The sequence below is a fragment of the Bradyrhizobium sp. UBA2491 genome (assembly GCF_002341725.1).
Classification (GTDB): Bacteria; Pseudomonadota; Alphaproteobacteria; order Rhizobiales; family Xanthobacteraceae; genus Bradyrhizobium.
Genome location: NZ_DDOP01000058.1, coordinates 1 through 47,274 on the forward strand (window position 1 = coordinate 1; position 47,274 = coordinate 47,274).

Genomic DNA, 47,274 nt, shown 5'->3' on the forward strand with positions numbered 1-47,274 from the left:
CCCCCTTGCGGGGGAGGGCTGGGGAGAGGGGTAGCCCCGGGCGCGATCGTTGATGTTGAAGCTGCTCTCGCAATCTCGGCCACTGATCGCAAAGCGACCAATGGACAGGGCCCGTCGTGTGGCACCCCTCTCCCTGACCCCCCGCAAGGGGGGAGGGGACGGAGAGACCTGAGCGCCGCGACGAGAGATGGAACGGCTTGCTCATGCCGCGCCTCCCATCCGCAAATCGCGCGCGGCGATGCCGAGCGGCAGATGGGTCGCCGCGACGATCAGGCCGCCGCTCGCGAGATGCTCGCGCATCAGTCCGACGAACAGCGCCTGGCCGGCGGCATCGAGCGCCGAGGTCGGCTCGTCCAGGAGCCAGACCGGCCGCCGCACCGAGAGCAGGCGTGCGATGGACAAGCGGCGACGCTGGCCGGCCGACAAGTACGCTGCCGGCAGGTGGGCGGCGTGGTCGAGCGCCACCGCGGCCAGGCAGCGGCTGGCGTCCTCGGTCTTGCCGCCGAGGAATTCCCGCCAGAAGGAAAGATTTTCCGCGACGCTCAGCGCCGGCTTCAGGGCATCGCGATGCCCGAGATAATGCGCCTGCTCGGACAGGCTGAGCTCGGCGTCGCCGCCTTCGAGCGAGATCGATCCCTCGGCCGGAACCAAGAGTCCGGCGAGCACGCGCAGCAGCGAGGTCTTGCCGGCGCCGTTGGGGCCGGTGATCGCCACCGCCTCGCCTTCTGCTGCGGAAACGTCGAGGTTGGAGAACACCTCGCGTCCGCCGCGCACGCATTTCAGATTTTGTCCGGAGAGCCGCATGGTTCGTTGTGTCACAGCCCTCTGAAATCTTTCGCTACCGCGTGAGAATTTTTGGGTCGCGTGATGCCGCCGCATGCTTGTCGGTGTGGCGGTGCTTCTAGAAAGGTTCTATAAGCCCGGAACTTGATGCACCACACACAACCGGCGGCCGCAAGCCACCCCCGGGCCATCCCTCGGCCAGTGTCGTTCGCCGGTGTTTAGTTACCCTTGCCGGGTATAACTGAGAATTGGGATTCCTCGCATGACCTCACTCGACAGCTTCAAATGCCGCAAGACCTTGAAGGTCGGCGCCAAGTCCTACGTCTATTACAGCCTGCCCCTGGCAGAGAAGAACGGACTGAAGGGTATTTCGAAGCTGCCATACTCGATGAAGGTTCTGCTCGAGAACCTGCTGCGCAACGAGGACGGCCGCACGGTCAAGAAGGAAGACATCGTCGCGGTGTCGAAGTGGCTGAAGAAGCGCCAGCTCGAGCATGAAATCGCGTTCCGCCCGGCGCGCGTCCTGATGCAGGATTTCACTGGCGTTCCGGCGGTGGTCGATCTCGCCGCGATGCGCAACGCGATGCAGAACCTCGGCGGCGATGCCGAGAAGATCAACCCGCTGGTGCCGGTCGATCTCGTGATCGACCACTCGGTGATCGTCAACTTCTTCGGTGACAACAAGGCGTTCGCGAAGAACGTCACCGAGGAGTACAAGCAGAACCAGGAGCGCTACGAGTTCCTGAAGTGGGGCCAGAAGGCGTTCTCGAACTTCTCGGTGGTGCCGCCCGGCACCGGCATCTGCCACCAGGTCAATCTGGAATATCTCGCGCAGACGGTGTGGACCAAGAAGGAGAAGATGACGGTCGGCCGCAAGACCGGCACCTTCGAGGTCGCCTATCCGGACTCGCTGGTCGGCACCGACTCGCACACCACGATGGTCAACGGCCTTGCGGTGCTCGGCTGGGGCGTCGGCGGCATCGAGGCGGAAGCCTGCATGCTCGGCCAGCCGCTGTCGATGCTGCTGCCTGAGGTCGTGGGCTTCAAGCTCAAGGGCCAGCTCAAGGAAGGCGTCACCGCGACCGACCTCGTGCTCACCGTCACCCAGATGCTGCGCAAGCTCGGCGTGGTCGGCAAGTTCGTCGAGTTCTTCGGCCCCGGCCTCGATTTCCTGTCGGTCGCGGACAAGGCGACGATCGGTAACATGGCGCCCGAATACGGCGCGACCTGCGGCTTCTTCCCGGTCGATGCGGCGACCATCGACTACCTCAAGACCTCGGGCCGCAAGGCCGACCGGGTCAAGCTGGTGCAGGCCTATGCCAAGGCGCAGGGCCTGTTCCGCACCGCAAAGTCGGCCGATCCGGTGTTCACCACCACGCTGACGCTCGACCTCGGCGACGTCGTGCCGTCGATGGCCGGCCCGAAGCGCCCCGAAGGCCGCATCGCGCTGCCCGCGGTGTCGACCGGTTTCGCCACCGCGCTGGTCGGCGAATACAAGAAGCCCGAGGGTGAGCAGAAGCGCTACGCGGTCGAGGGCCGCGACTTCGATCTCGGCCATGGCGACGTCGTGATCGCCGCGATCACCTCTTGCACCAACACCTCGAATCCGAGCGTGCTGATCGGCGCCGGTCTCCTCGCGCGCAAGGCGGCCGCCAAGGGCCTGAAGGCCAAGCCGTGGGTGAAGACCTCGCTCGCGCCGGGCAGTCAGGTGGTGGCGGAGTATCTCGCCAATTCCGGTTTGCAGGCCGATCTCGACAAGGTCGGCTTCAACCTGGTCGGCTTCGGCTGCACCACCTGCATCGGCAATTCCGGCCCGCTGCCGGAAGACATCTCGAAGTCGATCAACGAGAACGGCATCGTCGCCGCCGCCGTGCTGTCGGGCAACCGCAACTTCGAAGGCCGCGTCTCGCCGGACGTGCAGGCTAACTACCTCGCCTCGCCGCCGCTGGTGGTCGCGCATGCGCTCGCCGGCACCGTGACCAAGGATCTCGCAGTCGAGCCGCTCGGCATCGGCAAGGACGGCAAGCCGGTGTTCCTCAAGGACATCTGGCCGACCACCAAGGAGATCAACGCCTTCGTGAAGAAGTTCGTCACCGCGACGATCTTCAAGAAGAAGTACGCCGACGTGTTCAAGGGCGACACCAACTGGCGCAAGATCAAGACCACGGAAAGCGAGACCTATCGCTGGAACATGGGCTCGACCTATGTGCAGAACCCGCCCTATTTCGAGGGCATGAAGAAGCAGCCCGATCCGGTCACCGACGTGGTCGACGCACGGATCCTCGCGATGTTCGGCGACAAGATCACCACCGACCACATCTCGCCGGCCGGTTCGATCAAGCTGACCTCGCCCGCCGGCAAGTTCCTCAGCGAGCACCAGGTGCGTCCCGCCGACTTCAACCAGTACGGCACGCGCCGCGGCAACCATGAAGTGATGATGCGCGGCACCTTCGCCAACATCCGCATCAAGAACTTCATGCTGAAGGGTGCCGACGGCAACATTCCGGAAGGCGGTCTCACCAAGCACTGGCCCGACGGCGAGCAGATGTCGATCTACGATGCCGCGATGAAGTATCAGGCGGAAGGCGTGCCGCTGGTGGTGTTCGCCGGCGCCGAATACGGCAACGGCTCGTCGCGCGACTGGGCCGCGAAGGGCACCCGTCTGCTCGGCGTGCGCGCGGTGATCTGCCAGAGCTTCGAGCGCATCCATCGCTCCAACCTGGTCGGCATGGGTGTGCTTCCGCTCACCTTCCAGGACGGCACCTCGTGGTCCTCGCTCGGCCTGAAGGGCGACGAGAAGGTCACGATCCGCGGGTTGCAGGGCGATCTGAAGCCGCGTCAGACGCTGACCGCCGAGATCGTCTCCGGCGACGGCGCGAAGAAGGATGTCCCGCTGCTCTGCCGCATCGATACGCTGGACGAGCTCGACTACTATCGCAACGGCGGCATCCTGCATTACGTGCTGCGCAAACTCGCGGCCTAACGCGGATTTGTGATCGGTGCCTCACTGCTTAGTGAGTAGCGGCTAAAAAGAAGGCGGCCTATGAAAAGGCCGCTTTCTCGCGTTTTGGGGCACGCAAGTTCAGGGACAACTTCATGCTCCGTACAAATACGGATGGAAATCATCACGACTGGTTCGCAGTATGACAGCGATGATGGCCTATAACTCGTTCTCGCGGTGGTCCAGCGCTCTCGGTATCTGCGCGATCGTTGCAGTCATTCGCCCAGCTCACGCCGATCCGCGTGCCGTCGTCGAACTCTTCACATCGCAGGGATGCTCGTCCTGTCCGCCGGCGGACAAGATCATCGGTGATCTCGCGAAGGACCCCAACGTCATCGCGCTGAGCATGCCGATCGACTATTGGGACTATCTCGGCTGGAAGGACACGCTGGCCGACTCCCGTTTCAGCGCGCGCCAGAAGGCCTATTCGCACATGCGCGGCGATCGCGACGTCTACACGCCGCAGGCCGTGATCAACGGTTCGGCGCATGTGATCGGCAGCGACCGCGCCAGCATCGAGAGCGCGATCAGGGATACCGAGAAGGGCGGCAGCGTGATGTCGGTGCCGGTGACGATGACGTTGAGCGGCAAGCAGATCAACGTGTCGGTGGCGGCGTCGAAGTCACCCGCAGCATCGCGCGGCGAGGTCTGGATCTGCTCGATCTCGAAGTCGGTACCGATCTCGATCGCGCGCGGCGAGAACCGCGGCCGCGAAGTCATCTACCACAATGTGGTGCGCAACCTGCTGAAGGTCGGTGACTGGAACGGCTCGTCGGGGAGCTGGACCGTGCCGCTGGAGAACATCACGCGCGATGGCGTCGACGCCGCGGCGGTCTACGTCCAGGACGGCAATCGCGACCGGCCGGGCCCGATGCTCGGCGCCGCCTTTACCTCGCTTCGCTAGAGCCTGTTTCCGATTGAAGCGTCGTTGGGCCGCGGGCGAACTGCCGCACGGCCGAGGCCGCGGACCTGATTCAGAAACTTGCTGAAACCAATTTGCGTGTCGCTTCGGCACGCGCCGCGATCGTGCGCGGCAGGAGCGAGCCCAAAAACAAAAAGGACCAACTTTCGTTGGCCCAGTGTTTGGGATTTGACTCCCTCTGCGAACAGACCCGATCCCGACGGCCCCGGGGGGCTGGGGGCTGAGGAATCCGGAACCGAAAGGACCGGGTCAACGCAGGATTATCTTTTCGCAGGGCAGCGGGGCGGGCGATGGGCAGAAGTGGGGCAGCAATATGATTCTGCTAACGTTCCCGTGACTCTGCGATTTTCCGGACAATCCGTCGCGCCGAGCGTGGTTAAGGCCCGGTTGCATCGCGAATGGCCCCTTGCAGGGTCCCTCGCTTAGCGCAATCATGTCACTCTCGTGACGATCCCGAACAGGGGACACCGGTTATCGGGACATGATCGTTACCGAGATGAGCAGGAGGCGATCGATGAGTTTGATCTCGGAGGACACTGATCCGAGCGGGAATCGCGCCGCGGCGCGACCCGCCGCTGCCGTCCCCCAGCCCAACCGCGTGACATTCAATCGGCTCGAACTCAACCGCATCCTCAATCTCTATGGCCGCATGGTCGCCGATGGCGAATGGCGCGACTATGCGATCGACTTCCTGAAGGACCGTGCCGTGTTCTCGGTGTTCCGGCGGGCCTCCGAAATGCCGATCTACCGGATCGAGAAGGATCCCCGTCTGGCGCGCAAGCAGGGCATGTACAGCGTGATTTCGGCGACCGGCCTGATCCTGCGCCGCGGCCACGAACTCGAACGTGTGCTGCTCGTGATCGACCGCAAGCTGTCGCTGGTGTAAGCGCGGTCGGTCGACCCCCGTAGCCGCACTCTGCCTCATGCAAAAGAAAAAGCCCCGGCCGCTAGGCCGGGGCTCGGATCGATCGGTTCGCTCGCGGCGCTTAGTCGCGCTGGCCGAGCAGCTGTAGTAGCAGCGTGAACAGGTTGATGAAGTTCAGGTAGAGCGACAGCGCACCCGTGATTGCCGCACGCTCTGCCATCACGCCGCCCTGCGAGGCGTAACCGTAGATGTAGTCGTTCTTCAGCCGCTGGGTGTCCCAGGCGGTGAGGCCCGCGAACACCAGCACGCCGACCACCGAGACGATGAACTGCAACGCCGAGCTCGCCAGGAACAGGTTGACTAGGCTCGCGATGATGATGCCGATCAGGCCCATGAACAGGAAGGAGCCCATGCCGCTCATGTCACGCTTGGTGGTGTAGCCGTAGAGGCTCAACGCACCGAACGTCGCCGCGGTGATGAAGAACACGCGCACGATCGAGGTGTGCGTGTACACCAGGAAGATCGACGACAGCGACAGGCCCATCAGCGCCGAGAACACCCAGAACAAGAGCTGGGCGGTCGCGGGCTGCAGGCGGTTGATGCCGGCCGAGATGACGAACACCATCGCCAGCGGGGCGAGGATGAACAGCCACTTCAGCGGGCTCACGAACATCGTGTAGCCGAACTGCGTCAGATAGGCGTTGCCGAACTTGGCGACGGCGGCCGACTGGTCGGTCGTCACCGCGCCCATGTAGACACCGAGCGCGGCAAGGCCGGTGATGGCCAGGCCGATGCTCATGTAGTTGTAGATGCGCAGCATGTAGGCGCGCAGACCGGCGTCGACGGCCGCAGCGTCAATGCGCCCGGCGGCCCGGCCGAAAGGAGAAGCGTAGTTGCGGTCTAGGTCCGACATGGTCGAATTCCCGTGGTTGGTCCCGGTGGAGCGCAAGGGATTTGCGGCGCCGGTGGTAAATCTAACTCAGATGGTCCGGTTTGCGGAGCATTAATTCCGTGTCATTCAAACCGACTATCTGACCTGACTGGTATGTGGGAAATTAACACATCGCACGCAACCTTCCACGCGCGGCTGAATGTCGCTCTGGCCTAGCATTATTAGGCAAAACGGCGCTTTCGCCGCTACAAATTGTCACAAATTCCGCAACACCGAGGCCGGCTTCTGGTTCAGCGCGAGCAGCGTGCCGGCGAGCCCCAATCCGACCGTGACGATCAGCGCGGCGACCACGACCAGGGTGGCGCTGCCGGCTTGCCAGATGAAACTCAACGTCATCAGCCGCGTCACGATCAGCCAGGCCGCGATCGAGCCGGCGATCACCCCGAACAGCGCGGTTGCAAAACCGATCATCAGATACTCCAGCGCGTAGGCGCCGAGCAGCCGCACCCGGGTGGCGCCGAGCGTCTTGAGGATCACGGCGTCATAGACGCGGTGGCGGTGGCCGGCGGCGAGCGCGCCGCCCAGCACCAGGATCGCCGAGATCAGGGTCACGGCGCTGGCGCCGCGGATCGCCAGCACCAGGTTGCTGACGACGCTGCCGACGGTCTCCAGCGCCTCGCGGACCCGGACGCTGGTCACCATCGGGAACGCGTCGGCGACCTGCTTGATGATGCGGGCGTCGTCATTGGAGCCCGCTTGGGTCGAGCTCGCGTGCGGTTCGGTCAGGGTGGCGACGTGGCTGTGCGGGGCGCCCTTGAAGGCGTTCGGCGAGAACACCAGCACGAAATTGATGCCGAGGCCCTGCCAGTCGATGGTGCGCAGATTGGCGATCTTCGCCGGCACGTCGCGGCCGAGCACGTTGACCACGATCTCGTCGCCGATCTTCAAGGACAGGCCGTCGGCGATCTTCTTCTCCATCGAGACCAGCGGAGGTCCGCTGTAATCCGGTCCCCACCATTCGCCCTCGACGATCTTCGACCCCTTGGGGATCTCGCCGGTGTAGGTCAGGCCGCGGTCGCTTTGCAGCACCCATTCGGAATCGACCGACGGCTTGAGCTGGTCGGCCTTGACGCCGCGCGCGGCGACGATGCGCCCGCGCAGCATCGCTACGTCCTCGACGGTCGAGTCCGGTGAGATCTGCTTGAGGAAGCTGCCGAAGCGGTCGGCCTCGGTGGAGGGGATGTCGATGAAGAAGAACGACGGTGCCCGTTCGGGCAGCGCGGCGAGAAATTGCCGGCGCAGATTGCCGTCGATCTGGGTGATGGTGACGAGCACCGCGAGCCCGAGCCCGAGCGACAGCACGACCGATGGCGTCAGCGCGCCCGGCCGGTGGATGTTGGCGATGGCAAGCCGCAGCATGGTGATGCGACTGCGCGGCAGCCGGCGCGCCACCGCCATCAGGATTTCGGCGATCCCGCGCAGCAGCAGGAACACCGCGATCGAGGCGGCGACGAAGACGCTGGCGACCCGCTTGTCATAGGCGAGCCCGATCGCGACGCCGATCAAGAGCGCGACCACCACGGCCATCAGCGCCAGATAGCTCCAGCGCGGGCGATGCCATTCGCTGGCGACGGTCTCGCGGAACAGCGCCGCCACCGGCACGTCATGGACCCGGCCGAGCGGCCACAGCCCGAACGCCAGCGCGGTGAGCTGGCCGTAGAGGAAGGAGAGCGCCAGCTCGTCGGGATGCAGCGCAGGCACCACCGGCAGCGGCAGCAGCTTGCCGAACAGGCCGACGATGACGAAGGGCAGCGCGGCGCCGAGCACGAGGCCGATGATCGAGCCGATCCCGGCCAGCACCACCACCTGCGTACAGTAGATCGTGAACACGTCGCGGCCGGTGGCTCCGAGCGCCTTGAACGAGGCGATGACGTCGCGGCGGCGGTCGATATGGCTCTTCACCGCATTGGCGACACCGACGCCGCCGACCAGCAGCGCGGCAAGACCAACCAGGGTCAGGAATTGGGTGAAGCGGTTGATGGTGCGCTCGAGCTGCGGCGAGGCATTGTTGCGGCTGCGCACCTCCCAGCCGGCTTCCGGTGCCGCGGCGCGCGCACCGTCGATCAGCGCGGTGGTGGCGCGATCGTCGTTGGCGCCGTCGGGCAATTTCACCCGGTAGATCCAGCGTACCAGGCTGCCCGGCTGCAACAGGTCGGTGGCGCGCAGGCTGGCTTCGCTGATCAGGAAGCGCGGCCCGAGGCCGACACCGCCGGCGAGCTTGTCGGGCTCTGCCGCCACCACGCTGCGGATCTGGTAGGTCGCGCTGCCGACGGTGACGCGGTCGCCGAGCTTCAGGTCGAGCCGCGCCAGCAAGGTCGAGTCGGCCGCCGCGCCAAAAACGCCGTCGCGTTCAGCGAGCAGCTCGGCGACCGGCATGTTGGGCTCGAGCGTCAATTCGCCGAGCATCGGATATTTGCCGTCGACCGCCTTGAGCTCGACCAGCGCCAGCTTGCCGTCTGCGCTGCGTGCCATCGCGCGCAGCGTGGCCGCGACCGACACCTCGCCGCGGGTGCGCAGATACGCGACCTCGTCGGGCTTGGCCTCGCGCGAGATCAGCGAGAACGCGACGTCGCCGCCGAGCAGCGTGCGGCCCTCGCGCGACAGGCCGTCGCCGAGGCTCGCGGCGACCGAGCCGACGCCGGCGATCGCCATCACGCCGAGCGCGATGCAGGCGATGAAGACGTAGAAGCCGCGCAGGCCGCCGCGCAACTCGCGCAACGCATAACGGAAGGCGAGCGACGACGCGCGGCTCTGCACCGCGACTTCGGACGCAATGCTCATGTGGCGGCAATACTCATGTGGCGGATTGTCCGTCGATGCGGCCGGAGCGCAGCCGCACCACGCGATCGCAGCGTTGCGCGAGCGCCAGATCGTGCGTCACCAGGACCAAAGTCATGCCGCGCTCGGCGTGCTTGGTGAACAGCAGATCGACGATCTGCTTGCCGGTCGACTCGTCGAGATTGCCGGTCGGCTCGTCGGCGACCAGGATCGCGGGATCGGGCGCCAGCGCGCGTGCGATCGCGACGCGCTGCTGCTCGCCGCCGGACAGTTGCGTCGGATAATGATGCAGGCGTTCGCCGAGACCGACCGATCGCAGCTCCTGCGCGGCGCGCGCAGCGGCATCGGGATTGCCGGCGAGCTCGAGCGGCACGGCGACATTCTCCAGCGCCGTCATGGTCGGGATCAGATGGAACGATTGGAAGACGATGCCGACCTGGCGGCCACGGAAGCGCGCCAGTGCATCTTCATCGAGGGCATTGAACGAGGTGCCGTCGACGACCACTTCTCCGCTGTCAGGACGTTCAAGGCCCGCCATCACCATCAGCAAGGTCGACTTGCCCGAGCCCGACGGGCCGATCAGGCCGATGGCCTCGCCCGCTGCCACACGAAGGCTGATATCTTTGAGGATATGAACCCGTGCCGCGCCGGTGCCGAGGGAGAGATTGACGTTCCTGACGGCAATGGTGTCCGGCTCGACGTCGGTCAGTGAAGAGGATTCGATGAGACTGTCCATGGTTCGGTCATATGGCACTTCCGCTGGCGCGGTCGAGGCCCGGTTGCGAATCTTCGTGCACATACTCGTGTTGCTTATGGGCTTGATGACGGCCGCAAGCGCGCAGACCCCAAGCCAGGGGAAAGCTCCGGCGAAGCCGATCAAGATGGTGGTGCTGGGCGATTCCCTGAGCGCCGGGTACGGTCTTCCGGGCCCGGCGGCATTCCCGGTCCGGCTGCAAAAAGCCTTGGAAGCCAAGGGGATAAAGGTCGAGATGAGCAATGCCGGGGTGTCCGGCGATACCGCCTCGGGTGGGCGCGAGCGGCTCGACTGGTCGGTGCCCGACGGAACCGATGCTGTCATCGTCGAGCTCGGCGCCAATGATGCGCTGCGCGGCATCGATCCCGCGGTGACGCGCGCCGCGCTGTCCGACATCATCACAAAGTTGCAGGCGCGCAAGATCGCCGTGCTCTTGTGCGGCATGCTCGCGCCGCCGAATTATGGCAGTGACTATGCAGCGAAGTTCAACGCGATCTATCCGGATTTATCGAAATCGCTCGGCGTGCCGCTCTATCCATTCTTCCTCGATGGCGTCGCTGCCAATGCCAAGCTCAACCAGGCCGACGGCATGCATCCGACGGCGGAAGGTGTGGACATCGTCGTGACGAACATCCTGCCCACGGTGGAGGCATTTCTCGGCGCATTATCAGGGCAACGCAGTTGAAACGCAGGCAGCGAGCCGTGTCATGTCCGTAGGTTTACGAGCTGTTAACGCCTCGTGCTTCGCAGAGTCACATAACTCGGGTACAAATAGTCATCGGTGATTCGTCGCCGGGCTTGTTACAGGGTGCGGGCTCCCAAAACCCGCGCCAAGCATCGAGGATTATAGCGATGCCGCGTCTGTTCACTGGTCTGGAAATTCCGGCCGATATCGGCCAATCCCTCTCCAATTTGCGTGGTGGCCTTCCTGGCGCACGCTGGATCGATCCCGAAAATTATCACGTCACTCTGCGCTTCATCGGCGACATCGATGGCCTCTGGGCCAACGAGATCGCGACGATGTTGTTTCGGGTGAACCGCAAACCGTTCGAGGTCAAGTTGCAGGGCCTGTCGAGCTTCGGCGGACGCAAGCCGCGCGCGGTGGTTGCCGCCGTCGAGCCGAGCCGGCCGCTGATCGAACTGCAAGCGGAGCTCGAGCGGATGATGCAGCGGATGGGGCTCGATCCCGAGGGCAGGAAATTCACGCCCCATGTCACGCTCGCGCGTTTGCATGACGCGTCGAGCCAGGACGTCGCGGATTATCTGTCCGTGCGCGGCTACTTCCCGAGCCGCACGTTCCTGGCGGACCGCTTCGTGCTGTTCTCGTCGCGCGCGTCGACCGGTGGCGGCCCCTACGTGGTCGAGGATGCTTACGAGTTCTGCGCGTAAGCTGTCCCGGGATCGCGTTTCCTGACGCTTGGTGAGGCCCGTGCCGCCGGCCGGGTATGCAAGGGCTTTTGGTTGCATACCCCATTCGCTTGCATACCCATTGGCACAATTCACGGCTTGCAATTTGCCGCGCACTAGGGCCGTAAGGTGGGCTCATGCTGTCCACCTCACCCAATTCGTTCCTCGAACACTATAAGGCCCTGGTCGCCTCCGGCGCGATCGAGGCCGATCCCGCGCAGGCCGTCGCCGCCGATGCGTTCGGCGCGCTGGACGAGCGGCTCGCGAGCTACAAGCCGCAGCGCAAGCAGAGCCTGCTCGGGCGGCTGTTCGGCGGCGACAAGGACGACAAGCCGCCGCGCGGGCTCTATGTCCATGGCGAGGTCGGTCGCGGCAAGACCATGCTGATGGACCTGTTCTTCCAGCAGAGCCCGGTCGAGCACAAGCGCCGCGCGCATTTCCATGAATTCATGGCCGAGGCGCATGAGCGCATCTATGGCTACCGCCAGCAGATCGCGCGTGGCGAGATCGCCGACGGCGACGTGATCGCGCTCACCGCGCAGGCGATCTTCGACGAAGCGTGGCTGCTCTGTTTCGACGAATTCCACGTCACCGACATCGCGGATGCGATGATCCTCGGGCGGCTGTTCGCAAAACTGTTCGATCTCGGCACCGTCGTGGTCGCGACCTCCAACGTCGCGCCAGAGGATCTCTACAAGGGAGGCCTCAATCGCGCGCTGTTCCTGCCGTTCATCGCGCAGATCTCCGACCATATGGATGTGTTGCGGCTCGATGCGCGCACCGATTTCCGGCTGGAGAAGTTGTTCGGCGTCAAGATGTGGCTGGTGCCGGCGGATGCAGCCGCCGATGCCGAGCTCGATGCGGCCTGGCGCAAGATGACCGGCAACGCGCTCTGTAAATCGCGCGACATCGCGATCAAGGGGCGCGTGCTGCACGTGCCGTGCTGCTCGCACGGCGTCGCGCGCTTCAGCTTTGCCGAGCTCTGCGAGAAGCCGCTTGCCGCGTCGGATTACCTGAGGCTCGCGCACGACTATCACACGATCCTGGTCGACCACATTCCGGTGATGGACTACGCCGAGCGCAACGCTGCCAAGCGTTTCATCTCGCTGATCGACACGCTCTATGACAACGCCGTGAAGCTGATGGCCTCGGCCGCGGCCGATCCGGTGTCGCTGTACCTTGCGGAGGACGGCATCGAGGCGATGGAGTTCAAGCGCACGTCCTCGCGCCTGATCGAAATGAGCTCGGAATCCTATCTGGCGCTGCCGCACGGCCGCAAGGATTCCTCCGCAAGCGGCGCGACGACCGGCCTGGTCGAGACCTGAGCGCGGATTGACGTCAGCCTTGGATTCAGCCTCGAATTCAGTCTTGCGCGCGGCCCGGTTCGGAGCAATTTTTCGTGTCCCGACGGCGGACGCTGCTGGCATGCCTGATCGAATTCAAGGCAGGCCCGGCAATCCGCCGGGGCGGCGACTTGAATGGATCATTCGAAAGGGATAACCACCCTTGCAACCGACTTCCCTCCCTCCTGCACCAAGTTCAAAGGACTGATTTCCCATGGCACGCGACAAGATTGCACTGATTGGCTCCGGACAGATCGGCGGAACGCTGGCGCACCTCGTTGGCCTCAAGGAACTCGGAGACGTCGTGCTGTTCGATATCGCCGAGGGCGTGCCGCAGGGCAAAGCGCTCGACATCGCGCAGTCGTCGCCGGTCGACGGCTTCGACTCCAACCTGGTCGGCGCCAATTCCTATGAAGCGCTCGACGGCGCCAAGGTCTGCATCGTCACCGCGGGCGTGCCGCGCAAGCCCGGCATGAGCCGCGACGATCTCTTGTCGATCAACCTCAAGGTCATGGAGCAGGTCGGCGCCGGCATCAAGAAGTACGCCCCCGACGCCTTCGTCATCTGCATCACCAACCCGCTGGATGCGATGGTCTGGGCGCTGCAGAAGGCTTCGGGCCTGCCGCACAAGAAGGTGGTCGGCATGGCCGGCGTGCTCGACTCGGCGCGCTTCCGCTACTTCCTGGCCGACGAATTCAACGTCTCGGTCGAGGACGTCACCGCCTTCGTGCTCGGCGGCCACGGCGACACCATGGTGCCGCTGACGCGCTACTCGACTGTTGCCGGCATCCCGCTGCCCGACCTGGTCAAGATGGGCTGGACCTCGCAGGCGCGCATCGACGAGATCGTCGACCGCACCCGCAATGGTGGTGCCGAGATCGTCAACCTGCTGAAGACCGGCTCGGCCTTCTATGCGCCGGCCGCCTCCGCGATCGCGATGGCCGAGAGCTACCTGAAGGACAAGAAGCGCGTGCTGCCCTGCGCCGCCTATCTCAACGGCGAATATGGCGTGAAGGACATGTATGTCGGCGTGCCCACCGTGATCGGCTCCAAGGGTGTCGAGCGCGTCGTCGAGATCGAGCTGGCCGGCAAGGACCGCGAAGCCTTCGACAAGTCGGTCGGCGCGGTGCAGGGTCTGGTCGACGCCTGCAAGAAGATCGCGCCCGATCTGCTCGGCAAGTAATCTCATTCGGCAATCACCCGATAGGCGGTTTCGATCGCCTGTCGGGTGCAAGATGATGAAATTCCGACGGATTTTGTAGTTGCGCGAGCTTTGGTATATGGTATGCCAGTCTTCAAGGCTGACGTGAAGTTCGCCGCACGAGGGTTTGGGAGCGACTTTCCATGAATATCCATGAATACCAGGCCAAGGCGCTGCTGCATGAATTCGGCGTGCCGATCTCGCGCGGCGTCGCGGTGTTGAAGGCTGAAGACGCCGACGCGGCGGCCAAGCAGCTGCCCGGCCCGATCTGGGTGGTGAAGAGCCAGATCCATGCCGGCGGCCGCGGCAAGGGCAAGTTCAAGGAAGCCTCCGCCGGCGACAAGGGCGGTGTCCGGATCGCCAAGTCGGTCGCCGAAGTCGACGAGTTCGCCAAGCAAATGCTCGGCGCGACGCTGGTCACGGTGCAGACCGGCCCGCACGGCAAGCAGGTCAACCGCCTCTACATCGAGGAAGGCTCCGACATCGACAAGGAGTTCTATCTCTCGATCCTGGTCAATCGCGAGACCTCGGAGATTTCCTTCGTGGTGTCGACCGAAGGCGGCGTCAACATCGAGGACGTGGCGCATTCGACCCCCGAGAAGATCGTCTCCTTCTCGGTCGATCCAGCCACCGGCATCATGCCGCATCACGGCCGCACCGTCGCCGAGGCGCTGAAGCTGAAAGGCGATCTCGCCAAGCAGGCCGAGAAGCTGACCGCCCAGCTCTACGCGGCGTTCGCCGCCAAGGACATGGCGATGCTCGAGATCAACCCGCTCGTCGTCACCAAGCAGGGCCAGCTCCGCGTGCTCGACGCCAAGGTCTCGTTCGACAGCAACGCGCTCTACCGTCATCCGGACGTGGTCGCGCTGCGCGACGAGACCGAGGAAGACGCCAAGGAGATCGAGGCGTCGAAATATGATCTCAACTACGTCACGCTTGACGGCAATATCGGCTGCATGGTCAACGGCGCCGGCCTTGCCATGGCGACGATGGACATCATCAAGCTCTACGGCATGGCGCCGGCCAACTTCCTCGACGTCGGCGGCGGGGCCAGCGTGGAGAAGGTCGCGGCCGCGTTCAAGATCATCACCGCCGATCCGAACGTGAAGGGCATCCTGGTCAACATCTTCGGCGGCATCATGAAGTGCGACGTGATCGCCGAGGGTGTGGTCGCGGCGGTGAAGCAGGTCGGCCTCAAGGTGCCGCTGGTGGTGCGCCTCGAAGGCACCAATGTCGAGCAGGGCAAGAAGATCATCCGCGAGAGCGGCCTCAACGTCGTTCCCGCCGACAATCTCGACGACGCCGCGCAGAAGATCGTGAAAGCCGTCAAGGGAGGCTAACGATGGCCGATCATCTCGACGCTCCGACACCGCTGGAAGAACACCGCAAGCTCGCGGTTTTCGCCGGCGAGTGGAACGGCGAAGAGATGGTCTATCCGTCGCGCTGGACCGCCGGCGGTGCGGCGACCTCGCACGTCGTTGCGCGCATCGCGCTCAACGGCTTCTACCTGATCCAGGACAGCGTGCAGACCCGCGACGGCAAGGAAAGCTTCGCCACCCACGGCGTCTTCACCTACGACCGCGACGACCGGGCCTACAAACTGTTCTGGCACGATTCGCTCGGCTACTACCCGCCGTCGCCGGCCTCCGGTGGCTGGGCGGGCAAGTCGCTGGTCCTGGTGCGCGGCTCGCTGCGCGGCAATGCCCGTCACGTCTACGAGGTCGTCGACGACAACACCTACAGCATGAAGATCCAATTCTCGCCTGACGCGGAAGGCTGGGCCGATGTGCTCACCGGCGTGTACCGGCGTGTTCACTGAAACCATTCGCGAAAGCATCCCATGTCCATTCTGATCGACAAGAACACCAAGGTCATCTGCCAGGGCTTCACCGGCAAGAACGGCACCTTCCATTCGGAAGCGGCGATCGCTTACGGCACCAAGATGGTCGGCGGCGTGGCGCCGGGCAAAGGCGGCTCGACCCATCTCAATCTGCCGGTGTTCGACACCGTCGCCGAGGCGCGGCAGAAGACCGGCGCCGATGCCAGCGTGGTCTATGTGCCGCCGCCGGGCGCAGCGGATGCGATCTGCGAGGCGATCGATGCCGAGATACCGCTGATCGTCTGCATCACCGAAGGCATTCCGGTGCTCGACATGGTGCGCGTCAAGCGTTCGCTGTCGGGTTCGAAGTCGCGGCTGATCGGGCCGAACTGCCCGGGCGTGATGACCGCCGGCGAGTGCAAGATCGGCATCATGCCGGCCAACATCTTCAAGCCCGGCTCGGTCGGCATCGTCTCGCGCTCCGGCACCCTGACCTATGAGGCGGTGTTCCAGACCACCCAGGAGGGCCTCGGCCAGACCACCGCGGTCGGCATCGGCGGCGACCCGGTCAAGGGCACCGAATTCATCGACGTGCTGGAGATGTTCCTGGCCGACGAGAACACCAAGTCGATCGTCATGATCGGCGAGATCGGCGGTTCCGCCGAGGAAGACGCCGCCCAGTTCCTCAAGGACGAGGCCAAGCGCGGCCGCAAGAAGCCGATGGTTGGCTTCATCGCCGGTGTCACCGCACCTCCCGGCCGTCGCATGGGCCATGCCGGTGCGATCATCGCAGGCGGCAAGGGCGACGCCGGTTCCAAGACCGCGGCGATGGAGTCCGCCGGGATCAAGGTGTCGCCGTCGCCGGCACGGCTCGGGCATACGCTGGCCGAGATGCTGAAGTAACCGCCTCCGAACGGAGCTTGCGGCGTATTTGGGTTGTTTTCCGGCGGTTCCCGTTTCGGGAACCGCTTTTGTCGGCCGATGTCAGTGCTCAACGCGCCGATCATTAAATTTTGAATTCAAATTCATTTCATAGTTCTTTTAGGCAGGAATATCCGTCCTAGATAGGGTAAAGGATATCCATCCAGCCGGCGCTCTTCCCAGACCGGCACTTGCGCCGTCTCCTACGCGCGAACCGAAAAAATCACCAGGACTGCCCCATGTCTCGCCAAGACGCGAACGCTGCTTTTGCTCTCTCCTCATTCCTGCAGGGCACCAACGCCGCCTATATCGACGACCTGTACGCCCGCTACGAGCAGGACCCGTCGTCGGTCGACGCGGAATGGCAGGATTTCTTCAAGAGCCTGAAGGACGCCCCGGCCGACGTCCAGAAGAACGCCGAGGGCGCCTCCTGGGGACGTGACAACTGGCCGCTGACGCCGCGCGACGAGCTGACCTCGGCGCTGGACGGCAACTGGGCCCAGGTCGAGAAGGCGGTCGGCAGCAAGCTCGCGGCCAAGGCGCAGGCCAAGGGTGCCGCGCTCTCCGACGCCGATGTGCATCAGGCCACCCGCGATTCGGTTCGCGCGCTGATGCTGATCCGCGCCTATCGCATGCGCGGCCATTTCCACGCCAAGCTCGATCCGCTCGGCATCGAGGCGCCGCGCGACCGCGAGGAGCTCGATCCGCGCTCCTATGGCTTCACTGAGGCCGACTTCGACCGCAAGATCTTCCTCGACCACGTGCTCGGCCTCGAATACGGCACGCTGCGCGAGATCGTCCAGATCTGCGAGCGCACCTACTGCCAGACGCTCGGCGTCGAGTTCATGCACATCTCCAACGCCGCGCAGAAGGCGTGGATCCAGGAGCGCATCGAGGGGCCGGACAAGGAGATCAGCTTCACGCCCGAGGGTCGCCGCGCGATCCTCAGGAAGCTGATCGAAGCCGACGGCTTCGAGAAGTTCTGCGACACCAAGTTCACCGGCACCAAGCGCTTCGGCCTCGACGGCGGTGAATCGCTGATTCCGGCGCTGGAACAGATCATCAAGCGCGGCGGCAATCTCGGCGTGAAGGAGATCATCGTCGGCATGCCGCATCGTGGCCGCCTCAACGTGCTGACCCAGGTGATGGGCAAGCCGCACCGCGCGCTGTTCCACGAGTTCAAGGGCGGTTCGGCCAACCCCGACTCGGTCGAAGGCTCCGGCGACGTCAAGTATCACCTCGGCGCCTCATCGGACCGCGAGTTCGACGGCAACAGCATCCATCTGTCGCTGACCGCAAACCCGTCGCATCTCGAGATCGTCGATCCCGTCGTGCTCGGCAAGGTGCGCGCCAAGCAGGATCAGCACGGTGATCCGCCTGACATGCGCATCTCGGTGCTGCCGCTCCTGATGCATGGCGATGCGGCGTTCGCGGGTCAGGGCGTGGTGGCGGAGTGCTTCAGCCTGTCCGACCTGAAGGGCTATCGCACCGGCGGCTCGCTGCATTTCATCGTCAACAACCAGATCGGCTTCACCACCTATCCGCGCTACTCGCGTTCGTCGCCGTATCCGTCCGACGTGGCGAAGATGATCGATGCGCCGATCTTCCACGTCAATGGCGACGATCCGGAAGCCGTGGTGTTCGCGGCCAAGGTTGCGATCGAGTTCCGGCAGAAATTCCACAAGCCGGTCGTGATCGACATGTTCTGCTACCGTCGCCACGGCCACAATGAGGGCGACGAGCCGGCGTTCACCCAGCCGGTGATGTACAAGAAGATCGCATCGCACCCGACCACGCTGGAAATCTACGCCAAGCGGCTGGTCGCCGACGGCGTGATGACCGAGGGCGAGGTCGAGAAGGCCAAGGCCGACTGGCGCGCGCGGCTCGATGCCGAGTTCGAGGCTGGCGCCGGCTACAAGCCGAACAAGGCGGACTGGCTCGACGGCAAATGGGCCGGCTTCAAGATCGCCGACCAGGAAGAGGACGCCCGCCGCGGCGTCACCGGCGTCGACGTCGCCGTGCTCAAGGAGATCGGCCGCAAGATCACCAAGGTGCCGGACGGCTTCCATGTCCATCGCACCATCCAGCGCTTCCTCGACAACCGCGCCAAGGCGATCGACAGCGGCGTCGGCATCGACTGGGCGACCGGCGAGGCGCTGGCGTTCTGCACGCTGTTGCAGGAAGGCCATCACGTGCGCCTGTCCGGGCAGGATTCCGAACGCGGCACGTTCTCGCAGCGCCACTCGGTCCTGATCGATCAGGAGGACGAGAGCCGCTACACCCCGTTCAACCATCTCGGCGGCAACGACACCGGCCATTACGAGGTCATCAACTCGCTGCTGTCGGAAGAGGCGGTGCTCGGCTTCGAATACGGCTATTCGCTGGCCGAGCCGAATGCGCTGGCGCTCTGGGAAGCGCAGTTCGGCGACTTCGCCAACGGCGCCCAGGTGGTGTTCGACCAGTTCATCTCCTCGGGCGAACGCAAATGGCTGCGCATGTCCGGCCTGGTCTGCCTGCTGCCGCACGGCTACGAAGGGCAAGGACCCGAGCACTCCTCCGCGCGCCTCGAGCGCTATTTGCAGATGTGCGCCGAGGACAACATGCAGGTGGTCAATCCGACCACGCCGGCGAACTACTTCCATGTGCTGCGGCGTCAGCTGCATCGCGAAATCCGCAAGCCGCTGATCCTGATGACGCCGAAGTCGCTGTTGCGTCACAAGCGCGCGGTGTCGCGGCTCGACGAGCTCGGCAAGAACGCCACCTTCCACCGCATCCTGTACGATGACGCGCAGATGCTGCCGGACGAGAAGATCAAGCTGGTGCCGGACGACAAGATCCGTCGCGTCGTGCTGTGCTCCGGCAAGGTCTATTACGACCTGTACGAGGAGCGCGAGAAGCGCGGCGTCGACGACATCTACCTGCTGCGCATCGAGCAGCTCTATCCGGTGCCGCTGAAGGCGCTGGTGCAGGAGCTCGGCCGCTTCAAGGGGGCCGAGGTGGTCTGGTGCCAGGAAGAGCCGCGCAACATGGGTTCCTGGCACTTCATCGAGCCCTATCTCGAATGGGTGCTGAACCAGATCAACGCTGCCAACAAGCGTCCGCGCTATGCCGGCCGGCCGGCTTCGGCAGCGACCGCCACCGGTTTGATGTCGAAACATCTCGCGCAGCTCAAGGCGCTGCTCGATGACGCACTGAACTAACGATCTTCACCAACACCATGCCCCGCCTTGTGCGCAATTGCGCACCGGAGCGGGGCATCCGGTATCCCGCGTCATCCAGCAGAATGGCTGTCGTCACGGAGTACCGGATCGTTCGCTTTGGCGGATGGTGGCAGCCAAGTTCTACGACCGCACATTTTGCGACCGCAAGGCTATCGAGGAAAAGACCATGACTGAAATTCGCGTTCCAACGCTCGGCGAATCCGTGACCGAGGCCACCATCGGCCGCTGGTTCAAGAAGGCCGGTGAAGCGGTAGCGGTGGACGAGCCGTTGGTGGAACTGGAGACCGACAAGGTCACCATCGAGGTGCCCGCGCCGGTCGCCGGCACCCTCGGCGAGATCATCGCCAAGGACGGCGAGACCGTTGCCGTCGGCGCGCTGCTCGGCCAGATCAATGACGGCGCCGTCGCGGCCAAGCCCGCTGCTGCCGCTGCTCCGGCCAAGGCCGCCGCGCCTGCGCCCGCCGCGGCCCCGGCTCCGGCCGCCGCTGCGCCGAAGGCGCCCCCGGCGGATGCGCCGCTCGCCCCGTCGGTGCGCAAGCTGTCCGCCGAGAGCGGCGTCGATGCCTCCACCGTTCCGGGCTCCGGCAAGGACGGCCGCGTCACCAAGGGCGACATGCTGGCCGCGATCGAGAAGGCCGCCTCGGCGCCGACCCCGGTCAACCAGCCGGCCGCCGCCGTGCAGGTCCGTGCGCCGTCGCCGGCCGATGACGCCGCGCGCGAGGAGCGGGTGAAGATGACCCGGCTGCGCCAGACCATCGCGCGCCGCCTCAAGGACGTGCAGAACACCGCCGCGATGCTGACCACCTTCAACGAGGTCGACATGACCGAGGTGATGAAGCTGCGCGCGCTCTACAAGGATACGTTCGAGAAGAAGCACGGCTCGAAGCTCGGCTTCATGGGCTTCTTCACCAAGGCGGTGGTGCAGGGGCTGAAGGACATTCCGGCTGTCAACGCCGAGATCGACGGCTCCGACCTGATCTACAAGAACTACTATCACATCGGCGTCGCGGTCGGCACCGATCGCGGCCTGGTGGTTCCTGTCGTCCGCGACTGCGACCACAAGTCGATCGCCGAGATCGAGAAGGGAATCGCCGACTTCGGTCGCCGCGCCCGCGACGGTCAGCTCAAGATCGACGAGATGCAAGGCGGCACCTTCACCATCACCAATGGCGGCATCTACGGCTCGTTGATGTCGACGCCGATCCTCAACGCGCCGCAGTCCGGCATCCTCGGCATGCACAAGATCCAGGAGCGGCCGATGGTGGTCGGCGGCAAGATCGAGGTGCGCCCGATGATGTATCTGGCGCTGTCCTACGATCACCGCGTGATCGACGGCAAGGAAGCGGTCACCTTCCTGGTCCGCGTCAAGGAAAGCCTGGAGGATCCGGCCCGCCTGGTGCTGGATCTCTAAGATCGTCTCGCGTGCGGCGCCCGATCGGTTCGGGCGCCGCGATCCATTGGGCACTCACGTTTGGGGATCGATGTGACGGACAAGGTCGTTGTCATCACCGGCGGCAGCCGCGGCATCGGCCGCGCCACTGCATTGGCTGCTGCGGCACGCGGCTATCGTGTCGTCGTCGGCTACGCCACCAACCAGGCCGCGGCGGATGAAGTCGTTTCCTCGATCGAGGCCAAGAACGGCAAGGCGATCGCGGTGAAATGCGACGTCGGCAGCGAGGCGGACATCCTCGCGCTGTTCAAGGCCGCCGATGGCTTCGGCACGCTCGGCGCGCTGGTCAACAATGCCGGCATCGTCGGCAAGAGCGGCGTCCGCGTCGACGAGATGTCGGCGGAGCGCATCCAGCAGATGATGGCGGTCAATGTCACCGGCAGCATCCTGTGCGCGCGCGAGGCGGTGAAGCGCATGTCGACCAAACACGGCGGCAAGGGCGGCGTCATCGTCAATTTGTCCTCGGTCGCGGCCAAGCTCGGCGCGCCCAACACCTATGTCGACTATGCAGCCTCCAAGGGGGCGATCGATTCCTTCACCGTCGGCCTCGGCTACGAAGTCGCCAATGAAGGCATCCGCGTCGCCGGCATTCGCCCCGGCCTGATCGACACTGATATTCACGCCGCGGGCGGCGAGCCCGATCGCGCGCATCGGCTGGCCCATATGGTGCCGATGAAGCGCGTCGGCACCGCGGATGAAATCGCCAACGCCATCGTCTGGCTGATCTCGGACGAGGCCTCCTACGTCACCAGCGCGATCCTCGACGTGTCGGGCGGTCGCTAACCGCTGTTCCAGTTTCTAGCTACAGGACCTCAATCATGGCTTCTTACGATCTTGTCGTCATCGGTACCGGACCCGGCGGTTACGTCTGCGCGATCCGCGCGGCGCAACTCGGCATGAAGGTCGCCGTGGTCGAGAAGAACGCGACGCTGGGCGGCACCTGCCTCAACGTCGGCTGCATGCCGTCGAAGGCGCTGCTGCACGCTTCCGAGATGTTCGAGGAAGCCGGACACTCCTTCGCCAAGATGGGCGTCAGCGTCTCGGCGCCGAAGCTCGATCTGCCGGCGATGATGAACTTCAAGCAGCAAGGCATCGACGGCAACGTCAAGGGCGTCGAGTTCCTGATGAAGAAGAACAAGATCGACGTGCTCAAGGGCACCGGCAAGATCCTTGGCGCCGGCAAGGTCGAGGTCACCGGCGACGGCAAGACCGAGACCGTCGAGACCAAGAACATCGTAATCGCCACCGGCTCGGACATCGCGCGCCTGAAGGGCATCGAGATCGACGAGAAGCGCATCGTGTCGTCGACCGGCGCGCTGTCGCTGGACAAGGTGCCGGGCAGCCTGCTGATCGTCGGCGCCGGCGTGATCGGGCTCGAGCTCGGCTCGGTCTGGCATCGCCTCGGTGCCAAGGTCACCGTCGTCGAATTCCTCGACCGCATCCTGCCCGGCATGGACGGCGAGGTGGCCAAGCAATTCCAGCGCATCCTGGAGAAGCAGGGTTTTGCCTTCAAGCTCGGCGCCAAGGTCACCTCGGTCGACACGTCCGGCAAGACGTTGCAGGCCAAGGTCGAGCCGGCCGCCGGCGGCGCTGCTGAAACCATCGAAGCCGACGTGGTGCTCGTGTGTATCGGCCGCGTGCCCTACACCGAAGGCCTCGGGCTGAAGGAAGCCGGCGTCGCGCTCGACAACCGCGGTCGCGTCGAGATCGATTCGCACTTCTCGACCAGTGTGAAGGGCATCTATGCGATCGGTGACGTCGTCGCCGGTCCGATGCTGGCGCACAAGGCGGAAGACGAAGGCGTCGCCTGCGCGGAGATCATCGCGGGCCAGGCCGGCCACGTGAACTACGACGTCATTCCAGGCGTTGTGTATACCACACCGGAAGTGTCGTCGGTCGGCAAGACCGAGGAAGACCTCAAGCAGGCGGGCGTCGCCTACACCGTCGGCAAATTCCCGTTCACCGCGAACGGCCGCTCCAAGGTCAACCAGACCACTGACGGTTTTGTGAAGGTTCTCGCAGATGCGAAGACCGATCGGGTGCTCGGCGTCCACATCGTCGGCATCGAGGCCGGCGAAATGATCCATGAAGCCTGCGTTCTGATGGAATTCGGTGGTTCAGCGGAAGATCTGGCGCGCACCTGCCACGCCCATCCGACCCGTTCGGAGGCGATCAAGGAAGCCGCGCTTGCGGTCGGCAAGCGCGCCATCCATATGTGATCGAACGTCCGGCGCGAGCCGGGCTGTAGCATGATCCGGAAGAGTGCGAAGCGGTTTCCCGGAAGGATCATGCTCAAACCAGGAGCTGAAGCGCGATGATTCAACCCGGTCTCATCGCGCTTTAGGATCACAGTGATGTTGCGCCGCCTGCTTCAGCCGGTCTGGGTCCTGCTTGCGATCATCTTCCTGATCGAGGCCTGGCTATGGGACCATGTCGAGCCGATCGTGGCGCGCGTGGTGGCGTGGATTCCGCTGCGCGCGCTCAAGCAATGGCTCGCCGACCGGGTCGATGCGCTGTCGCCGGCGATGACCCTGATCGTGTTCGTGGTGCCGCTGATCCCGCTGTTTCCGCTCAAGCTGGTCGGGCTCTGGCTATTGGCCAACCAGTACTGGTTCAGCGCGGTGTCGCTGATCCTGTTCGCCAAGATCGTCGGTGTCGGCGTCACCGCGTTCCTGTTCGACGTCACCCGGTCGAAATTGCTGGAGATGCCGTGGTTCGAGGCACTCTATAATTTCGTCGTGGCGCTGCGCGCCAAGGCCACCGCACTGGTCGAGCCGGTCAAGCGGCGCGTCCTCGACATGATCCGTGGCGACGGCGACAGCTGGTCGGCGCGCACGCTGCGCCTGATCGCCCGCTTCCGCAAAAGCGTGCATCAGACCAGCAAGGTGCTTTAGGCAGCCCTGTCGCTCTCGTCATCCTGACAGGATGTGAAGCTTTGTCCTCATCCACCGCTGTCGTCGCCCGGATCGACCGGGCGATCCAGTACGCCGCGGCCTGTCGGCTCAAGCACGACCGCCTCTGGAATACTGGATCACCCGCATGCGCGGGTGATGACACTGAGCAAGCCGAGCAAGCCAAATTCCGCGACCCTGGCAGGGTGACGGAGGTAAAGCGAAGCCTCGCCTCAATGCAGATGCAGCAAATGCGGCTGCAACAGGCCGAGCAACGTCATCGCGATGCCGGCGAGCGTCACCAAGCCGGACACCCAGGCGAGCGCCGCGATCCCGGTGATGATGGTCGCGGACGCCAGCACGATGGCGATCTGGAAGGCCGCGGACGCCAGCTCGAAGTGATGATACTTCGCGGTGGCCTCGTCGCGCTCGTGCTCGGCGTGCTTGGCACGTTCGGCGAGTTGCTCCGAACCCTCGCCGGTGTCCGGCTCCGAGCGGTAGCGCGCCGCGGTCTTCTGCCAGTCGTCGATCTGCTTCTGGAGCGCGGCCTTGGCCGCCTCGTCGGTGGTGGTGGCGAGGTTCAGCTTGCCCTGTTCGGCCGCGGTCTGCACCGCGGTGCGGCGGATGCTCTTGGCCTGGAAGAAGGCCCAGAGGTTGGACGCCTCGACATTCTTGCTGATCGATTCGGTCTGGGCGCCCTTGCCGAGCGTTTCGGACAACGCCAGGCACAGGGCGATCACCGCGATCAGGAGCGCGATCTTCTTGTTCTCGCCCGAGGCATGCTCGGCATGCTCAGCGTGCTCCATACTTTCATGTGCGCTCATGATTCCCCCTCCGGATGAGACCGCGCCACGATTGCCGAATGCAGCGCACAAGGCAAGGGGCGGAGGGTTTGTGGCAGCCGTATGAAGATGAACGGCGCCTTATTTTAAACGCAGATACGGGCGTTCAGCCGCGCGGGTGCGCGGAGCGATAGACCTCGAGCAGGCGCTCGCTGTCGATGCCGGTGTAGATCTGCGTGGTCGACAGCGAGGCGTGGCCGAGCAATTCCTGAATCGCGCGCAGGTCGCCGCCGCGGCTCAAGAGATGCGTGGCGAAGGAGTGCCGCAACGCATGCGGCGTCGCGCTGTCGGGCAGGCCGAGCGCGCCGCGCAGCCGCTCCATGGTGAGCTGGATGATGCGTGGGCTCAAGGGGCCGCCACGCGCGCCGACGAACATCGGCCCGGTCGGGCTGAGCTGATGCGGGCAGATCGCCGCGTAGTCGGCGATCAGTTGCAGCACGTTTTGCAGCACCGGCACCATGCGGGTCTTGTTGCCCTTGCCGGTGACGACCAGCACGTCGCCTTCGCCCGGCTTCGGCACGTCGCGGCGCTTCAGCCCGAGCGCCTCGGAGATGCGCAGGCCCGAACCATAGAGCAGCGCCATCACGGCGGCGTCGCGCACCAGGATCCAGGTCTCGCGCTCCTCGCCGGCGCGCTCGTCGGCGTCGGCGAAACGCCTCGCCGCCTCGACATGGATCGGCTTCGGCAGGCTCTTGGCGATCTTCGGCGCGCGGATCGCCGAGAGTGCGCCGACCTTGCCCTTGCCCTCGCGCTCCAGGAAGCGTCCGAACGAGCGCAGCCCGGCCAGCGCCCGCATCAGCGATCGCCCGCCGATCTCGTCCGCGCGCCGCATCGCCATGAAGGCTCTGACGTCGCTCGCCTCGAGCGCGGAAAATGCCGCAAGCGTCACCCGTGCGCCCCAATGCTCGGCGAGGAACGCCAGGCACTGCCGCACGTCGCGGGAATAGGCCCCGAGCGTCTTCGGCGACAGCCGCCGCTCGGCGCGCAGATGCGACAGCCAACGCGTCATCTCCTGCGTCACCGTCGTATCGGCGCAGTCGAGTTCGAGCGGTGCAATGGGCTGATCGGTCCGGGCCATCTCAAGGGCTATTGGCGCTGCGATTCTCCTGATTATATCGCACTGCCTTCGTTTACTGTTCGCTAAGACCGCGAAGCAGTGCTAGTCCGCCGCAAAGTTTGATTCAATGGACCATCCCACGCGCCCCAACCCAGCCTCGACGTCGACGTCAGGAATCGTCGATGTGCTGGTGCCTGTGGCGCTGAACCAGACCTATTCCTACCGCGTGCCGCGCGGCATGGCGCTTGCGCCGGGCGACGTGATCTCTGTTCCGCTCGGGCCGCGCGAGGTGGTCGCGGTGGTGTGGGCCGAGAATGCCCGGCCCGATCCGCGGTTGCATAACCGGCTCAAGGACGTCAGCGAGAAGCTCGATGTTCCGCCGCTCCGGGCGGAACTGCGCCAACTGGTCGACTGGGTCTCCAACTACACGCTGTCAGCGCGCGGCATGGTGCTGCGGATGACGCTGCGGATGGGCGAGAACCTCGGGCCGGAGCGGATGCGGCTCGGCGTGCGCCTGGTCGGGGAGCCGCCGCGGCGGCTGACGCCGGCGCGCCAGCGCGTGATCGAGGTGCTGTCGGACCGCCTGCTGCATGGCAAGTCGGAGGCGGCGCGCGAGGCCGGCGTCAGCTCCGGCGTGATCGATGGCCTGGTCGACGAGGGCACGCTGACGGTCGAGGTGATGCCGCCGCCGGCCGCGCCGCCGGTGCCGGATCCCGCCTTTGCGCAGCCGGATTTCTCGCGCGAGCAGCGCAGCGCGGTCGACATGCTGCGGACGCTGGCGGCGAGCGGCAGCTTTCACGTCGCGCTGCTCGACGGCGTCACCGGCTCCGGCAAGACCGAGGTCTATTTCGAGGCGATCGCCGAGAATATCCGCCGCGGCAAGCAGACGCTGATCCTGATGCCGGAAATCGCGCTGACCGGCCAGTTCCTCGACCGCTTCGCGCAGCGCTTCGGCGTGCGGCCGCTGGAATGGCACTCGGAGCTGACGCCGCGCACCCGTGCGCGCAACTGGGCCGCGATCTCGGAAGGCAAGGTACCGGTCGTGGTCGGCGCCCGCTCGGCGCTGTTCCTGCCCTATGCCGATCTCGGCCTGATCATCGTCGATGAGGAACACGACCAGGCCTACAAGCAGGAGGACGGCGCGCATTATCACGCGCGCGACATGGCGGTGGTCCGCGCCCATATTGCCAAGATCCCGATCGTGCTGGCGTCGGCGACGCCGTCGGTCGAGAGCGAGGTCAATGCGCGCAAGGGGCGCTACCAGCGCGTCGCACTGCCGTCGCGGTTCGGCGGCCAGCACATGCCGCATATCGAGGCGATCGACATGCGGCGCGCGCCGCCGCCGCGCGGGCGGTTCATCTCGCCGGTTCTGGCCGAGCAGATTCGCCACGCGATCGAGCGCCGCGAGCAGGCGCTGTTGTTCCTCAACCGCCGCGGCTATGCGCCGCTGACGCTGTGCCGCGCCTGCGGCCACCGCTTTGCCTGCACGATCTGCGACGCCTGGCTGGTCGATCATCGCTTTCGCCAGCGGCTGGTCTGTCATCATTGCGGCTTCTCGATGCCGCGCCCGAACATCTGCCCGCATTGCGCGGCCGAGGAATCGCTGGTCGCGGTCGGTCCCGGCGTCGAGCGATTGCAGGAGGAGGCCGCGAGCATTTTCCCCGAGGCCCGTACCATGGTGCTGTCGAGTGACCTCATCACCTCGATCGAGACCATGCGCAGCGAGCTCAACGAGATCGCCGAGGGGCGCGTCGATATCATCATCGGCACCCAACTGGTGGCGAAGGGGCACAATTTCCCGCGGCTTAACCTGGTCGGCGTCATCGATGCCGATCTCGGCCTGAGCAACGGCGATCCGCGCGCTGCCGAGCGCACGTTCCAGCTCCTGAACCAGGTGGTTGGCCGCGCCGGGCGCGAGCAGGGCCGCGGCGTCGGCTATCTGCAAACCCACCAGCCGGAGCATCCGGTCATCAAGGCCCTGATCGCGAACGACCGCGAGGCGTTCTACGCCAGCGAGATCGAGATCCGCGAGCGCACCGGCTATCCGCCGTTCGGCCGGCTGGCGAGCCTGATCGTCTCCGCCGGCGACCGTCCGACGGCGGAGGGCTTTGCGCGCAAGCTCGCCGCGGTGGCGCCGCTCGACGAGCGGATCCAGGTGCTCGGCCCCGCCGAGGCGCCGCTTGCCGTCATCAAAGGCCGCTACCGCTTCCGCCTGCTGGTGAAGTCGCTGCGCAATGTCGACTTGTCGCAATATCTGCGCGACTGGCTGGCGGCGGGTCCCAAGACCAAGGGCAATCTGAAGCTCGAGGTCGACGTCGATCCGCAGAGCTTTTTGTAGTTGTCTGGCCCCGTCCTTCCGGGCGCGCGCTTCGCGCGCCCGGAAGGACGAAAAGAAAAAGCCTGCCGTCATTGGCGACGGCAGGCTTTCTGGCGCGAGGCGGGCCTCGCAGCCGTTACGCAACGCAACGCTTACTCAAGCTTTAGGAGACGACCTCGGCGGTGACACGGCCGACGCCGCGACCGGTCAGGCCGATGGCGCGGGCTGCGCCGGTGGAGAGGTCGAGCACGCGGCCGCGGATGAACGGGCCGCGATCGTTGATGGTGACGACGACGCTGCGGCCGCCATGGGTGACGCGCAGCTTGGTGCCGAACGGCAGCGAGCGGTGGGCGGCGGTCATGGCGTTCTGGTTGAAGCGCTGGCCGGAAGCGGTGCGGCTGCCCGACTCATTGCCGTAGAAGGAGGCCATCCCCGAGAACGTGTGGCCGCCGGACGGCTGGATCGATGCATTGGCGTCGCGCCAGGACGAACCTTCGGCGCGGGCGTGGTGATGATGGTGGTGGCGATGATGATGGTGCCTGGACTTCGCGGACGCCTCCGTCACGCTGCCCCCGACCAGGATAGTTGCGGCGACAAACGCGAGCGCCGTACGCGAGCGGGTTACATTGCCCGCCGCCTTCTTGATATTCAGCATTGATAAGACCCTCAGACAGTATTGCCACGAGCGTGGCAAGTGGAACCCCCGTCCCTTCGTTGACCAAGGCCGTTTGATTTCGCAATGAGGCACGAATTGGGCAGTAAATCCCAATTGTCTCGCGTTGAAATATCTTGTTACCGCTTCAGCCTATTCAACTGCGATTCTGAAATCTTGTCCGTTAACCACTCTTTAACGATATCTATACTCACGAATACTGATTAGCGAGGCTGCGGTAAGTTTTCGGTAAGTATTCGCCAAATGGAGCGGCCGGGCCGTCCTGGGTTCCTTGCATTCGCGGCCATAGGCCCATGCAGATTCCGATGGAACAAATTCGGGTCGGCGAGAATGGAGGCCTTCGTGCCGAATTTCCGCGCCTCGAATTTTTCGCCTCGGTCGCTCCCTGAGCGCCCGCAACGGTCGCCAAAAAGCGCATGCGACAAGGCGGCTCTCACGATGCCGTCATGTTGCACCTGCGCGATTGCTATGTTAGCAAAGCCGCGATTTTAACGATCCCGGCACGTCCTGTGCCGGTCGAAAATCGAAGTCCCGCTTGAATTCCAAGGGCTTGGATCGCTAGGCGCTGCTTTGGTGGCGACGGTTTTTCCCTTGCGAATTTGACAGCAAAAAAGAGCGAGCTCGTGGCTGCTGAAGATCCGTCCGTTTCGGGAGTTTCCGGTCGTTATGCAACGGCCCTGTTCGAGTTGGCGCGCGACGAGAATTCCGTCGACCAGGTGAGGGGCGATCTCGACAAATTCGAGGCCATCCTCAACGACAGTGCCGACCTCAAGCGCCTGGTGCGCAGCCCGGTGTTCGCCGCCGACATCCAGCTCAAGGCGCTGAGCGCGGTGCTCGACAAGGCCGGCATCGCCGGCACCACGGCCAAGTTTCTCAAGGTGCTGACCGCCAACCGCCGGCTGTTCGCGGTATCCGATGTGATCCGCGCCTATCGCGCGCTGGTGGCGAAGTTCAAGGGCGAGGCGACTGCCGAAGTCACCGTCGCCGAGCAGCTCAATGACAAGAATCTCGACGCGCTGAAGGCCGCACTGAAATCGGTGACGGGCAAGGACGTCGCGCTCAACGTGAAGGTCGATCCTTCCATCATCGGTGGCCTGGTGGTCAAACTCGGCAGCCGCATGGTGGATAGCTCGCTTCGCACCAAACTCAATTCGATCAAGAACGCGATGAAAGAGGCAGGCTGATGGACATCCGCGCCGCAGAAATTTCTGCGATCCTCAAGGACCAGATCAAGAATTTCGGCCAGGAAGCCGAGGTCACCGAAGTTGGCCAGGTGCTGTCGGTCGGTGACGGTATCGCTCGCGTCTACGGTCTCGACAACGTTCAGGCCGGTGAAATGGTCGAGTTCGAGAACGGCACCCGCGGCATGGCGCTCAACCTCGAAACCGACAACGTCGGTATCGTGATTTTCGGCGCCGACCGCGAGATCAAGGAAGGCCAGACCGTCAAGCGCACCCGCGCCATCGTGGACGCGCCGGTCGGCAAGGGGCTGCTCGGCCGCGTCGTCGACGCGCTCGGCAATCCGATCGACGGCAAGGGCCCGATCCAGGCGACTGAGCGCAAGCGCGTCGACGTCAAGGCGCCCGGCATCATTCCGCGCAAGTCGGTGAACGAGCCGATGGCCACCGGCCTCAAGGCGATCGACGCGCTGATCCCGATCGGCCGCGGCCAGCGCGAGCTGATCATCGGTGACCGCCAGACCGGCAAGACCGCGATCGCGCTCGACACCATCCTGAACCAGAAGCCGCTCAACGCCCAGCCCGACGAGAGCCAGAAGCTGTACTGCGTCTACGTCGCGGTCGGTCAGAAGCGCTCCACGGTTGCGCAGTTCGTCAAGGTGCTCGAAGAGCAGGGCGCGCTGGAATACTCGATCGTCGTTGCCGCGACCGCGTCCGATCCGGCGCCGATGCAGTACATCGCGCCGTTCACGGGCTGCACGATGGGCGAATACTTCCGCGACAACGGCATGCACGCCGTGATCATCTATGACGATCTGTCCAAGCAGGCCGTCGCCTACCGCCAGATGTCGCTGCTGCTGCGCCGCCCGCCGGGCCGCGAAGCCTATCCGGGCGACGTGTTCTATCTGCACTCCCGCCTGCTCGAGCGCGCCGCCAAGCTCGGCAAGGACCATGGTTTGGGCTCGCTGACGGCGCTGCCGGTCATCGAAACCCAGGCCAACGACGTGTCGGCCTACATCCCGACCAACGTGATTTCGATCACCGACGGCCAGATCTTCCTGGAGACCGATCTGTTCTTCCAGGGCATCCGTCCCGCCGTGAACGTCGGTCTGTCGGTGTCGCGCGTCGGCTCCTCGGCGCAGACCAAGGCCACCAAGAAGGTCGCCGGCAAGATCAAGGGCGAGCTCGCGCAGTACCGCGAAATGGCGGCGTTCGCGCAGTTCGGCTCCGACCTCGACGCCTCGACCCAGCGCCTGCTGAACCGCGGCTCGCGCCTGACCGAACTCTTGAAGCAGCCGCAGTTCTCGCCGCTGAAGATGGAAGAGCAGGTCTGCGTGATCTGGGCAGGCACCAACGGCTATCTCGATGCGCTTCCGCTCAACAAGGTGAAGGCCTTCGAGGATGGCCTGCTGTCGCTGCTGCGCGGCAAGCATGCCGAGATCCTCAACGCGATCCGCGACAGCCGCGACCTGTCCGACGACAGTGCCGCCAAGCTGAAGGCGGCGGTCGACGGCTTCGCCAAGACGTTTGCATAACGAATGGGGCGCCGCCCGGCTCGACCGCCGGGCGTGACGAACGGAGGCTTGCGATCTGACCATCATGGTCGGATCGCCGGGGTGAACGAAGAATGGCGTCACTAAAAGACATGCGGGTCCGCATCGCCTCGACCAAGGCGACGCAGAAGATCACCAAGGCCATGCAGATGGTCGCAGCCTCCAAGCTGCGCCGCGCGCAGAACGCCGCCGAGGCGGCGCGGCCCTATGCCACCAAGATGGATGCGGTGATTTCCAACATCGCCGCCGCGGCCAACGGCTCGCCCGGCGCGCCGGCACTGCTCGCGGGCACCGGCAAGGACCAGGTCCATCTGCTGCTGGTCTGCACCGGCGAGCGCGGCCTGTCGGGTGCCTTCAACTCCGCCATCGTGCGCCTGGCGCGCGAGCGGGCGCAGTCGCTGCTGGCGCAGGGCAAGGACGTCAAGTTCTTCTGCGTCGGTCGCAAGGGCTACGAGCAATTGCGGCGGACGTTCGAGAGCCGGATCGTCGAGCACCTCGACCTGCGTTCGGTGCGGCAGATCGGCTTCGTCCATGCCGAGGACATCGCCAAGAAGGTGCTGACGCGGTTCGAAGCCGGCGAGTTCGACGTCTGCACGCTGTTCTATTCGCGCTTCCAGTCGGTGATCGCGCAGATCCCGACCGCGCAGCAGATCATCCCGCTCGAAGTGGCCGCGCCCGCCGCCAACGCGGCTCCGTCCACGTCTTATGAGTACGAGCCGGAAGAAGACCAGATTCTCGGCACCCTGCTGCCGCGCAACCTTGCGGTGCAGATCTTCCGCGCGCTGCTGGAAAACAACGCCTCGTTCTATGGCGCGCAGATGAGCGCGATGGACAGCGCGACGCGCAACGCGGGCGAAATGATCCGCAAGCAAACCCTGATTTACAACCGGACCCGTCAGGCCCAGATCACGAAGGAGCTGATTGAAATCATCTCCGGCGCTGAGGCGGTCTAAGGCAGATTTCGAAGGAGAACAGTCCATGGCTACAGCAGCCAACCAGATCGGTCGCGTTACCCAGGTCACGGGCGCCGTGGTCGACGTGCAGTTCGAAGGCCACCTTCCGGCGATTCTGAACGCGCTCGAGACCAAGAACGGCGGTAACCGCCTGGTGCTCGAAGTCGCACAGCATCTCGGCGAATCGACCGTCCGCACCATCGCGATGGACATCACCGAAGGTCTGGTGCGTGGCCAGGAAGTCACCGACACCGGCGAGCCGATCCGGGTGCCGGTCGGCGAGGGCACCCTCGGCCGCATCATCAACGTCATCGGCGAGCCGATCGACGAAGCCGGTCCGATCAAGTCCGACGGCCTGCGCCCCATCCACCAGGAAGCGCCGAGCTACACCGACCAGTCCACCGAGGCTGAAATTCTCGTCACCGGCATCAAGGTCGTCGACCTGCTCGCCCCGTACGCCAAGGGCGGCAAGATCGGCCTGTTCGGCGGCGCCGGCGTCGGCAAGACCGTGCTGATCCAGGAGCTGATCAACAACGTCGCGAAGGCGCACGGCGGTTACTCGGTGTTCGCCGGCGTCGGCGAGCGCACCCGTGAAGGCAACGACCTCTATCACGAGTTCATCGAATCCAAGGTCAACGCCGATCCGCACAATCCGGATCCGAGCGTGAAGTCGAAGTGCGCGCTGGTGTTCGGCCAGATGAACGAACCGCCGGGCGCCCGCGCCCGCGTCGGCCTGACCGGCCTGACGGTCGCCGAGCACTTCCGCGACCAGGGCCAGGACGTGCTGTTCTTCGTCGACAACATCTTCCGCTTCACCCAGGCGGGTTCGGAAGTGTCGGCGCTGCTCGGCCGTATTCCTTCGGCCGTGGGTTATCAGCCGACGCTCGCCACCGACATGGGCGCGCTGCAAGAGCGCATCACCACCACCCAGAAGGGCTCGATCACTTCGGTGCAGGCGATCTACGTGCCGGCCGACGACTTGACCGACCCGGCGCCCGCCACCTCGTTCGCGCACTTGGACGCCACCACGGTGCTGTCGCGCGCGATCTCGGAAAAGGGCATCTATCCGGCGGTGGACCCGCTCGACTCGACCTCGCGCATGCTCTCCGCGCTGGTGGTCGGTGAAGAGCACTACAACACCGCGCGTCTCGTCCAGCAGATCCTCCAGCGCTACAAGTCGTTGCAGGACATCATCGCCATTCTCGGCATGGACGAATTGTCGGAAGAGGACAAGCTGACGGTGGCCCGCGCCCGCAAGGTCGAGCGCTTCCTGTCGCAGCCGTTCCACGTCGCCGAAATCTTCACCGGTTCGCCGGGCAAGTTCGTCGACCTCGCCGACACCATCAAGGGCTTCCGCGATCTCTGCCAGGGCAAGTACGATCACCTGCCGGAAGCCGCGTTCTACATGGTCGGCACCATCGAAGAAGCCGTCGAGAAGGGCAAGAAGCTCGCCGCCGAGGCGGCCTGAGCTTCGAGATGTCGTCATCGCCGGACCTGATCCGGCGATCCATCGCACCAGCAGTAGTTTGACTGATGGACCCGCGGGTCGAGCCCGCGGGTGACAGCGCAAAGAACGGAAAGACCATGGCCACCTTCCACTTCGATCTCGTCTCTCCCGAAAAGCTCGCCTTCTCCGGCGAGGTTGATCAGGTTGACGTCCCCGGCGTGGAGGGTGATTTCGGCGTGCTCGCCGGACACGCGCCGGTCGTCGCCACGATTCGTCCGGGTATCCTGACGATCACGGCTGCCGGCAAGAAGGAGAAGGTGATCGTGCTCGGCGGTCTCGCCGAAGTGTCGGACAAGGGCCTCACCGTGCTCGCCGACGTCGCGACCGCGCTGGCCGAACTCGATCGTGCCAAGTTCGCCGAGACGATCAGCGAGATGCAGGAAAAGCTCTCCGAGAAGGAGGGCTCCGAGCTCGACCACGCGATCGAGCGGCTCGACCACTTCAAGAGCATCCAGCACGAGCTCAACGCCACGGCCATGCACTAAGGCGCGGTTGCCGACCCGCGATCGCGCCTTTGCCGGGTGAGCCGGCAGCCCTCGTGAAATAGCTCACACTTTTCCAGTCATCATCCCCCAGGGACATTGAACGATTCAATGTGCGCCCCGCTTCGGCGTGCGCCGTTGCTTGTTGTGCCGGCGCAGGTCTGGCGGCATTCTGCCGCGCACATTCCGGGTTCAGGGGCTGCTACTCATGAACCCGAGGCTGCCGCGATCGTCGCGAACGATACCGGGAACGTGCAGGGCGCGATCGATGACAAGCAAGGGCGCGGTCCGGACGGTGTGATGCGGTTTACAGCAAGGCCTGTGCACATATGACAAGCTGCGGCACATTGACGAGCCGGGCCAATCGCCTGGCGATTTCCCCCCGGACATGACGGACGATGCCGTGCTGACTTTCTCCACCGATGCTCTCCGCCCGCAGGACCGTTTCGAGCACTGGTGCGACGTGCGCGGCAAAAGCCTGTTCGGCGTCACGATCGAGCTCGACCGCGACAAGCGCCCGGATTTCCGCGGGCACTTTTCCGCGACGCCGGTGGGCGATGCGGTGCTCGCCGAAATGTCGGCGTCGTCCTATCGCGTCAGCCGGACCTCGTCGGACATCGCCCGTGTGCCGAGCAACAGCCTGCAACTCGCGTGGCAGGTGCGCGGCCCCGGCCACCTCAATATCGGTCGCGATCGTGTTCAGTTCGTGCGCAACGGAGACCTGGTGTTCGGCCACTCCAACCTGCCGTTCTTCTCGACGCCCGAACGGACCGACGGTTTTCATTTCTTCAGCCTCAAGATTCCGGTCACCGACGAGCTTGTGCTCGGCACGCGGATCGAAGATGCGCCGCCGGTCGCGCTGGCGCGAGATGCCAGCCTGACCCGGCTGGTCGGCGCCATGTTCCGCGCCATGACGCGCGATCCGGCGCAGGCCGGGCAGTTCGCCGTGGAAGTCACCCATATGGTGCGCCTGGCGCTGCTCGCGCGCGGACGCCTGCGCCCGCGCCAGGATGAAATCCGCGCCGCGCTGCATGCGGGCTATCTCCACGCGGCGCGCGAAATCCTGCGGCGCGATCTGCACCGTGCCTCACTGACGCCGGCCGCGGTCGCCGCCGAACTCGGCATCTCGCTGCGGCAATTGCATGCGCTGTTCGAGCCGACCGGCCTGTCGTTCGCGCGGACCTTGACGGCGGCGCGGCTGAAGCAGGCGCGGCGGCTGCTCCATGCCGCGCAGGAGCGCGGCATCGACGAGGTCGCGTTCGCGTGCGGCTTCGACAGCATCGCGACGTTCTACCGCGTCTTCCGCGCGACCTATGGCATGACGCCGGGCGATGCGCGGCGGATTCAGCCGGCGAATTCCGCGAACCGGGTCGCAACCGCGCGATAGACCTCGCGCCGGAACGGCACCACGAGATCGGCGACGCGGTCGAGGCGCTCCCAGCGCCATTGATCGAACTCCGCGGGCTGGCCGTTGCGCGGCGTCAACGGATCGATCTCGGCGTCGCTTCCGGTGAAGCGCAGCGCAAACCATTTCTGGCGCTGGCCACGGAATTTCGCCAGCCGGTGCGAGGCCGGCCCGTCATAGGCCGGGAATTCGTAGGTCATCCAGTCGGTCTCGCCGAGATAGTCGGCGCTGACCGCCCCGGTCTCTTCCCATAATTCGCGCATCACGGCCTGGCGCGGATCCTCGCCCGCGTCGATGCCGCCTTGCGGCATCTGCCATTCGAGGCCGGGCAGCACGATCTCCGGACCGTCGTCCTTGATCCGGTGGCCGATCAACACGCGCCCGTCGGCGTTGAACAGCGCGATGCCAACGTTGGGGCGATAAGGCTTCTCTGATGACATCTCGATCGGTACGTCGCAGGTCTATTTCGCCGCCAGGCCGGCGAATTCCTTCACGACGCGCTCATAGACCGGGCGCTTGAACGGCACAATCAGTTCCGGCAGATTCTTCATCGGCTCCCAGCGCCAGGTGATGAACTCGGCCTTGTGGCCGCCGCCGGGGTTGGCGACGTTGATCTCGTTCTCGCTGCCGGTGAAGCGCAACGCGAACCACTTTTGCCGCTGGCCGCGATAGCGGCCCTTCCAGGCGCGGCCCGCGACGGTGCGCGGGATGTCATAGATCAGCCAGTCCGAGACCTCGCCGAGCTTCTCCACCGATTTGACGCTGGTCTCCTCATAGAGCTCGCGCCGGGCGGCCTGAAAGGTGTCCTCGCCGGGATCGACGCCGCCCTGCGGCATCTGCCAGACATGGGTGTCGTCGACATGCTCGATGCCGCCCGCGCGGCGTCCGATGAAGACCAGTCCGGCAGCATTCAGCAGCATGATGCCGACGCAGGTTCGATAGGGCAGGTCTTCATAACGTGCCATGCTGCCGCTACCTCGCACAGTTCTGGAGCCGCCGGACCCGGCCCCCCGGCAAGGTCTCAAGCTGCACCAACGGATTGATCTTTAGCCCGATTTTGATTTCAGCATCGCCGTTGTCAATGGCACAAGCATGATGCCCTTGGAGTCCAGTGTCTTGAGCCAGGCGCCGAGCCGCTCGATCGAGACCGGCAGGGCGGACGCCACGCCCACGGCCGTGCCGCGTTCCTTGGCGATCGTTTCCAGCTTGACCAGCGCGCGGTCGATCTCCGCCGACGTCGGAACCGCGTCGATGGCGAAGTCGGCCTTGGCGAACGGCAGCGACTGGCCCGCGGACAGGGTCTGCGCGACGCTGCGTGGGGTGGAACCGTCGTCGAAATAGCTCAGGCCCCGCTTGGCCGCTTCGCGGATGATGGGTTGCATCACCGGATCGGTCGCGACGAACCGGGCGCCCATGAAATTGGCGATCCCGGCATAGCCCTGCAAGCGGCTCAGGTGCCAATAGAAGCGGTCGAGGTTCTGCTCGCTGCCGAGCGTGGTCAGCAGGGTCTGCGGCCCCGGATCGTTGTCCGGATAGTCGAACGGCTCCATCGGAATTTGCAGCAGGATCTCGTGGCGCTGCGCCCGGGCGCGTTCCGCGAGCTTGCCGGGGTCGGCACCGTAGGGCGTGAAGGCCAGCGTCACGGCCGGCGGCAGCTTCATGATGGCGTCAGTGGTCTTGGCGGCGCCGACGCCGAGGCCGCCGACCACGATGGCGACCACCGGCATCCGGGCCGCCTTGGCGCGGTCGGCCTCGGCGGCATAGACCGTGAACGGCTTCAGGCCGTCGGCAACCACCGGGATCATGCCGTAGCGCGACTTTTCCAGCAGGCGCGGGTCGATGCCGGTCATCGCGAGCGGCGGCGCGTCGCCTTCGGTCTTGTCGGCGGAATCGGCGGCGCCGATCACCACGTCCTGGCGCTTGCCGCTGGAGCCGTCGATGATGGTGACGGTCTTGGCGTCGCCGGCAGCGGGTGCCTTGGCGACGGATTTGGCCGCCGGTTCGGCCTGTGCGGCGGGGGCGTGCTTGTCATCGGTGGCGGCCGGCGCAGGGGTACGCAGCGCGATACGGGCGATCGGTTCGCCGCCGAGCGGGTTGTCGTTGAACAGCGCAACGCCGACGAAGCCGACCAGCACGAGCCCCATCAGTACGGCAAGCGCCTGCATCGCCGTGAAGGGCAGGCGGAGCCGGCGCGTCCTGCCCGCGGTCTGCTGCCCAAGCGGCGTGCTCAGTTCGTCGGCCGCCTCTGCCATGAGCCTCCCCGAATCAACAGCGCGAACGATAGCACGACGCGGTGCATTCCCGCGCGCCGGGCCTTCCCGTCAAAGCACGGGCACGGCCGCTGAATGCAGAAAGGGCGGCCCGAGGGGCCGCCCTTTTCGCCAGATCGATGGGGAAGATCAGTTCGCCGACTTGTTGGCCGGCTTGTCGGCGGCGGCCTTGTCGCCGGGCGCTTTGTCAGCGGCCGGAGTGGCCGGCGCCGGCGTTGCGTTCGAGGTCGACTTGATGCCGTGCAGCAGGTCGTCCGCCATCTTCAGCGCCTTGTCGTCCTTGGCGTCCGGCGGAACGTAGGACTGCGAGCCGGTCTTCTCGTCGCCGTCGTTCTTCAGATGGCCGCGCAGCGAAGCTTCGCCCTTGGTGTCGGTGCGCGCCTTCAGCTCTTCCGGCACGTCCTGCAACACCTCGATATCCGGCACGATGCCCTTGGCCTGGATCGACTTGCCCGACGGCGTGTAATAGCGCGCGGTGGTCAGGCGCAGCGCGCCATTGCCCGAGCCGAGCGGGATGATGGTCTGCACCGAACCCTTGCCGAACGAGCGGGTGCCGACCAGCGTCGCGCGCTTGTGGTCCTGCAACGCGCCGGCGACGATTTCGGAGGCCGATGCCGAGCCGCCGTTGATCAGCACGATCACCGGCTTGCCCTTGGTCAGGTCGCCCGGATGGGCGGCGCGGCGCTGGGTTTCCTCGGCGTTGCGGCCGCGGGTCGAAACGATCTCGCCGCGCTCGAGGAAGGCGTCGGACACGGTCACCGCCTCTTCGAGCAGGCCGCCCGGGTTGTTCCTGAGGTCGATGATATAGCCCTTCAGCTTGTCGCCGATCTGGCCCTGAAGATTGGCGATCTCCTTCTTCAGGCCTTCGGTGGTCTGCTCGTTGAAGGTGGTGATTCGGATATAGGCGATGTCGTCGGCCTCGACGCGCGCGCGCACCGAACGGACGCGGATGTTGTCGCGCACCAGCGTGACGTCGATCGGATTGTCCTGGCCCTTGCGGATGATCTTGAGCTTGATCTTGGTGTTGACCGGGCCGCGCATCTTCTCGACGGCCTGGTTCAGCGTCAGGCCCTGCACGGCTTCGTCGTCGAGCGTGGTGATGATGTCGTTGGCCATGATGCCGGCCTTCGAGGCCGGGGTGTCGTCGATCGGCGAGACCACCTTGATCAGGCCGTCTTCCATCGTGACCTCGATGCCGAGGCCGCCGAACTCGCCGCGGGTCTGCACCTGCATGTCGCGGAAGCTCTTGGCATCCATGTAGCTCGAATGCGGGTCGAGGCCGGACAGCATGCCGGAGATCGCGGATTCGACCAGCTTGGAGTCGTCGGGCTTCTCGACATAGTCGCTGCGCACGCGCTCGAACACGTCACCGAACAGATTGAGCTGGCGATAGGTGTCGGACGTCGCGGCCCGCGCGCTCGAGCCCATCAGCACAGCGCGGGGCTGCGTGATGAAAAGCGTCAGGGCTGCGCCGGTGGCGGCGCTCAGGAGAACTACCGAAGTCTTGCGCATCATCCGCGAACCTTTTCGCCTTCATTTGCGGCCCACCATGGACCTGGATCGATTGGAGTGCCGTCTTTCCGGAACTCGACATAGAGCACGGGCTGGCTCGCATTGGTCGCGAGAATGGATGCAACCTGGGATGTCGATCCCATCGTCGCAACCGGCTCCCCCGTGAGTACAAACTGGCCGATGTTTACCGAAATACGCTCCATCCCGGCGATCAGGACATGATACCCGCCCCCGGCATTGAGGATCAAGAGTTGTCCATAGCTGCGGAAAGGACCAGCGTAAACAACCCAGCCGTCACACGGGGTTGTGACCTGCGCGCCCGGTTTGGCCGCCAAAGAAATGCCCTTTTGTACGCCTCCCGCGCCGTCGGAACCGCCAAATTCGCGAATCTTGGTGCCGTTCACGGGATAGGAGAACAGGCCCTTGGCCGAGGCGAAGGCAACCGCCGGGGCAAGTCGGGCCGGGTCCTTCAAGGCCCCCAGATTGGGCTTGCCGTTAACCGTCGCGGGCGCCCCCTGGAGGCTGGCGGTGGCGGCGGCCTTGGCCGCGCTCTTCAGATCCTGCTCCATCTTGGCGATCAGGCCCTGGAGGTCATCGGCCTGCTTCGACAGCGCGATGGCGCGGGCGCCTTCCGCCGCCATGTCCTTTTCGGCCGCGCTCTGCTGCCGCTGCCGCTCGTCGACCAGCGCCGCGAGCCGGGTCTGGTCTTCCTTGAGCTTGTCGCGGTCTTGCCCCAGCGCGTCGCGTTCGGCCGAGATGGTCTTGCGCAGCGCGACCAGTTCGCCGAGGTCGGCCGCGAGCTTCTCCGCGCGGCTGCGCAACTCCGGCACCACGGCGCCGAGCAGCATCGCGGTGCGCAGCGATTGCAGCGCATCCTCCGGCCGCACCAGCAGCGCCGGCGGCGTGCGCCGGCCGGCGCGTTGTAGCGCCGCCAGCACTTCGATCACGTCGGCGCGGCGCGAATCCAGCGAGGCGCGGATCTCGCGTTCGCGGCCGTCGAGCGGTTGCAGCCGCGCCTCGGCATCGGCGATCCGGGTCTCGACGCTGCGCACCTGGCCGGCAATGTCGATCAGTTGCTGGTTGAGCTTGCTGCGGTCCTGGCCGATCGCGGCGATGTCGGCCTTCAGCTTCTCCTGCAACTCGGTCGCCTTGCGCTGCTGCTCGCGCGCGGCCTCGAGCTCCTGCTCGCGTTGCTTGATGGCGTCGTCGGGGGAGGTCGCGGTCGTGGCGGCCTGTTGCGCCGGCTGCGGCGTGGGTGATGGGGCCTGCGCGTGTGCCGAAGCGACGAGGAGCGCAATCGACAGCGGCGACAATGCGGACAGCCAGCGTCGCCGCGTGGCGCGAAGATCGAAAAGCTGGTCCCGCTTGTGCTGCATCCGAGCTGTTCAGCGCTTTTGTCTGTCCGTCACCGCGTCACACGCGGTGATAGGGGTGGCCGGCCAAAATGGTGGCGGCCCTATAGATCTGTTCCAGAAGCATGACGCGGACCATTTGATGCGGCCAGGTCGCGGAGCCGAATGCAATACGCAACGATGCCTTGCGCTGCAATTCGGGCGAAAGTCCGTCCGCGCCACCGATCACGAACACCGTCTGCGCCAACCCCTCGTCGCGCCAGCGGCCGAGTTGCTGCGCGAAGCCTGCGCTGTCGACGCTCTTGCCGCGTTCGTCGAGCGCGACCAGCGCGTGCTTGTCGGGCAGCAATGCCGAGATGGCGGCGGCCTCTTCGGCGATCCGGGTCGCAGCGTCGCGCGCGCGGCTCTCCGCAATCTCATGAATCTCGAGGCCGCGAAATCCGAGCTTGCGGCCGATATCCTCGAAGCGCTCGCGATAACGGTCGGCGAGCTCCCGTTCAGGGCCCTGTTTCAGGCGGCCGATGCAGATGACGACGAGGCGCATACACGCGTTTTTCCGGCAAAGTGGAATCCGGTTTGCCGCAGAAAACGCGTCAAGTCCATGACTGGCGCGCCTCAGGGCGCGCGCAAGTTACATGCGCTGCTGCCGATTCGCATCGGCCTCGATACGACCTAGACCGCCGCGACCGCCGGGTTCTGAGTCCACAACCGTTCGAGATTGTAGAACTCGCGCACCTCAGGCCTGAACACGTGCACGACCACATCGCCGGAATCGATCAACACCCAGTCGCAGTTGGTTAGACCCTCGACGTGGATGCTCTTGACCCCGTTTTCCTTGAGGCCCTTCGTCACATTATCCGCGATCGCGCCAACGTGCCGGTTCACCCGGCCGGTGGTGATGACCATGTAGTCGGAATATGCGGATTTGCCGCGAAGGTCGATGGTGACCGTCTCTTCCGCCTTCATGTCCTCGAGGCGGGAGAGGATCAGGCTCAGCGTCTTGTTGGCATCCGGTTTGGCACCGTTCAGTTCGGCAGCGTCCGGTTGCGCCTGCAAGGCCGCGGTTTTCGTCGATGTTTTACGCGCAGTCTTTGGAGCCTTGGGTAAAACAGACTTGGACAATACAGATGTGGCCAGGGACCATTCCTTTCACTGTATCGCGGGGGCCGAATCCTCGGCACCCACGGACCATATTACGCATGTGGGGTTAATGGTTTCAATATTCCAGTAACCCTTTTGCGCTTCACGCCGTCCTCCAGCTCCCGTCCGGGTTCCGCAGTCCGGTCGACGACAGATTGGATTTCATTCCTGTCAGGAAAACCCAGGCCGGCGCCCGTTGGTCGGCCAGCCGTGTCGCCTGGTTTTCCGGCATGCGATAGCGCGAAAGCGCCTGCGCCGCCGGTGCGGCAAGGGCGCGGAAGCTCTGGGGCGGTCGGTCGATCACGGCAATCGGCACATCTGAGGCGATGCGCCGCCAGTCTTTCCAGCGATGGAATTGCGCGAGGTTGTCAGCGCCCATGATCCAGACGAAGTGCACGCCGGACACCCGGCGGCGCAAGTGGATGATCGTGTCGACAGTGTAGCTGACGCCAATGACAGCTTCGAGACAGGAGATGTCGATGCGGGGATCGTCGGCGACGCGGCGCGCGGCTTCGGCGCGTTCGGCGAGCGCGTGCAGGCCGTCATGGTTCTTCAGCGGATTGCCCGGCGTCAGCAGCCACCACACGCGGTCGAGTTGCAGGCGCTTGAGCGCGAACAGGCTGATGGCGCGATGCGCGGCGTGCGGCGGATTGAACGAGCCGCCGAGCAGCCCGATGCGCATGCCGTTGGTGTAGAACGGCAGCGCCTGGGCTGCGGACAACGGCACGGGGGCGGCTTGCTGCAAGGGTCTACCGTGCGCGGATGATCATGATCACGGCCGTGTCTGCCCGCTGCCGTGGACGCGGTACTTGAAGCTGGTCAGCTGCTCGGCACCGACCGGACCGCGGGCGTGGAATTTGCCGGTGGCAATGCCGATCTCGGCGCCGAAGCCGAACTCGCCGCCATCGGCGAACTGGGTCGAGGCATTGTGCAGCACGATCGCCGAATCGACCTCGTTGAGGAAGCGCTGCGCGGCAGCGGCATCCTCGGTCACGATCGCATCGGTGTGATGCGATCCGTGATTCTGGATGTGCGCAATCGCCTCATCGAGCCCGTCGACGATCTTCGCCGAGATGATCGCGTCCTCGTATTCGGTGGTCCAGTCCTCGTCGGAGGCGGGCTTCACCCTGGCATCGGCGCCTTGCACGGTGGCGTCACCGCGCACCTCGCAACCGGCGTCGATCAACAATTCGACCAGCGGCTTCAGCTTCGTCGCAGCAGCGTCGCGATCGATCAACAGGGTTTCGACGGCGCCGCAAACGCCAGGACGGCGCATCTTGGCGTTCAACACGACCGACTTGGCCATGTCGAGCTTCGCACTGGCATCGACATAGATGTGGTTGACGCCCTCCAGATGCGCGAACACCGGAACGCGCGCCTCGGCCTCGACGCGCGCGACCAGGCTCTTGCCGCCGCGCGGCACGATCACGTCGATGCCACCGTTCAGTCCGGTCAGCATCAGGCCGACGGCCGCGCGGTCGCGGGTCGGCACCAGCGTGATCGCGGCTTCCGGCAGGCCGGCTTCACGCAGGCCCTGCACCAGGCATTGATGGATCGCGCGGCAGGAGCGGAAGCTGTCGGAGCCGCCGCGCAGGATCACGGCGTTGCCGGACTTCAGACACAGCACGCCGGCGTCGGCGGCGACGTTGGGACGGCTCTCGAAGATCACGCCGATCACGCCGAGCGGCACGCGGACGCGCTCGATGGTCATGCCGTTCGGGCGCTGCCAGCTTTCGGTGACGGCGCCAACGGGATCGACGATCTCGCGCACCGTCGCAACACCATCGGCCATGCCGTCGACGCGTGCCTGCGTCAGGGTCAGGCGGTCGACGAAGGCAGAGGTCATGCCGCCGGCGCGCGCCTCGGCGACGTCCTCGGCATTGGCGGCGAGGATCGCCGGTGCGTTGGCGCGGATCGCGCGTTCGATCGCGAGAAGCGCCCGGTTCTTCTGCTCCGGCGGCGCCAGCGCCAGCACGCGCGCGGCCGCGCGCGCCTTGGCGGCGAGGTCGGTCATCAGGGCGGCGAGATCGGCGTTGCCGTCGATCGCCTTCAGGGGGGCGCTCATGGATATCCAGCTTTCGTTTGAGCATGATCTTTCGGAAAACCGGTGCCCACTTTTCCGGATCATGCTCTAAGGCCATGTTCTAGCATGGCAATTGGGGGCTTGGCGAGGCGCGGAACCGGCATGGCTGGTGGGCGGCGCGCTGCGTCCGCGGCCCAGGGCGGGCCTATTTGGGCGGGATGGTCCCGGCCGGGCCGATCACCAGGTCGTCGCGATGGATCATCTCCGACCGGCCGCTAATGCCCAGAATCGCCATCACGTCCGGGGTGGAGCGGCCCTTGATCTTCTCGGCGTTCTCGGCGTCGTAGGCGACCAGGCCGCGACCGATCTCGTCGGTGTCGGGGCCGCGCACCACCACGGCGTCGCCGCGGGCGAACTGGCCGTCGACCCTGACGACCCCGGCCGGCAGCAGGCTCTTGCCGGCGCGCAGCGCGGCCACCGCGCCGGCATCGATGGTCAGCGTGCCCTTGGGCTCCAGCGAGCCGGCGATCCAGCGCTTGCGCGCCGTGACCGGATTGGCCGGGGTCAGGAACCAGGTGCAGCGGCCGCCATCGGCGATCGCCTGCAACGGATGTTCGATCTTGCCGGAAGCGATCAGCATATGGGTGCCGGCGGTGGTCGCGATCTTGGCGGCCTCGATCTTGGTGGTCATGCCGCCGCGCGACAGTTCGGAGCCGGCCGAGCCCGCCATGCCCTCGATCTCCGAGGTGATGCTCTCGACCACCGGGATCAGCTTGGCGTCGGGATCGAGCGCGGGTGGCGCGGTGTAGAGGCCGTCGATATCGGACAGCAGGATCAAGAGATCGGCGCTCGCCATGGTGGCGACGCGGGCGGCGAGGCGATCATTGTCGCCGTAGCGGATTTCGGTGGTGGCGACCGTGTCGTTCTCGTTGATCACGGGCACCGCGCCCCATTCCAACAGCTTCGCGATGGTCGAGCGCGCGTTGAGATAACGGCGGCGTTCCTCGGTGTCCTGCAATGTCACCAGGATCTGCCCGGCGCCGATGCCGTGATGGCCGAGCACTTCCGACCAGATCCGCGCCAGCGCGATCTGGCCGACCGCCGCGGCCGCCTGGCTCTCTTCCAGCTTCAGCGGTCCACGCGGCAGCTTCAGGCGGCTGCGGCCGAGCGCGATCGAGCCCGACGATACCACCATGACCTCGCAGCCCCGCTTGTGGAGCTTGGCGATGTCGTCGACCAGCGCGGCGAGCCAGGACGCCCGCAGCTCGCCGGCCTGCGAATCGACCAGCAGCGACGAGCCGACCTTGACGACGATGCGGCGAAAGTTCTTGAGCGCGGGGCGTTTCATGGGTTCGGTCTGGCAGGAAGGTGGAAGCAGGAGGCGCCACGAGGTGGCATCGGAGGTCTGGTTGCCGCTCAGCCCTGCGGCACCGGCGTCGCCCACGGCTCCGCCTGGCCCTTGGCCTTGTTGGACACCGGCGCCTCGCCGATCACCTCGACCAGCGCGCGCAGCGCGTCCTGCACGCCCTCGCCGGTGGCGCCGGACAGCAGCAGCGGCGTCTTCTTCGCCGCCCGCTTGAGACGGTCCTTCTGCTTCTTCAACTCGTCGGGTGCGACCGCGTCGATCTTGTTGAGCGCGACGATCTCGATCTTGTCGGCGAGCTGGCCCTCATAGGCCTCGAGCTCGGTGCGCACCGTCTTGTAGGCCTTGCCGGCATGCTCGCAGGTCGCATCGATCAGATGCAGCAGCACGCGGCAGCGCTCGACATGGCCCAGAAAACGATCGCCGAGGCCGGCGCCTTCATGCGCGCCTTCGATCAGGCCCGGAATGTCGGCGAGCACGAATTCGCGGCCGCCATAATTCACGACGCCAAGCTGCGGGTGCAGCGTGGTGAAGGGATAGTCGGCGATCTTCGGCCGTGCCGCGCTGACCACCGAGAGGAAGGTCGACTTGCCGGCATTGGGCAGGCCGACCAGGCCGGCATCGGCGATCAGCTTCAGCCGCAGCCAGATCCAGCGTTCCTCGCCCGGCGCGCCAGGATTGGCATTGCGCGGCGCGCGGTTGGTGGACGATTTGAAATGCGCGTTGCCGAAGCCGCCATTGCCGCCGGTCGCCAGCACGAATTTTTCGCCGAGCTCGGTGAAGTCGTACAGCAGCGTCTCGCGATCCTCGTCGAACACCTGGGTGCCGACCGGTACCTTCAGCACGATCGGCTTACCGTTGGCGCCATGGCGGTCCTTGCCCATGCCATTGGTGCCCTTCTGGGCCTTGAAGTGCTGCTGGTAGCGGTAGTCGATCAGCGTGTTCAGCCCGTCGACGGACTCGATGATGACGTCGCCGCCGCGGCCGCCATTGCCGCCGGAGGGCCCGCCGAACTCGATGAACTTCTCGCGCCGGAACGCGACGCAGCCATTGCCGCCGTCGCCCGAGCGAATATAGACTTTGGCTTCATCGAGGAATTTCATGATCCGTACTAACTAAGGCAGGCCGGTCCCTGCGGCAACCCGCAAGCGTCCCGGCCTCGGCGAAAAGCCTTAATTTTCGGGCCTTTTTACGACCCTCGCGAATGCGGGATGAGTTTTCGTTGAATCGGCTTGGTGCGGTCTCGGTCCACCTCTCCCCGTCGGGGAGAGGTCGGCGCGAAGCGCCGGGTGAGGGCTCTTGCTCTCTCGATAGACCGGAACCCCTCACCCGATTTGCT

40 protein-coding genes are annotated in these 47,274 nt (G+C 65.2%); 22 read left to right on the top strand and 18 right to left on the bottom strand.

Features of this window, described 5'->3' with window-relative positions:
- Positions 1–201 precede the first annotated feature (201 nt).
- On the bottom strand, positions 202–804 hold the full coding sequence (gene ccmA, locus B2W55_RS18780; RefSeq protein ID WP_024583245.1) for a heme ABC exporter ATP-binding protein CcmA: 603 nt from the start codon (positions 802–804) through the stop codon (positions 202–204).
- Between the two features lie 241 nt (positions 805–1,045).
- On the opposite strand from ccmA, the gene acnA reads away from it, so the two are divergent.
- The 3 genes from acnA to B2W55_RS18795 all read left to right on the top strand — a co-directional run bounded on the left by acnA (position 1,046) and on the right by B2W55_RS18795 (position 5,592).
- Entirely contained in the window at positions 1,046–3,766 is a 2,721-nt protein-coding gene (acnA, locus tag B2W55_RS18785; protein ID WP_024583246.1) for an aconitate hydratase AcnA, read from the top strand.
- Between the two features lie 160 nt (positions 3,767–3,926).
- A complete protein-coding gene (locus B2W55_RS18790; protein ID WP_024583247.1) occupies positions 3,927–4,688 on the top strand; it encodes a DUF1223 domain-containing protein in 762 nt (253 codons plus the stop codon).
- Between the two features lie 532 nt (positions 4,689–5,220).
- Positions 5,221–5,592 carry a DUF2794 domain-containing protein gene (locus B2W55_RS18795; protein ID WP_024583248.1) on the top strand — a complete coding sequence of 124 codons (372 nt, stop codon included), beginning with the start codon at positions 5,221–5,223 and terminating at the stop codon, positions 5,590–5,592.
- Between the two features lie 100 nt (positions 5,593–5,692).
- Here B2W55_RS18795 and B2W55_RS18800 read toward each other — a convergent pair whose 3' ends face one another.
- The 3 genes from B2W55_RS18800 to B2W55_RS18810 all read right to left on the bottom strand — a co-directional run bounded on the left by B2W55_RS18800 (position 5,693) and on the right by B2W55_RS18810 (position 10,037).
- Positions 5,693–6,484 carry a Bax inhibitor-1/YccA family protein gene (locus B2W55_RS18800; RefSeq protein WP_024583249.1) on the bottom strand — a complete coding sequence of 264 codons (792 nt, stop codon included), beginning with the start codon at positions 6,482–6,484 and terminating at the stop codon, positions 5,693–5,695.
- 234 nt (positions 6,485–6,718) lie between these two features.
- On the bottom strand, positions 6,719–9,304 hold the full coding sequence (locus B2W55_RS18805; protein ID WP_024583250.1) for an ABC transporter permease: 2,586 nt from the start codon (positions 9,302–9,304) through the stop codon (positions 6,719–6,721).
- Positions 9,305–9,317: 13 nt separating this feature from the next.
- Positions 9,318–10,037, bottom strand: coding sequence for an ABC transporter ATP-binding protein (locus B2W55_RS18810; RefSeq protein WP_024583251.1), 720 nt, complete (start codon positions 10,035–10,037; stop codon positions 9,318–9,320).
- A 55-nt stretch (positions 10,038–10,092) separates the two neighbouring features.
- On the opposite strand from B2W55_RS18810, the gene B2W55_RS18815 reads away from it, so the two are divergent.
- The 12 genes from B2W55_RS18815 to B2W55_RS18870 all read left to right on the top strand — a co-directional run bounded on the left by B2W55_RS18815 (position 10,093) and on the right by B2W55_RS18870 (position 24,311).
- A complete protein-coding gene (locus B2W55_RS18815; RefSeq protein WP_024583252.1) occupies positions 10,093–10,740 on the top strand; it encodes an arylesterase in 648 nt (215 codons plus the stop codon).
- A gap of 167 nt (positions 10,741–10,907) precedes the next feature.
- Positions 10,908–11,444, top strand: coding sequence for an RNA 2',3'-cyclic phosphodiesterase (gene thpR, locus B2W55_RS18820; RefSeq protein ID WP_024583253.1), 537 nt, complete (start codon positions 10,908–10,910; stop codon positions 11,442–11,444).
- A gap of 155 nt (positions 11,445–11,599) precedes the next feature.
- Complete coding sequence (gene zapE, locus B2W55_RS18825) at positions 11,600–12,787, top strand: cell division protein ZapE (protein WP_024583254.1); 1,188 nt, start codon at positions 11,600–11,602, stop codon at positions 12,785–12,787.
- Positions 12,788–13,019: 232 nt separating this feature from the next.
- On the top strand, positions 13,020–13,988 hold the full coding sequence (gene mdh, locus B2W55_RS18830) for a malate dehydrogenase (protein WP_021078790.1): 969 nt from the start codon (positions 13,020–13,022) through the stop codon (positions 13,986–13,988).
- 161 nt (positions 13,989–14,149) lie between these two features.
- A complete protein-coding gene (gene sucC, locus B2W55_RS18835; protein ID WP_024583255.1) occupies positions 14,150–15,346 on the top strand; it encodes an ADP-forming succinate--CoA ligase subunit beta in 1,197 nt (398 codons plus the stop codon).
- A gap of 2 nt (positions 15,347–15,348) precedes the next feature.
- Positions 15,349–15,825, top strand: a complete 477-nt coding sequence (locus B2W55_RS18840) for a DUF1579 family protein (protein WP_024583256.1) — start codon at positions 15,349–15,351, stop codon at positions 15,823–15,825.
- A 21-nt stretch (positions 15,826–15,846) separates the two neighbouring features.
- Positions 15,847–16,728 carry a succinate--CoA ligase subunit alpha gene (gene sucD, locus B2W55_RS18845; RefSeq protein ID WP_024583257.1) on the top strand — a complete coding sequence of 294 codons (882 nt, stop codon included), beginning with the start codon at positions 15,847–15,849 and terminating at the stop codon, positions 16,726–16,728.
- Between the two features lie 257 nt (positions 16,729–16,985).
- A complete protein-coding gene (locus B2W55_RS18850; RefSeq protein WP_024583258.1) occupies positions 16,986–19,946 on the top strand; it encodes a 2-oxoglutarate dehydrogenase E1 component in 2,961 nt (986 codons plus the stop codon).
- Positions 19,947–20,133: 187 nt separating this feature from the next.
- On the top strand, positions 20,134–21,378 hold the full coding sequence (gene odhB, locus B2W55_RS18855; RefSeq protein WP_024583259.1) for a 2-oxoglutarate dehydrogenase complex dihydrolipoyllysine-residue succinyltransferase: 1,245 nt from the start codon (positions 20,134–20,136) through the stop codon (positions 21,376–21,378).
- Between the two features lie 72 nt (positions 21,379–21,450).
- The gene (locus tag B2W55_RS18860) at positions 21,451–22,200 is read left to right on the top strand and encodes an SDR family oxidoreductase (protein ID WP_024583260.1); all 750 of its coding nucleotides are present in this window, start codon (positions 21,451–21,453) and stop codon (positions 22,198–22,200) included.
- Positions 22,201–22,235: 35 nt separating this feature from the next.
- Complete coding sequence (gene lpdA / locus B2W55_RS18865; protein WP_024583261.1) at positions 22,236–23,636, top strand: dihydrolipoyl dehydrogenase; 1,401 nt, start codon at positions 22,236–22,238, stop codon at positions 23,634–23,636.
- A gap of 135 nt (positions 23,637–23,771) precedes the next feature.
- Complete coding sequence (locus B2W55_RS18870) at positions 23,772–24,311, top strand: hypothetical protein (protein ID WP_024583262.1); 540 nt, start codon at positions 23,772–23,774, stop codon at positions 24,309–24,311.
- Positions 24,312–24,541: 230 nt separating this feature from the next.
- On the opposite strand, the gene B2W55_RS18875 is transcribed toward B2W55_RS18870, so the two are convergent.
- Both B2W55_RS18875 and B2W55_RS18880 read right to left on the bottom strand, forming a co-directional pair.
- The gene (locus B2W55_RS18875) at positions 24,542–25,132 is read right to left on the bottom strand and encodes a DUF4337 domain-containing protein (protein WP_024583263.1); all 591 of its coding nucleotides are present in this window, start codon (positions 25,130–25,132) and stop codon (positions 24,542–24,544) included.
- 124 nt (positions 25,133–25,256) lie between these two features.
- Positions 25,257–26,228, bottom strand: a complete 972-nt coding sequence (locus B2W55_RS18880; RefSeq protein ID WP_024583264.1) for a tyrosine recombinase XerC — start codon at positions 26,226–26,228, stop codon at positions 25,257–25,259.
- A gap of 106 nt (positions 26,229–26,334) precedes the next feature.
- Between B2W55_RS18880 and B2W55_RS18885 the strand changes: the two genes are divergently transcribed.
- Positions 26,335–28,545: a primosomal protein N' gene (locus tag B2W55_RS18885; protein ID WP_024583265.1), complete on the top strand. Its 2,211-nt coding sequence runs from the start codon at positions 26,335–26,337 to the stop codon at positions 28,543–28,545.
- A gap of 142 nt (positions 28,546–28,687) precedes the next feature.
- Here the strand turns inward: B2W55_RS18885 and B2W55_RS18890 are convergent, their stop codons facing one another.
- Positions 28,688–29,179 (bottom strand): septal ring lytic transglycosylase RlpA family protein, encoded by a 492-nt coding sequence (locus tag B2W55_RS18890; protein WP_024583266.1) that lies wholly within the window; start codon positions 29,177–29,179, stop codon positions 28,688–28,690.
- Positions 29,180–29,820: 641 nt separating this feature from the next.
- Between B2W55_RS18890 and B2W55_RS18895 the strand changes: the two genes are divergently transcribed.
- The 6 genes from B2W55_RS18895 to B2W55_RS18920 all read left to right on the top strand — a co-directional run bounded on the left by B2W55_RS18895 (position 29,821) and on the right by B2W55_RS18920 (position 36,257).
- The gene (locus tag B2W55_RS18895) at positions 29,821–30,381 is read left to right on the top strand and encodes a F0F1 ATP synthase subunit delta (RefSeq protein ID WP_024583267.1); all 561 of its coding nucleotides are present in this window, start codon (positions 29,821–29,823) and stop codon (positions 30,379–30,381) included.
- Positions 30,381–31,910, top strand: a complete 1,530-nt coding sequence (gene atpA / locus B2W55_RS18900; protein WP_024583268.1) for a F0F1 ATP synthase subunit alpha — start codon at positions 30,381–30,383, stop codon at positions 31,908–31,910. Before B2W55_RS18895 ends, atpA begins: the two co-directional genes overlap by 1 nt.
- A gap of 92 nt (positions 31,911–32,002) precedes the next feature.
- Complete coding sequence (locus B2W55_RS18905; RefSeq protein WP_024583269.1) at positions 32,003–32,881, top strand: F0F1 ATP synthase subunit gamma; 879 nt, start codon at positions 32,003–32,005, stop codon at positions 32,879–32,881.
- 25 nt (positions 32,882–32,906) lie between these two features.
- Positions 32,907–34,349 carry a F0F1 ATP synthase subunit beta gene (gene atpD / locus B2W55_RS18910; RefSeq protein WP_024583270.1) on the top strand — a complete coding sequence of 481 codons (1,443 nt, stop codon included), beginning with the start codon at positions 32,907–32,909 and terminating at the stop codon, positions 34,347–34,349.
- A gap of 116 nt (positions 34,350–34,465) precedes the next feature.
- Positions 34,466–34,873 carry a F0F1 ATP synthase subunit epsilon gene (locus B2W55_RS18915; protein WP_024583271.1) on the top strand — a complete coding sequence of 136 codons (408 nt, stop codon included), beginning with the start codon at positions 34,466–34,468 and terminating at the stop codon, positions 34,871–34,873.
- A 400-nt stretch (positions 34,874–35,273) separates the two neighbouring features.
- The gene (locus B2W55_RS18920) at positions 35,274–36,257 is read left to right on the top strand and encodes a helix-turn-helix transcriptional regulator (RefSeq protein ID WP_024583272.1); all 984 of its coding nucleotides are present in this window, start codon (positions 35,274–35,276) and stop codon (positions 36,255–36,257) included.
- Here B2W55_RS18920 and B2W55_RS18925 read toward each other — a convergent pair.
- The 11 genes from B2W55_RS18925 to obgE all read right to left on the bottom strand — a co-directional run bounded on the left by B2W55_RS18925 (position 36,215) and on the right by obgE (position 47,038).
- Positions 36,215–36,715 (bottom strand): RNA pyrophosphohydrolase, encoded by a 501-nt coding sequence (locus tag B2W55_RS18925; protein WP_024583273.1) that lies wholly within the window; start codon positions 36,713–36,715, stop codon positions 36,215–36,217. The two genes, B2W55_RS18920 and B2W55_RS18925, sit on opposite strands and share 43 nt — an antisense overlap.
- Before the next feature lie 21 nt (positions 36,716–36,736).
- A complete protein-coding gene (locus B2W55_RS18930) occupies positions 36,737–37,240 on the bottom strand; it encodes an RNA pyrophosphohydrolase (RefSeq protein ID WP_024583274.1) in 504 nt (167 codons plus the stop codon).
- An 81-nt stretch (positions 37,241–37,321) separates the two neighbouring features.
- On the bottom strand, positions 37,322–38,527 hold the full coding sequence (locus tag B2W55_RS18935) for a divergent polysaccharide deacetylase family protein (protein ID WP_024583275.1): 1,206 nt from the start codon (positions 38,525–38,527) through the stop codon (positions 37,322–37,324).
- A 147-nt stretch (positions 38,528–38,674) separates the two neighbouring features.
- Complete coding sequence (locus B2W55_RS18940) at positions 38,675–40,060, bottom strand: S41 family peptidase (RefSeq protein WP_024583276.1); 1,386 nt, start codon at positions 40,058–40,060, stop codon at positions 38,675–38,677.
- On the bottom strand, positions 40,057–41,433 hold the full coding sequence (locus tag B2W55_RS18945) for a murein hydrolase activator EnvC family protein (protein ID WP_024583277.1): 1,377 nt from the start codon (positions 41,431–41,433) through the stop codon (positions 40,057–40,059). The genes B2W55_RS18940 and B2W55_RS18945 overlap by 4 nt, the downstream gene beginning before the upstream one ends.
- A gap of 37 nt (positions 41,434–41,470) precedes the next feature.
- On the bottom strand, positions 41,471–41,953 hold the full coding sequence (rlmH, locus tag B2W55_RS18950) for a 23S rRNA (pseudouridine(1915)-N(3))-methyltransferase RlmH (RefSeq protein WP_024583278.1): 483 nt from the start codon (positions 41,951–41,953) through the stop codon (positions 41,471–41,473).
- Between the two features lie 128 nt (positions 41,954–42,081).
- On the bottom strand, positions 42,082–42,465 hold the full coding sequence (rsfS, locus tag B2W55_RS18955) for a ribosome silencing factor (protein ID WP_043855162.1): 384 nt from the start codon (positions 42,463–42,465) through the stop codon (positions 42,082–42,084).
- 187 nt (positions 42,466–42,652) lie between these two features.
- Entirely contained in the window at positions 42,653–43,276 is a 624-nt protein-coding gene (locus B2W55_RS18960; RefSeq protein WP_024583280.1) for a nicotinate-nucleotide adenylyltransferase, read from the bottom strand.
- Positions 43,277–43,321: 45 nt separating this feature from the next.
- On the bottom strand, positions 43,322–44,614 hold the full coding sequence (locus B2W55_RS18965; RefSeq protein WP_024583281.1) for a glutamate-5-semialdehyde dehydrogenase: 1,293 nt from the start codon (positions 44,612–44,614) through the stop codon (positions 43,322–43,324).
- Positions 44,615–44,777: 163 nt separating this feature from the next.
- Positions 44,778–45,920 (bottom strand): glutamate 5-kinase, encoded by a 1,143-nt coding sequence (gene proB, locus B2W55_RS18970; protein WP_024583282.1) that lies wholly within the window; start codon positions 45,918–45,920, stop codon positions 44,778–44,780.
- A gap of 68 nt (positions 45,921–45,988) precedes the next feature.
- On the bottom strand, positions 45,989–47,038 hold the full coding sequence (obgE, locus tag B2W55_RS18975) for a GTPase ObgE (RefSeq protein WP_024583283.1): 1,050 nt from the start codon (positions 47,036–47,038) through the stop codon (positions 45,989–45,991).
- Positions 47,039–47,274 lie beyond the last annotated feature (236 nt).

What these genes read in the sequence shown, in the direction of transcription:
- ccmA (WP_024583245.1), bottom strand. Translation starts at nt 804, where the DNA reads ATGCGGCTCTCCGGACAAAATCTGAAATGCGTGCGCGGCGGACGCGAG.
- acnA (WP_024583246.1), top strand. Translation starts at nt 1,046, where the DNA reads ATGACCTCACTCGACAGCTTCAAATGCCGCAAGACCTTGAAGGTCGGC.
- B2W55_RS18790 (WP_024583247.1), top strand. Translation starts at nt 3,927, where the DNA reads ATGACAGCGATGATGGCCTATAACTCGTTCTCGCGGTGGTCCAGCGCT.
- B2W55_RS18795 (WP_024583248.1), top strand. Translation starts at nt 5,221, where the DNA reads ATGAGTTTGATCTCGGAGGACACTGATCCGAGCGGGAATCGCGCCGCG.
- B2W55_RS18800 (WP_024583249.1), bottom strand. Translation starts at nt 6,484, where the DNA reads ATGTCGGACCTAGACCGCAACTACGCTTCTCCTTTCGGCCGGGCCGCC.
- B2W55_RS18805 (WP_024583250.1), bottom strand. Translation starts at nt 9,304, where the DNA reads ATGAGCATTGCGTCCGAAGTCGCGGTGCAGAGCCGCGCGTCGTCGCTC.
- B2W55_RS18810 (WP_024583251.1), bottom strand. Translation starts at nt 10,037, where the DNA reads ATGGACAGTCTCATCGAATCCTCTTCACTGACCGACGTCGAGCCGGAC.
- thpR (WP_024583253.1), top strand. Translation starts at nt 10,908, where the DNA reads ATGCCGCGTCTGTTCACTGGTCTGGAAATTCCGGCCGATATCGGCCAA.
- zapE (WP_024583254.1), top strand. Translation starts at nt 11,600, where the DNA reads ATGCTGTCCACCTCACCCAATTCGTTCCTCGAACACTATAAGGCCCTG.
- mdh (WP_021078790.1), top strand. Translation starts at nt 13,020, where the DNA reads ATGGCACGCGACAAGATTGCACTGATTGGCTCCGGACAGATCGGCGGA.
- sucC (WP_024583255.1), top strand. Translation starts at nt 14,150, where the DNA reads ATGAATATCCATGAATACCAGGCCAAGGCGCTGCTGCATGAATTCGGC.
- B2W55_RS18840 (WP_024583256.1), top strand. Translation starts at nt 15,349, where the DNA reads ATGGCCGATCATCTCGACGCTCCGACACCGCTGGAAGAACACCGCAAG.
- sucD (WP_024583257.1), top strand. Translation starts at nt 15,847, where the DNA reads ATGTCCATTCTGATCGACAAGAACACCAAGGTCATCTGCCAGGGCTTC.
- B2W55_RS18850 (WP_024583258.1), top strand. Translation starts at nt 16,986, where the DNA reads ATGTCTCGCCAAGACGCGAACGCTGCTTTTGCTCTCTCCTCATTCCTG.
- odhB (WP_024583259.1), top strand. Translation starts at nt 20,134, where the DNA reads ATGACTGAAATTCGCGTTCCAACGCTCGGCGAATCCGTGACCGAGGCC.
- lpdA (WP_024583261.1), top strand. Translation starts at nt 22,236, where the DNA reads ATGGCTTCTTACGATCTTGTCGTCATCGGTACCGGACCCGGCGGTTAC.
- B2W55_RS18870 (WP_024583262.1), top strand. Translation starts at nt 23,772, where the DNA reads ATGTTGCGCCGCCTGCTTCAGCCGGTCTGGGTCCTGCTTGCGATCATC.
- B2W55_RS18875 (WP_024583263.1), bottom strand. Translation starts at nt 25,132, where the DNA reads ATGAGCGCACATGAAAGTATGGAGCACGCTGAGCATGCCGAGCATGCC.
- B2W55_RS18880 (WP_024583264.1), bottom strand. Translation starts at nt 26,228, where the DNA reads ATGGCCCGGACCGATCAGCCCATTGCACCGCTCGAACTCGACTGCGCC.
- B2W55_RS18885 (WP_024583265.1), top strand. Translation starts at nt 26,335, where the DNA reads ATGGACCATCCCACGCGCCCCAACCCAGCCTCGACGTCGACGTCAGGA.
- B2W55_RS18890 (WP_024583266.1), bottom strand. Translation starts at nt 29,179, where the DNA reads ATGCTGAATATCAAGAAGGCGGCGGGCAATGTAACCCGCTCGCGTACG.
- atpA (WP_024583268.1), top strand. Translation starts at nt 30,381, where the DNA reads ATGGACATCCGCGCCGCAGAAATTTCTGCGATCCTCAAGGACCAGATC.
- B2W55_RS18905 (WP_024583269.1), top strand. Translation starts at nt 32,003, where the DNA reads ATGGCGTCACTAAAAGACATGCGGGTCCGCATCGCCTCGACCAAGGCG.
- atpD (WP_024583270.1), top strand. Translation starts at nt 32,907, where the DNA reads ATGGCTACAGCAGCCAACCAGATCGGTCGCGTTACCCAGGTCACGGGC.
- B2W55_RS18915 (WP_024583271.1), top strand. Translation starts at nt 34,466, where the DNA reads ATGGCCACCTTCCACTTCGATCTCGTCTCTCCCGAAAAGCTCGCCTTC.
- B2W55_RS18925 (WP_024583273.1), bottom strand. Translation starts at nt 36,715, where the DNA reads ATGTCATCAGAGAAGCCTTATCGCCCCAACGTTGGCATCGCGCTGTTC.
- B2W55_RS18930 (WP_024583274.1), bottom strand. Translation starts at nt 37,240, where the DNA reads ATGGCACGTTATGAAGACCTGCCCTATCGAACCTGCGTCGGCATCATG.
- B2W55_RS18935 (WP_024583275.1), bottom strand. Translation starts at nt 38,527, where the DNA reads ATGGCAGAGGCGGCCGACGAACTGAGCACGCCGCTTGGGCAGCAGACC.
- B2W55_RS18940 (WP_024583276.1), bottom strand. Translation starts at nt 40,060, where the DNA reads ATGATGCGCAAGACTTCGGTAGTTCTCCTGAGCGCCGCCACCGGCGCA.
- B2W55_RS18945 (WP_024583277.1), bottom strand. Translation starts at nt 41,433, where the DNA reads ATGCAGCACAAGCGGGACCAGCTTTTCGATCTTCGCGCCACGCGGCGA.
- rlmH (WP_024583278.1), bottom strand. Translation starts at nt 41,953, where the DNA reads ATGCGCCTCGTCGTCATCTGCATCGGCCGCCTGAAACAGGGCCCTGAA.
- B2W55_RS18965 (WP_024583281.1), bottom strand. Translation starts at nt 44,614, where the DNA reads ATGAGCGCCCCCCTGAAGGCGATCGACGGCAACGCCGATCTCGCCGCC.
- proB (WP_024583282.1), bottom strand. Translation starts at nt 45,920, where the DNA reads ATGAAACGCCCCGCGCTCAAGAACTTTCGCCGCATCGTCGTCAAGGTC.
- obgE (WP_024583283.1), bottom strand. Translation starts at nt 47,038, where the DNA reads ATGAAATTCCTCGATGAAGCCAAAGTCTATATTCGCTCGGGCGACGGC.